This window comes from Candidatus Palauibacter sp. (assembly GCF_965213655.1).
Taxonomy (GTDB): domain Bacteria; phylum Gemmatimonadota; class Gemmatimonadetes; order Palauibacterales; family Palauibacteraceae; genus Palauibacter.
The window spans coordinates 516572-574242 of the sequence record NZ_CBDBZT010000003.1; the positions used below are offsets into that span (position 1 = coordinate 516572).

The 57671-nt window shown below is 68.4% G+C and carries 45 protein-coding genes (1 of these 45 cut by a window edge); 20 read left to right on the plus strand and 25 right to left on the minus strand.

The window, feature by feature from the left end; genetic code table 11:
- The 9 genes in view from ACOOGH_RS04475 to ACOOGH_RS04515 are tightly spaced (at most 39 nt apart) and all read right to left on the minus strand, a layout consistent with a single transcriptional unit that may run on beyond the window.
- On the minus strand, positions 1-630 hold the 5' portion of the coding sequence (locus ACOOGH_RS04475; RefSeq protein WP_420447775.1) for an AAA family ATPase. It extends 318 nt beyond the left edge of the window; the window shows 630 of its 948 coding nt (coding positions 1-630); its start codon is at positions 628-630; the stop codon falls past the left edge of the window.
- Positions 627-1892 carry a DUF4350 domain-containing protein gene (locus tag ACOOGH_RS04480; protein WP_420447776.1) on the minus strand — a complete coding sequence of 422 codons (1266 nt, stop codon included), beginning with the start codon at positions 1890-1892 and terminating at the stop codon, positions 627-629. The genes ACOOGH_RS04475 and ACOOGH_RS04480 overlap by 4 nt, the downstream gene beginning before the upstream one ends.
- Positions 1889-2545 (minus strand): hypothetical protein, encoded by a 657-nt coding sequence (locus tag ACOOGH_RS04485; RefSeq protein ID WP_420447777.1) that lies wholly within the window; start codon positions 2543-2545, stop codon positions 1889-1891. Before ACOOGH_RS04485 ends, ACOOGH_RS04480 begins: the two co-directional genes overlap by 4 nt.
- Positions 2542-3447 (minus strand): hypothetical protein, encoded by a 906-nt coding sequence (locus ACOOGH_RS04490; protein ID WP_420447778.1) that lies wholly within the window; start codon positions 3445-3447, stop codon positions 2542-2544. The genes ACOOGH_RS04485 and ACOOGH_RS04490 overlap by 4 nt, the downstream gene beginning before the upstream one ends.
- 39 nt (positions 3448-3486) lie before the next feature.
- Positions 3487-3984 carry a DinB family protein gene (locus tag ACOOGH_RS04495; protein WP_420447779.1) on the minus strand — a complete coding sequence of 166 codons (498 nt, stop codon included), beginning with the start codon at positions 3982-3984 and terminating at the stop codon, positions 3487-3489.
- A gap of 2 nt (positions 3985-3986) precedes the next feature.
- Entirely contained in the window at positions 3987-5372 is a 1386-nt protein-coding gene (locus ACOOGH_RS04500; protein WP_420447780.1) for a hypothetical protein, read from the minus strand.
- Positions 5369-7360, minus strand: a complete 1992-nt coding sequence (locus tag ACOOGH_RS04505) for an alpha-amylase/4-alpha-glucanotransferase domain-containing protein (RefSeq protein WP_420447781.1) — start codon at positions 7358-7360, stop codon at positions 5369-5371. The genes ACOOGH_RS04500 and ACOOGH_RS04505 overlap by 4 nt, the downstream gene beginning before the upstream one ends.
- Positions 7357-8769 carry a DUF3536 domain-containing protein gene (locus ACOOGH_RS04510; protein ID WP_420447782.1) on the minus strand — a complete coding sequence of 471 codons (1413 nt, stop codon included), beginning with the start codon at positions 8767-8769 and terminating at the stop codon, positions 7357-7359. Before ACOOGH_RS04510 ends, ACOOGH_RS04505 begins: the two co-directional genes overlap by 4 nt.
- Before the next feature lie 14 nt (positions 8770-8783).
- Positions 8784-10295, minus strand: coding sequence for a glycogen synthase (locus ACOOGH_RS04515; RefSeq protein ID WP_420447783.1), 1512 nt, complete (start codon positions 10293-10295; stop codon positions 8784-8786).
- Positions 10296-10408: 113 nt separating this feature from the next.
- Here ACOOGH_RS04515 and glgB point away from each other — a divergent pair, with 113 nt between their 5' ends.
- Positions 10409-12409 carry a 1,4-alpha-glucan branching protein GlgB gene (gene glgB, locus ACOOGH_RS04520; RefSeq protein WP_420447784.1) on the plus strand — a complete coding sequence of 667 codons (2001 nt, stop codon included), beginning with the start codon at positions 10409-10411 and terminating at the stop codon, positions 12407-12409.
- A gap of 50 nt (positions 12410-12459) precedes the next feature.
- Here the strand turns inward: glgB and ACOOGH_RS04525 are convergent, their stop codons facing one another.
- From ACOOGH_RS04525 to ACOOGH_RS04535, 3 genes are all read right to left on the minus strand, one after another.
- On the minus strand, positions 12460-17994 hold the full coding sequence (locus ACOOGH_RS04525) for a leucine-rich repeat domain-containing protein (protein ID WP_420447785.1): 5535 nt from the start codon (positions 17992-17994) through the stop codon (positions 12460-12462).
- A 206-nt stretch (positions 17995-18200) separates the two neighbouring features.
- The gene (locus ACOOGH_RS04530) at positions 18201-18758 is read right to left on the minus strand and encodes a UGSC family (seleno)protein (protein WP_420447786.1); all 558 of its coding nucleotides are present in this window, start codon (positions 18756-18758) and stop codon (positions 18201-18203) included.
- On the minus strand, positions 18755-20206 hold the full coding sequence (locus ACOOGH_RS04535; RefSeq protein WP_420447787.1) for a thioredoxin family protein: 1452 nt from the start codon (positions 20204-20206) through the stop codon (positions 18755-18757). The genes ACOOGH_RS04530 and ACOOGH_RS04535 overlap by 4 nt, the downstream gene beginning before the upstream one ends.
- Before the next feature lie 154 nt (positions 20207-20360).
- Here ACOOGH_RS04535 and ACOOGH_RS04540 point away from each other — a divergent pair, with 154 nt between their 5' ends.
- A complete protein-coding gene (locus ACOOGH_RS04540; RefSeq protein WP_420447788.1) occupies positions 20361-21509 on the plus strand; it encodes a helix-turn-helix transcriptional regulator in 1149 nt (382 codons plus the stop codon).
- A 193-nt stretch (positions 21510-21702) separates the two neighbouring features.
- Here ACOOGH_RS04540 and ACOOGH_RS04545 read toward each other — a convergent pair whose 3' ends face one another.
- Positions 21703-22173 (minus strand): hypothetical protein, encoded by a 471-nt coding sequence (locus ACOOGH_RS04545; protein ID WP_420447789.1) that lies wholly within the window; start codon positions 22171-22173, stop codon positions 21703-21705.
- A gap of 333 nt (positions 22174-22506) precedes the next feature.
- Here ACOOGH_RS04545 and ACOOGH_RS04550 point away from each other — a divergent pair, with 333 nt between their 5' ends.
- From ACOOGH_RS04550 to ACOOGH_RS04560, 3 genes are read left to right on the plus strand one after another with little or no spacing between them, the layout of a single operon-like run.
- A complete protein-coding gene (locus ACOOGH_RS04550) occupies positions 22507-24228 on the plus strand; it encodes an amidohydrolase family protein (RefSeq protein WP_420447790.1) in 1722 nt (573 codons plus the stop codon).
- Complete coding sequence (locus ACOOGH_RS04555) at positions 24225-25625, plus strand: amidohydrolase family protein (RefSeq protein WP_420447791.1); 1401 nt, start codon at positions 24225-24227, stop codon at positions 25623-25625. The genes ACOOGH_RS04550 and ACOOGH_RS04555 overlap by 4 nt, the downstream gene beginning before the upstream one ends.
- Positions 25622-27028, plus strand: coding sequence for an amidohydrolase family protein (locus ACOOGH_RS04560; protein WP_420447792.1), 1407 nt, complete (start codon positions 25622-25624; stop codon positions 27026-27028). Before ACOOGH_RS04555 ends, ACOOGH_RS04560 begins: the two co-directional genes overlap by 4 nt.
- Before the next feature lie 39 nt (positions 27029-27067).
- On the opposite strand, the gene ACOOGH_RS04565 is transcribed toward ACOOGH_RS04560, so the two are convergent.
- The gene (locus tag ACOOGH_RS04565; RefSeq protein WP_420447793.1) at positions 27068-27418 is read right to left on the minus strand and encodes a peptide chain release factor-like protein; all 351 of its coding nucleotides are present in this window, start codon (positions 27416-27418) and stop codon (positions 27068-27070) included.
- An 86-nt stretch (positions 27419-27504) separates the two neighbouring features.
- Here ACOOGH_RS04565 and ACOOGH_RS04570 point away from each other — a divergent pair, with 86 nt between their 5' ends.
- On the plus strand, positions 27505-28062 hold the full coding sequence (locus ACOOGH_RS04570; RefSeq protein WP_420447794.1) for a PH domain-containing protein: 558 nt from the start codon (positions 27505-27507) through the stop codon (positions 28060-28062).
- A complete protein-coding gene (locus ACOOGH_RS04575; protein WP_420447795.1) occupies positions 28052-29605 on the plus strand; it encodes a PH domain-containing protein in 1554 nt (517 codons plus the stop codon). The genes ACOOGH_RS04570 and ACOOGH_RS04575 overlap by 11 nt, the downstream gene beginning before the upstream one ends.
- A gap of 22 nt (positions 29606-29627) precedes the next feature.
- On the opposite strand, the gene ACOOGH_RS04580 is transcribed toward ACOOGH_RS04575, so the two are convergent.
- A complete protein-coding gene (locus ACOOGH_RS04580; protein WP_420447796.1) occupies positions 29628-31883 on the minus strand; it encodes a redoxin domain-containing protein in 2256 nt (751 codons plus the stop codon).
- A gap of 14 nt (positions 31884-31897) precedes the next feature.
- Positions 31898-32146, minus strand: coding sequence for a TlpA family protein disulfide reductase (locus ACOOGH_RS04585; protein WP_420447797.1), 249 nt, complete (start codon positions 32144-32146; stop codon positions 31898-31900).
- Positions 32147-32324: 178 nt separating this feature from the next.
- Here ACOOGH_RS04585 and ACOOGH_RS04590 point away from each other — a divergent pair, with 178 nt between their 5' ends.
- Complete coding sequence (locus ACOOGH_RS04590; RefSeq protein ID WP_420447798.1) at positions 32325-33899, plus strand: RecQ family ATP-dependent DNA helicase; 1575 nt, start codon at positions 32325-32327, stop codon at positions 33897-33899.
- Between the two features lie 2 nt (positions 33900-33901).
- Here the strand turns inward: ACOOGH_RS04590 and ACOOGH_RS04595 are convergent, their stop codons facing one another.
- Positions 33902-34990, minus strand: coding sequence for a carboxypeptidase regulatory-like domain-containing protein (locus ACOOGH_RS04595; protein ID WP_420447799.1), 1089 nt, complete (start codon positions 34988-34990; stop codon positions 33902-33904).
- Between the two features lie 119 nt (positions 34991-35109).
- Here ACOOGH_RS04595 and ACOOGH_RS04600 point away from each other — a divergent pair, with 119 nt between their 5' ends.
- The 5 genes from ACOOGH_RS04600 to ACOOGH_RS04620 all read left to right on the plus strand — a co-directional run bounded on the left by ACOOGH_RS04600 (position 35110) and on the right by ACOOGH_RS04620 (position 40175).
- Complete coding sequence (locus ACOOGH_RS04600) at positions 35110-35622, plus strand: methyltransferase family protein (protein WP_419937258.1); 513 nt, start codon at positions 35110-35112, stop codon at positions 35620-35622.
- On the plus strand, positions 35619-36470 hold the full coding sequence (locus tag ACOOGH_RS04605) for a hypothetical protein (RefSeq protein WP_420447800.1): 852 nt from the start codon (positions 35619-35621) through the stop codon (positions 36468-36470). The genes ACOOGH_RS04600 and ACOOGH_RS04605 overlap by 4 nt, the downstream gene beginning before the upstream one ends.
- 84 nt (positions 36471-36554) lie before the next feature.
- Positions 36555-37004, plus strand: a complete 450-nt coding sequence (locus ACOOGH_RS04610) for a RidA family protein (protein WP_420447801.1) — start codon at positions 36555-36557, stop codon at positions 37002-37004.
- Positions 36997-39003 (plus strand): pyrroloquinoline quinone-dependent dehydrogenase, encoded by a 2007-nt coding sequence (locus ACOOGH_RS04615; protein ID WP_420447802.1) that lies wholly within the window; start codon positions 36997-36999, stop codon positions 39001-39003. The genes ACOOGH_RS04610 and ACOOGH_RS04615 overlap by 8 nt, the downstream gene beginning before the upstream one ends.
- 8 nt (positions 39004-39011) lie before the next feature.
- Positions 39012-40175 carry an FG-GAP repeat domain-containing protein gene (locus ACOOGH_RS04620; protein WP_420447803.1) on the plus strand — a complete coding sequence of 388 codons (1164 nt, stop codon included), beginning with the start codon at positions 39012-39014 and terminating at the stop codon, positions 40173-40175.
- Here the strand turns inward: ACOOGH_RS04620 and ACOOGH_RS04625 are convergent.
- Positions 40163-41335 carry a M20/M25/M40 family metallo-hydrolase gene (locus tag ACOOGH_RS04625; RefSeq protein ID WP_420447804.1) on the minus strand — a complete coding sequence of 391 codons (1173 nt, stop codon included), beginning with the start codon at positions 41333-41335 and terminating at the stop codon, positions 40163-40165. The genes ACOOGH_RS04620 and ACOOGH_RS04625 overlap by 13 nt on opposite strands.
- A 239-nt stretch (positions 41336-41574) precedes the next feature.
- Between ACOOGH_RS04625 and ACOOGH_RS04630 the strand changes: the two genes are divergently transcribed.
- Positions 41575-42597 (plus strand): YncE family protein, encoded by a 1023-nt coding sequence (locus ACOOGH_RS04630; RefSeq protein ID WP_420447805.1) that lies wholly within the window; start codon positions 41575-41577, stop codon positions 42595-42597.
- A 31-nt stretch (positions 42598-42628) separates the two neighbouring features.
- Here the strand turns inward: ACOOGH_RS04630 and ACOOGH_RS04635 are convergent, their stop codons facing one another.
- Positions 42629-42913: a hypothetical protein gene (locus ACOOGH_RS04635; protein ID WP_420447806.1), complete on the minus strand. Its 285-nt coding sequence runs from the start codon at positions 42911-42913 to the stop codon at positions 42629-42631.
- Between the two features lie 107 nt (positions 42914-43020).
- Here ACOOGH_RS04635 and ACOOGH_RS04640 point away from each other — a divergent pair, with 107 nt between their 5' ends.
- A complete protein-coding gene (locus ACOOGH_RS04640; protein WP_420447807.1) occupies positions 43021-43443 on the plus strand; it encodes an OsmC family protein in 423 nt (140 codons plus the stop codon).
- A 10-nt stretch (positions 43444-43453) separates the two neighbouring features.
- On the opposite strand, the gene ACOOGH_RS04645 is transcribed toward ACOOGH_RS04640, so the two are convergent.
- From ACOOGH_RS04645 to ACOOGH_RS04655, 3 genes are all read right to left on the minus strand, one after another.
- On the minus strand, positions 43454-44278 hold the full coding sequence (locus tag ACOOGH_RS04645) for a carboxypeptidase-like regulatory domain-containing protein (RefSeq protein ID WP_420447808.1): 825 nt from the start codon (positions 44276-44278) through the stop codon (positions 43454-43456).
- 54 nt (positions 44279-44332) lie between these two features.
- A complete protein-coding gene (locus ACOOGH_RS04650; protein ID WP_420447809.1) occupies positions 44333-44527 on the minus strand; it encodes a hypothetical protein in 195 nt (64 codons plus the stop codon).
- A gap of 71 nt (positions 44528-44598) precedes the next feature.
- Complete coding sequence (locus ACOOGH_RS04655) at positions 44599-45000, minus strand: DUF6265 family protein (protein ID WP_420447810.1); 402 nt, start codon at positions 44998-45000, stop codon at positions 44599-44601.
- 204 nt (positions 45001-45204) lie between these two features.
- Here ACOOGH_RS04655 and ACOOGH_RS04660 point away from each other — a divergent pair, with 204 nt between their 5' ends.
- Positions 45205-45564 carry a hypothetical protein gene (locus ACOOGH_RS04660; protein ID WP_420447811.1) on the plus strand — a complete coding sequence of 120 codons (360 nt, stop codon included), beginning with the start codon at positions 45205-45207 and terminating at the stop codon, positions 45562-45564.
- Positions 45565-45577: 13 nt separating this feature from the next.
- Here ACOOGH_RS04660 and ACOOGH_RS04665 read toward each other — a convergent pair whose 3' ends face one another.
- A complete protein-coding gene (locus ACOOGH_RS04665) occupies positions 45578-46237 on the minus strand; it encodes a class I SAM-dependent methyltransferase (RefSeq protein WP_420447812.1) in 660 nt (219 codons plus the stop codon).
- Positions 46238-46361: 124 nt separating this feature from the next.
- On the opposite strand from ACOOGH_RS04665, the gene ACOOGH_RS04670 reads away from it, so the two are divergent.
- The 4 genes from ACOOGH_RS04670 (at position 46362) to ACOOGH_RS04685 (ending at position 54343) form a co-directional block, all read left to right on the plus strand.
- On the plus strand, positions 46362-48635 hold the full coding sequence (locus tag ACOOGH_RS04670; RefSeq protein WP_420447813.1) for a hypothetical protein: 2274 nt from the start codon (positions 46362-46364) through the stop codon (positions 48633-48635).
- Positions 48636-48680: 45 nt separating this feature from the next.
- Positions 48681-49397 (plus strand): signal peptidase I, encoded by a 717-nt coding sequence (lepB, locus tag ACOOGH_RS04675; RefSeq protein WP_420447814.1) that lies wholly within the window; start codon positions 48681-48683, stop codon positions 49395-49397.
- A 298-nt stretch (positions 49398-49695) separates the two neighbouring features.
- A complete protein-coding gene (locus ACOOGH_RS04680; RefSeq protein WP_420447815.1) occupies positions 49696-51201 on the plus strand; it encodes an efflux RND transporter periplasmic adaptor subunit in 1506 nt (501 codons plus the stop codon).
- 10 nt (positions 51202-51211) lie between these two features.
- Positions 51212-54343 carry an efflux RND transporter permease subunit gene (locus ACOOGH_RS04685; protein ID WP_420447816.1) on the plus strand — a complete coding sequence of 1044 codons (3132 nt, stop codon included), beginning with the start codon at positions 51212-51214 and terminating at the stop codon, positions 54341-54343.
- Positions 54344-54721: 378 nt separating this feature from the next.
- On the opposite strand, the gene solA is transcribed toward ACOOGH_RS04685, so the two are convergent.
- A complete protein-coding gene (solA, locus tag ACOOGH_RS04690; protein ID WP_420447817.1) occupies positions 54722-55840 on the minus strand; it encodes an N-methyl-L-tryptophan oxidase in 1119 nt (372 codons plus the stop codon).
- A gap of 17 nt (positions 55841-55857) precedes the next feature.
- Positions 55858-57591, minus strand: a complete 1734-nt coding sequence (locus ACOOGH_RS04695; RefSeq protein ID WP_420447818.1) for a serine hydrolase — start codon at positions 57589-57591, stop codon at positions 55858-55860.
- Between the last annotated feature and the right edge of the window lie 80 nt (positions 57592-57671).

Genomic DNA, 57671 nt, shown 5'->3' on the forward strand with positions numbered 1-57671 from the left:
GAGCAGCGACTCGCGCGTCAGCGCTTCCCCCATGGGATACGTTGCCTCGTCGTCCGCCCGGAACCCCGCATCGTGCCGGTCGAGGATCGCGCGCTCCGCCTCCTCCGGCGGGTAGTCGATCACGATCTTCATCAGGAAGCGGTCGACCTGCGCTTCGGGCAGGGGATACGTCCCCTCGTATTCCACCGGATTCTGGGTCGCGAAGACCGTGAACGGCTGGGGCAGGGGGCGGGTGGCGCCGTCGACGGTGACCTGCCGCTCCTCCATCGCCTCCAGCAGCGCCGCCTGGCTCTTGGGCGGCGCGCGGTTGATCTCGTCGGCAAGGAGGAGGTCGGTGAACACGGGACCGGGCCGGTAGCGGAAGTTCTGCTGGGTCTCGTCCAGCACGCTCACGCCGACCAGGTCGGTGGGCATGAGATCGGGCGTGAACTGGACGCGGCCGAAGTCGAGCCCAAGCCCCCGGGCGAGGGCGCGCACCGACAGGGTCTTGGCCGTCCCCGGGACGCCTTCGAGGAGCGCATGGCCCCGTGCCAGAAGCGTGATCATGAGCTGCCTGAGGACGGCCTCCTGGCCCAGGATCACCTTCTCGATGTCGCCCAGCAGACGCAGCGCCGCGTCGTGCGTGGTCATGGTTCTGCCCTTCGTCCGAGGTGGTCGTCGATGCCGGCGGCGACCATCGTCAGGTCCACCGGATCGGCGCGCAAGCCGCGCCGGATGCGGGTCAGAGCCGCCTGCTCTCCCCGCCGCGTCTCCAGTTCATCGATCAGCGCCCGGGCTTCGGCAACGTCCCGCGGCGGCGGGCGGCGTACGCTCCGGGCCAGCCGCGCCAGAAGGAGGAGGGCGGCCGTCCGCCGGGCCCGCGCCTTCTCGTACAGGTCGCCGAGAGCGGCGACGTGTTCGAGCGGAGATCTTCGCTCGCGGTCCGCCGGAGCCACGGCCAGTGTCGGAGCGCCGAATCGCAGCCCGGCGCATGCGAGCGCTAGGAACGCGGCGAGGAGGAGCTGGAAGAGCGTTTGTCCCTGCGCCGTACCCAGGACGAAACCCGCCCAGCGTCTCGCCGTGCTCTCGTAGCCCCGGATGCCCTGGTGGAACTCGGCGAAGAAGACCGTGTCGGCGGCGGTCGCGTAGGTGAGGACGGCGCGCATGACGACGAGCGCCAGGGGGTCGTCGGCGACGCGACCGTTCGAGAGCGGCTCCGCATCGCTGAGGACGATGACATGTCCGTCGCCGACGGGGATGAGGCCGGCGCCGGTCCACCTCCGATCCTCGTCGTCCCCTACCGTGAGGAGCCCCTGGAGGGGAGTCGGGGACGGCATGATCGTCTCATCGGAGGGGTCCGGCTCGCGCAGTGCAGCGTCCCGGCGCCGCTGCAGTTCGCGCGATGTCATCCACCGTATCGCGCGGCGTGGAGCCCTCGGCGCCGGCAGGCTGTCGGTCAGGGAGTGGGCGACCCACTCCGGCTGGTCCAGGTCGCCCGGCCGGGGCACGCGGAACGCGATGCCCAGGGAGTCCATCAAGGGCGTAATCCTCAACGCGCTGGTAATGGCAGGGAAGAGGCGCGGTGCGTACACAAGCGTGCCGCCGCGGCGCACGCGCTCGAGGAGGGCGTGGACCTCGACCGGGCTCGGTACGACCGTGGGCGAGAGCAGCACGAGCGCCCCCGGGACCGGGTCGGCGTCGGCCAGGGGGGTGAGGCGGGGCGCGGTCGGCTGGCCGAATCGTTCGAGCCCCCGGGCGAAGGCGGCCACGCCGTCCGGCGTCGTCCGGAAGTAACTGCGCTTCACGTCGAGCGCCGAGCGTCCCGCCGGTCGGGCGAGGTAGGCGGCGAGTCCCGCTCCGAGCGCAATCGCGCCGATCCACGCGAACGTCCTGACCCTGCCGGCCCCGCTCACGATGGGTCGGCCTCCTCACCCGACGCGGATGTCGGGCAGCCCGCGTCCCGCGCGAGGTCCTCCAGAGCCGCATAGCCTGCGGGGGTGGGCGTCTCCTGACCGAAGGAGAGTCCCTGGAAGTGACGGATGAAGTTGCGGCCGGTGCGGGTGTCCATCTCGAGAGCGTAGTCGCCGGGTGTCTTCGAGGAGTGGAACGCCACCGTGCCCTGATCGTCGAGCGTGAGGAGGAAACCCTGGTAGAGCGCGCTCGCGGCGGGCCGGAGCGCTCCCTCACCCGCCCGCGTCCGGGCGAGGCCGAACCACTCTCGCGCCGAGGCGGGCGCGCGATCGTCCTCCGGGCCCTCGTCTGCCCGCTCCCGCACCCTGTGCACCCACTGCGGCCCATGGCGCAGGGCCACTGCCCCCAGCGCGATGAGCGCGGCCAGGACGACGAGGACGGCCAGGATCTCCATGAGCCCGCCTCCCTCGTCGAACAGGAGTCGACGCAGCCAATCCCATGCATCCGAGAGCGTCCTGGCGATCCACTCGTAGATCCGCTGCCGTGCGGAGAGGGACGGAGAAACGAAGTCCGGTCCGGCTACGATCTCTCGCAGCGCGTCGGACATCTCGTCCGGCAACGGGAGGGGTGCGGCGGCGGGCTCCTGGACGATCACCGTCCGTCCGTCGCCATCGCGGCCGCGGCAGTCTCCAGGTCGGCGGCTTCCAGACGCACCCGCCGGTCGTGGTACAGGAAGAACACGGTCGCTACGAGGAAGGGCTTGGTGAACGACCCGATCAGCAGATCCAGGGTGTTCTGGACCGCCTGAAGGCCGGCGCTCACCGTGCCCGCCGTCGTGGGCGACGTGAACATCTCGAAGCCTCCGAAGAGCGCGAAGGTGCCGAAGGAGGGTCCCTCGCGGATGATCGATGCGACGAGCATGACACCCAGGATCCGGAGCCAAGCCCCTTTCCCGAGTTTCAGCGAGCGGCGCACCGCCCCCGGGGCGGCCCGACCCTCCATGAGCACGGCCGGAAAGATCGCGAACGAGATACGGAACCAGAGCGCCAGTACCACGAGCGCGCCCACGAGGCCCACGAACCCGAAGACGGCCATCCCCACGACGAAGTTGCCCAGGGCCGCGATCGCGGCGGCGCCCACGATCGTGACAGGGATCATGACGACCACGCCCGCCAGGACCGCGATCAGCAGGGCGAGCAGGTGCCCTCCGGCCGCGCTCGCGAAGGGGCGGAGTACACCGCGGTACGCGCTCTCCAGCGAAGCCGCACGCCCCTCCAGCCGGGCGGTCATGGCGACCGCGACCGCGAGCGTCCCCACCCACGAGAGCGCCGTCGCCGGGAACAGGATCGCCAGATCGTATCCGAGTTCGCCGACCGCCGGCGTGCCCGAGGGATCGAGCCCCGTACTGGGCGTCCCGAGGGCGAGCAGCATGGCGTATCCGGGGAGGGCGCCCACGAGGGCGATGAGGAAGTAGAGCCCGAAGTCGCGTCGGTAGAACTGGATGGCGCCGTCCAGTATCTCGCCGAAGCCCATGGGTCTCTGTGGTATGACGGACATTCCGCCCCCTCCACTCGGAGTCGGTTGATTCGGTCCCGGCTACTCCAGAATCCGGTCTCCGATGATGTGGGTGGCGGACTCCCACTCGTCGAGCGGCGCGGACCACGCCCTGTCGCGGATGCGGCGCAGGTAGGTGATCTGCGCCAGGTGGTACAGGTAGTGCTGGGCGATATGGATCACCGTCTCTCCCATCCTCGACGTCGTCTTTCCGTCCAGGGACGTACGCTCGGCCGCGAGATCGGCGTCGCTCTCGCATCCGTCCACCTCGGCGATGATCTGCTCCTGGATCGTGCGCATGCGCGCCGCGATCTCCTCCGCCGGGCCCGGGGCATCCTCGTCGATCACGGGTGTGATGCCGAGTTGTTTCAGAAACCAGATGTCCACGCGGTACATGTGGCGGCAGATCTTCCCGATCCCGCGCATCCCGTCCGCGGGCTGCCAGTCGAGGTCTTCCCGCGAGGTCCCCTCGAGGACCGTGAACAGCGGCCTGCGCGCAGCTTCGAAGATCTCGATCGTGTGGGCGATACGGGTCCTCATCGTTACGGGCTTCCTTTCGGCTGCAGTGCCTGCGACATGAACTCGACCGCGCGCGGGATGGCCCCGATCAGTGCGAGGAAGTCGTGCCCGCCTCCCTCGTAGATGAACGCCTCGAAGTCCGGAGCGGTGCGTCCGAGAGCCGCCATCGTTCGCATCAGGGACTCCGCCTGGCTCACCGGCACGACGAAGTCCGCAGTGCCGTGGTGCACCTGGACTGTGGGGAGATCGGCGGCAAAGAGGACGGACGAGCGGCGCACGAGTTCGAGGCGGGCTTCGGGGGTGGACAGCGTGCCCCTGACCAGCGGCTGGACGACGGTGGAGTCGAGATGGATGAGACCGGGCAGGTCCCACGGACCGTCCAGCGCGGTCTTCCACGCGATCACCCTGATCCAGTTGTCGAAGAAGTCCGTGGGCCCGAAGAATGCCACGATGCGTTCCACCCGTTCGTCCCGCGCTCCCGCGAGCAGGGCGACGCCGGCCCCCCGACTGCCGCCGAGAATATGGATGGCGCCCGGCCGGACCTCCGGCGTGGTCTCGAACGCGACATTGGCGAGCGCGAGCGCATCGTCGACATCGTAATCCCAGGGACTGGAGGGGCCTTCCGACACCCAGCTCCGCCCGTCGTAGCGCAGTGGCTCGCTGCGGAATGAGGGAATCACGTAGACGAAGCGGCGGCTCAGCTCTCCGAGGGCCAGCACCACGACCTGGAGGTCGTCGACCGATACCCCGCTGTCGCCCCCGTGGGAGTACATGAGCAGGGGCAGGGTCTCGGGAGCCGCGCCGTCCGGCACGATGATGGCGCCGAAGTGCCGGGCGCCCGCCACCACGTGGGAAACGATGCGCAGCGTGGCCGTCCCCTCGCCGAAGGCCAGTTCTTCGGTCAGTTCGACCGAGACCCCCGCCGCGGAAATGTCACGCTGTGCCCAGTCGGCTCGTACGGCCTCGACCTCCGTTGCGGAGGCGGGGGCGAACAGCGCGTCGAGTTCGGCATCGAGATCAATCGCCTCGGCGCGAACGGTGGCGCCGGCCCGGCCGGCCGCGATCGCGAGACGCTGCGGGCCGGGGGTGGCCCCGAGTGTCCATGTCGTCGCCGCTTCCCCGTTTGCGTCGGTGGCGGTCGAAGCCGGATCCGTGCTTCCGTGGCCGGGCTCCGGCTCGAAGGTGACGGTGGTTCCACCGACGGGACGCCCCTCGGCGTCGAGAACCCGCACGGCGATGGGTTCGGCCGGCGGGCGCGCGGGCACCCCGCGCTGATCCGCGCCCGTGAGGACGACGATGGACGCCGGTCCGGTTTCGGGGGGCGCGACGGTATCGGCCTCTCCGCATGCGGCGGCCATGACGCCCAGGAGGACGGACCACCGCGGGTCGAACTGTCGCCCCCGGTTCATGCCGGACCTCCGACGGCTCCGGAGCCGACAGCGGGTGTCAGTCTGACGTGCGCCCTGCGGACCGCTGTCGGCCACGCGAGTTCGACGAGTTCCCCCTGGTCGATCTCCTCGAAGCCCCGTTCCGACCGGGCCAGCGTGATGATCCGCGTGCGCGACTCCCGTGGCGCACATGACTCGCCCTCGGTCACCGCCGGCTCGACCCGCATCGGATGTGCCAGCGCCAGCCGGGTGACGACCAGGCCGTCGGCGGGGAACTCGGCTTCGCTCCAGTCGAGCGTGGCTTCGATCCGGCCATCGCTGTGAACTTCGAGCGTCTTCTCGAGTCGGGGGAGGCCCGGCTCGGACTCCAGCTGCAGGTGGACCCGGCCGGACCCGACGCTCGGCGCCCCCACGAGTCGGAACGGGTGCGGTCGCCAATCCGCGAGAACGGACCGTTCCCGCATGCCCGGGCCGTTGGGCGGTGCGAGCGCGATCTCCTGCAGCAATGCCAGCGGGACGCCGTCCGGAGCGGGTGCGGCGGGAGCTTCCGATTCGCGGTCGTGCACCGAGGCGACGCCATCTTTCCGGGTGCGCGCCCCACGGGTCGCGTCTCCCTCTCCCTCGAGCGTCACGCCGGATTCCAGGGGATCGCGGTGGTAGGCCTCGAGGCGGCGGGAGAGGACATCGACGTAGTTCACGCCGTCTCGGAAGACCGTGAGCATCTCGATCGCGCCACCGCGCGCGGGGCTGATCACGATGGAACTCCAGGCTGAATGGATCCAGATCTCGTCATGGCCGTCCAGGTCGAAGTCGAGAATCTCGAACGCAATGTCTTCTTCCCCGCGCAAGCGCTGTTCAGCCGCGGCGAGTTCGCGCCAGATCGCCCGGCGCATGTGAGGAAGGTAGACCCCGCCGAACACGCCGTGCCAATACGCGTCGTTGCACTGCGCCCGCGCGATGGCACGGCGGGCCTCGGCCGGCTCGCCGCGAGCCCTACACAGCGCGGAGAGTCGGAGCGCCGTCTTGTGCATGCGGTTCGACTCGGGGTATCGGGTAAGGAAACCCTTCCAGTGCCCGCCGCGGATCAGCGGGTCGATGCCTCCCTCGTCGGATGCCGTGGCGACCAGCCGCTCCAGGCGCCGCGCGGCGGGGCGGGGGAGCGTCCATTCCTCCATCTCGCGGTATGCGCCGGTCGCGGGATAGACGAGCCCGCGGCTCGGGCCGGAGGCCGCCTCGCGGGTCGTGACCAGCTCCAGTTCGCCCCGCCCGCGGGCCGCGTTCAGCCCCTCGAGAAATGCCTCCAGCCAGCCACCGTCGTATACCCATTCGCGGGTGTCCGGCCAGCCGCCGAACTTCTCGCCATCGTCACCCAGCACGAGTTGACCGCTCCCCGCCCGACGCGCCTCGGCGAAGAAGTCCACGATCTCATTCGCGGGCCGAAACGGGATCAGGTACCGGAGCCGCTCGTCGATCGGAAGGAGGCGGAGCCGCTCCCCGCCGCTCTCCGTTGTGAAGACGCCGTCCAGTTGCTCGCGCTCGAGTCCGCAGGCGAGGAAGTGACGGTCGTCGAGGAGCGTGTATTCGATGCCTGCCCGCGCCAGATCGGAGGCGAGGTCGGGCTCCCACACCCGTTCCGTGAGCCACAGGCCGGTGGCCTCGACCCCGAAACGGCTGCGGAGATCCGATCGCATCCACTCGATCTGTTCCAAGCGGTCGCGAGGCGGGATCGCGGCTAGGATGGGTTCGTAGCGTCCGGAGGCGAGGAACTCGATGTGGCCGTCCGACGCCCGCGTCCCGAGATCCTCGAGAAAGTCCGGGGCGTGGTCCTCCAGCCAGTCGAGGAGGGGGCCGGAGAGGTGCAGCGATATCGGGTACGTGCCGTGTGCGTGGAGGGCATCGAGGAGAGGCCGGTACACCCCGGTCAGGTGATCTTCGAACACATGGTCGAAGTTTCCCACCGGCTGGTGGAGGTGAAGCGCGAAGGCGAAGCGGAGCGGGCCTCGGCTCACGCGTCCGCCGGGATGCGGGCGCCGGCGCCCGACTTGAACTCGCGTTCGTACACTTCCGCCGCGTCCGCGAGGTCGGCGTCGTTCGCCGGGGCCCTCGCTAGGTCCGCGACGAAGGCGGTCTCCAGCGCCTCGGCACGCTCCGGCGCGAGCCGACGCAGGCGGTCGAGGGCGTGGGCGGCGTAGCCGAGCACCTGCGTGGCCTCGATCCCCGCCACATCGTCGAAGAACCACGCGCACGAGGTGAACATCGCCGCCCGGTCGCGGGCGAGCTCGAGGAGTGAGAGCGCCTCGTCCCGGCAACCTTCGCGTGCGGCCTCGATGGCGAAGTTCCCCAGCCCGGAGGGGTCACCGAGGACGTCTCCCAGAGCCGCCACCGTCTGCCGGGGTTCCCACAACCGCCCCGGCGCGAGGGTCGCGAAAGCCTCATCCAGACCGGCGGCGAGCGTCTCGAGCGCTTCGCGCAGCGGCCCCCGCCAACGCTGCTGCGAATCGATGTGCGGGGCCAGCCGGCACCCGCACGCCGAGCGCCAGCGCTCGATTCCGTGCGCGCAACTCCAGGAGCTGGGCTCATTCAGCGTCACGGCGGGCAGCTCGCCGGAGCGGGCGAGTATCGAGGCGAAGTTCCCGACCTCGGCATCTCCGCTCTCGCGGACGCGCGAAATCACCTCCACCAGCGTGCGGTCGGCCCCCCTGTGGTGGTGCCCGAACGTCTCGCCATCGGTCGCCAGCGCGACGAAGGGTGCGCCCCTGCCGGCGGCCGCCCGCAGTTCAGCGAACCAGGCCTCGCGGCCTTCGAGCAGCGCCCCGAACGCGACGCCGTGCGAGAGCGCCCCATCGTAGACGAAGACCGCGATCTCGCGTCCTCCGCCGAGGCGGACCCGTCCGAGGCCGCCATTGGGCGGGTCCGCAACCTGGTGGGCCCCCAGGACGGTGAACGCCACGTCCTCCTCCGCCAGCACCTCGAGCGTGGCCATGTCGACCGCCGTCTCCGGGAGCCACATGCCCTCGGCGCGCCGCCCGAAGCGTCGTTCGAAGTCCCGCAGCCCCCAGCGCACCTCCGCCTTCTTCTCGCGGCGGGAGGCGAGCGGGAGGATGATATGGTGGTAGGGCTGGGCAAGTGCGTTGCCGTACCCCAGCCGCTCCCGGCTCGCCCGGTCCCCGCGAACGAAGCCTTCATGGACATCCCGGCGCTCCCCCTCGAGCCAGCGCGCGAGCGTCGGGCCGAGGTCGAAGCTCAGCCAGTCGAACGCCCCCGCGCGCGCCAGAGGCTCGTAGCATTCCGCGGTGATCCGTTCGTTCCAGTTCTCGAACGGGGTCGCGCTCGGCTCGCTGCGGACCCGGTCCGTCCACGGATTCTCGCGCGGCGGCTGGTAGAAGTGGCCGTGGAGGACGACCGTGGCCTGACCCACGGCCGGGGAGCGGGTCAGTCGTCCGGGGCGTGCGCGGCGAGCGCCCGCCGGTACACCTCGAGGTAACGATCCGCACTGGTCGCCCAGCCGAAATCGCGGGACATCGCCTGTACCACGTGCTCCTCCCACACCTCCGGGCTCTCGGCGTAGAGTGCGGCGGCCCGCCCCAGCGCGACCTCGAGGTCCTCCGATGTGTAGCCATCGAAGAGGAAGCCGGTCACCTGGTCCTCGATCGTGTCGGCCAGTCCCCCGACGCGCCGGGCCACCGGCAGAACGCCGTACAGCTGCGCTCGCATCTGCGTGAGCCCGCAGGGTTCGTAGAGCGACGGCATTAACAGGAGATCGATCCCCGCCAGGAGCCGGTGCTCCTTGGGTTCGCTGAACTCGGTGTCTACGGCGACGCGCTCCGGGTAGCGGTCCGCCAGTTCCCGCAGGCCCGCCTCGTAGCGTTCCTCGCCCTCGCCGAGAAAAATGAACTGTCCCTCCGCCCGCTCGAGCGGGCCGCCGTCGAGGAGCAGGTCGAGCCCTTTCTGTCCCACGAGACGCGCGGTCATCCCGTACAACGGTTCGCGCGGAGCCTCGGTCAGGAAGTACTCGCGCTGCAGCGCCCGCTTGCACGCCGTCTTCCCCGCCAGATCCTCCCGCGAGAAGGTCGCCGCGACCTCGGTGTCCGTCTGGGGATCCCACACCTCCAGATCGACGCCGTTCAGGATCCCGAGGAAGCGGTCGCCTTTCTCGATGAACGAGCCGTGGAGTCCGAACCCCCCGGCCGTCGTCCGGAGTTCAACCGCGTGCGTGGGGCTCACCGTGGTCACGTAGTCCGCGAATACGAGCCCCCCCTTTAGCAGGTTCAGGTGCCCGTAGAACTCCATGGCCCGCCAGTGGAAGAGTTCGCGCGGAAGTCCGATGCCCTCGAGCACCGAGCGATCCTGCAGTCCCTGGTAGCCCGCGTTATGAATGGAGAGGACCGCCGCCATGCGGTCGTGTGCTTCCCGGCCCGCGAACCGCGTGCGCAGGAAGACGGGGGCGAGGGCCGCGTGCCAATCGTGGGCGTGTACGACGACGGGCACGTTGGCGAGTTCGGGCAGAACCTGGAGTGCCGCGAGGTTGTAGAAGGCGAAGCGCAACGGGTTGTCGTCGTAGTCCGCTCCACCCTCCCCGTAGATCCCGTCCCGGTCGAAGAACCCGGGATGGTCGACGAAGAGCACGCGCGGGTTCCGCCGGGGGCCGGGGTGCTGGAGGATCCGGACCTCCTCCACCCGCCTTCCCACGCGTACGCGGAAGCTGTCCGCGATCGGTTCCAGATCGGGGAAGGCCTCGCGCACGGACCGGTAGAGCGGCATGAAGACGGTGACGGGGGTTCCCTGGGCGGCCTGGAAGGTCGCGATCCCGCGCACGGCCTCGGCGAGGCCCCCGGTGCGGGCGTACGGCCAGTACTCCGCGACGAGATGCACGACCGCGAGCTCCTCGGGGGGCTTGGCCCGGGGGCGTGGTCTCGTCGGGACCGGCTTGGCGATTGTGGGCATGGGACTCATACTTCGTCGCAAAGTCGCGAAATGTGTGGCGGCCGGGGGCAGTCTCCCCGTCGTAGCCACGGGCTGCAAGGGACGGCGCCCGATCCGGACGCGGACGCGCCGCGATGAGGTGGCAGATCGAACACGCAAAAGCTAGCGGCTCGCACGGACCCATCCAAACCCCGCCGCGCGACCATTCGTTCCCCCGGAAGGCCTCCGACTTCGAGGCCTTCCATGCGGGACGGGAGTTCGCGCTCCATGACCTCCTCGGCGCGCACCCGTGCAGGCGCGACGGCGAGGCCGGGACGAGCTTCGCCGTATGGGCCCCGCGCGCCCGGGCGGTCAGCGTCGTGGGCTCGTTCAACGAGTGGGACGGAGAGGCGCATCCCATGTCTCCGGTGGGAGACGCCGGGGTGTGGGACTGTTTTGTCCCCGACGTCGGACCCGGAGACCTGTACAAGTTTCGGGTGCGTTCCGGAACGGATCACGGAGGGGACGGGCCCGGCCTCACGGTCGACAAGGCGGATCCCCTCGGCCGCGCCGCGGAAGTCAGGCCGGGCACCGCGTCGCGCGTCGTGCCGACCGGCCCGTACGACTGGACGGATGCGGCGTGGGTCGAGAGTCGACGCCAACGCGGGGTCCCCGAGGCCCCCATCAGCATCTACGAAGTCCATCCCGGTTCCTGGCGCCGGAACGCCGACGGATCGTGGCTGGGATACCGTGCGCTCGCCCGGGAACTGCTGCCCTATGCCGCCGACCTGGGTTTCACGCATATCGAACTCCTCCCCGTCATGGAACACCCGTATGACGGGAGCTGGGGATATCAGACGGTCGGGTACTTCGCTCTCACCGCCCGCTACGGGCCGCCGGAGGACTTCGCGTACTTCGTGGATGAGGCCCACCGCCTGGGACTCGGCGTCGTGCTCGATTGGGTGCCGGGCCACTTCGGCCCCGACCTCCACGGGCTGAGGACGTTCGACGGCGCGCCGCTCTACGAGATGGGGGAAGAATCGCGAGCCGTACATCCGGATTGGGGCACGCTCGCGTTCGACTTCAGCCGCCCGGAGGTCGTCTCCTTCCTTCTCTCGAGCGCGCGCTACTGGGTCGAGCACTACCACGTGGACGGGCTTCGCGTGGATGCGGTGGCGTCGATGCTCCACCTGGACTATTCGCGCCGTGACGGGGAGTGGGAGCCGAATGAGGAAGGGGGACGGGAGAACCTCGCCGCGATCGCCTTCCTGAAGTCGCTTTCCGAGATGATCCACGACCGCTTTCCCGGCGTCCTCCTGTTCGCGGAGGAGAGCAGCGCGTGGCCCCGCGTGACGGCGCCGGTGGCCGAGGGCGGGCTCGGGTTCGACTTCAAGTGGAACATGGGCTGGATGAACGATACGCTCGGGGTCCTGGCCTCCCCGCCGGAGCGGCGACCGCGGCTGCACCGCCACCTGACCTTCTCGCTGCACTATGCCTACAAGGAACGGCATCTTCTTCCCCTGTCGCACGATGAAGTGGTTCACCTAAAGCGATCTCTCCTGGACAAGATGCCGGGGACGGACGAGGAGAAGTTCGCCGGTCTCCGTCTCCTCCTCGGCTACATGTGGACTCATCCGGGGGCGAAACTCCTGTTCATGGGAGGGGAGATCGGCGAGCGGAAGGAATGGAACGAGGACGGAGCCCTCGACTGGCGTCTGCTGGACGACCCGGCGCATGGGGGTATCCGGCGCTGGGTGCGGGCGCTCAACCGACTGTATGCGGAAGAACCCGCGCTCCACGCGCTCGACCACGCGCCGGAAGGGTTCGAATGGCTGGACGTGCACGACGCGGAGCGCAGCGTGCTGAGCTACGTGCGCTGGCGTCCCGAGTGGGAGGGCGCGGTCATCGTCGTGGCGAATTTCTCCGCCACCGCGTGGCCGGATTATCGGGTCGCCCTGCCCGAGGGCGGGTCGTACCGCGTGCTGCTGGACAGCGGCGACCCCGAGTTCGGCGGAGGCGGTCGCACCCGACTCCCGGAGGCCGCGGAGGAGGTCGACTACCTGAAGCGTCCGGCCGCGCTCACCCTCGACCTGCCGCCGCTCGGCTTTCTGGCCCTCCAGCGGAGGGCGACCCGCAGCGCAGGGAGACCGGGCTGAACTCCCGCGGGCACTCAGCCTGTAGCAGGGACGCGACGAACAGGGCGCGATTACCGATTCCATGCTTCGCTGTCCGGAATCCCGCGGCTGAACAGGAGTTCGAGGCCCGGTACCGGAGACAAGGAAGCAACCGCGTCCGCGCGAGTCGTGGATGTCAGCGTGAGGTCCTGCAGGATGCCACGGACCGTCCCCGTTCGCGGGTCGCGGAGGATCGCCGCCGGCCGATCGGTTTCCTCGTCGAGTGTGACCGATCCTCCGGGCCCGGAAAGCGTGATGCCCGCCAGCTCGCGCTCCCACCCCGGTTGCACGGGGAAGACCAGGGCGAACCCGGAACCGCCATCCCCGTCGGCCACCTCCGACATGTCGAATCCGAGCGAGAACAGCTCCTCGCCGGCCGTGGAGTGTCCGGAGAGCGCGTATGCCCCACCCGAGCGTGGCAGGTTGGTCGGCGCATCGACCAGGAAGGCGGGTTCGAGGAACGGCACGCCGTCGGCCCCCACACCACCCCACACGAGTAGCGCTCTTGTCCGTTGCGCCAGATCCGGGAGCCCCACGCTGTCTGCCGCGCTCAGACGGAAGCGGAGCGCGTTCGAGAAGTGGTAATCGCTGATCCCGTCCGGCGGACCGCAGTAGGACATGAAGTCCGGCGTTGAGGGCGACACTGGACGGCTGCTCCGAAAATCGTACCCCCATGTCCCGATGGATCCGTTGGAGTAGGGGTAGGAGGGGTCGGGGCCGCCGGCTTCCCCGCACGGGGCGTGGCGAAGGCCCAGGTTGTGACCGAGTTCGTGCGCTATGACATCCGACTCGGCCAGCGAAAAGGTGGACCGTCCGGGGAGCTTGGCCACTCCTCTCACCGGTCCGTCCAGAGGGCGTACCATCATTCCCTTGTAGTGGCCGGTCCCGCCTTCCAGGGCCCGGATGACGGAGGTCTGATTGAGTACGGCGCGCGCGTTGTTCGTCGAGGTCAGCACGGGCTCGTGCGCTGTGACGGCCAGATTGCCGATCGGCAGTAGCGCACGCGTGTCGGCGAACAGCTCGTGGTTCTCGGGATCCGCAGCCATTTGCCCGATGAGTTCCACGATCGATGAATCCTGGGTCTGGCTCCAGATGAACGGGATCAGCGTCAGGTCGAACAGCGGCATGGTCAGGACCTCCACCATCAGCCGCCCTTCGCCCGGGATCCGAGTCGAAACCCCCAGACCCGGATCCAGCGTGCCGGCCGGGTCGACCTCGATCACCATCTCGAGCCCTGGCTGGATGACGTCCCCCGGGATCTCGGCGTTGGCCGACGTCGACAGATTGCTCTCGTCGATGCGGGTCGGGATGGGTACGGCTGTCGCCGGGATGTCCTCGACGTGGGTCTCCCGGCCATCCCGGTAGAACCGGGCGCGGATTGCCGGCAACCCCTCGCTCGTGGCGCGGCCGGCGACGGGGAACACGCGCAGCAGTGCCTTCCGGCCCGCCACCAGCGGAACCGGAAACCGTCGGGACTGGACGGCCTGGGTCAGGTATGCGGTCGGCAGGTCTCCCTCGACGCAGGAGGCGATCCGTCGCTTGTGGACCCCCGCCAGCCACGTGTGGAAGCCGGGGTCTGACGGCACGCACAACTCCGTGCCCCCGGCCAGGAGCACGCCGAGGCGGTCAAGCGCCGCCAGGTCGGCTGGAAGCGGGCCCGCCATGGCGCGGTTGTTCGAAAGGGAAAGCTCCTGCAGGGTCGTCATGCGACCGAACGCGGCAGGCACCGGACCCGTCAGCTCGTTGTTGTCCAGGCCCAGGCTCTCCAGCATCGGCAGCCCGCCGAGCCACAGGGGCAGTGGGCCGCTCAGATCGTTGCCGCCGAGCACCAGATGAGTCAGTGAGGAGAGAGTTCCGAGTGCGGCGGGGATCGAGTCGGAGAAGTCGTTGTCGCGCAGGGATAGCACCTCGAGGGTGGCAAGCCCGCCAAATCCCGGCGGGAGCGGCCCCGTGAGGCGGTTGTCATGGAGGAAGAGTCGGGTGATGCTCGAGAGATTGCCGAATTCGGGAGGGATGGGACCGCTCAGGTCATTGCCCTGCAACTCGAGCCACGTCAGGCCGGTGAGGCTCCCCAGCTCCGGCGTCAGCCTTCCGGCCAGGTCGTTGTAGCCCAGATACAGTCGCTCCAGGCTGGACAGGCTTCCAAGCGCGGCGGGGATCGGGCCCTTGAGGGCGTTGATGCCGAGCGCCAACATCCGCAGGCTCGTGAGCCCGCCGAGTTCGGACGGGATCGGCCCCGTGAGACGGTTTCGACGCAGGTCCAGCAACGTGAGCCCTGTGAGCCCGCCGAGTTCCGCGGGAATCGGGCCCGAAAGGGAGTTCAACGACAGGTCGAGCCGCGTAAGGTGGGCGAGGCTGCCCAGCTCCGGCGGGATCCGGCCCTCGATGTGGTTCGACGGAAGCTCCAGCCCCACTACCCGGCTGTCGTCGTTGACCTCTACCCCGTACCACTCCGCGAGCGGCGCATCCGTCAGCCAACCCTCATTGCGGGCCCATGCGGGTCCTCCGGTCGCCCCATAAAGGATCTCGAGGGTCTCGCGGTCCGAGAGCGGCCCGCACTCGATTCCCGTCCCCTCGCGCGTCGGGATGCCGCGTAGCCACGTCTGGAATGCCGTCTCCACCGGGGCGCACAGGCCCGTGTCCGCGTAGCCAAGCTCCTGCAGCGAGAGTCTCGTCAGTGAAAGGGGCAACCGACCTGAGATCGCGTTACCGCCGAGGCGCAGAACGGTCATCCGGGCCAGCGCCCCCAATTGGGCGGGCAGTCGGCCCCTCAACCCGTTGCGGGTGAGATCGAGTTGTGTCACGCGGCCGACGCTATCGGCCGTGACGCCGTGCCAGTCGGCAACACCTTCCTCGCCCAGCCAGCCGCTGGACTGAGTCCAGCCTGGGCCGTCGGCAGCTCCGTACAGCGATTTGAGTACGGCCACGTCGGTCGCGTTGCAGTATCTGGCGGCCGCGTCGTGGTTCTCGACTCCCTGCAGCCACCTGGCCAGAGCGGAGGTGCCGGGAACACAAACGCCGTTTCGCCCGATATAGAAATGACGGAGCCGATCGAGTTGCGCGAAGCTCGGCGGGACGGTACCCGAGAGTTCGTTCCCCCAGAGATAGAGCGAGGTCAGGTTGGCGAGACCGCCGAGTTCGGGCGGAATCTCGCCGTCGAGACGATTGAAGTGAAGAAGGAGCTCCTCGAGCCGGGACAGATTGCCCAGGTCGGCGGGGATGCGCCCGGACAGATTGTTACCAGACAGATTCAACCCGACGACCCTCCCGTCGCCGTCTACCCGCACTCCTGCCCAGGTGCCGAGTGGCTGGTCGCTCAGCCAGCCACCTCTGCGGCGCCAGTTCGATCCGCCCAGGGATCGGTACAGCGTTTCCAGAACCGCGCGGTCGCCGGACGCCGCACATTCGAGACCTGTGCCCTCATGGGACGAGACGGTGCCCAGCCACTCCTGAAGCCCTCCACCGCTCGGAACGCACAGCTCGGTGCCGGCATAGCGTAGTTCCCTCAGACGAAGTCGCGCGAGTGAGAACGGCAGGGGGCCGGAAAGGGCGTTCCCGCCGATCCGGAGCGCGGTCAAGCCGGCGAGCTCGCCAAGTTCCGGGGGCAGGGTGCCGACCAATCCGTTCCGGCTCAGATCGAGTGCCCGAACGTAGCCGATGGTATCGGTGACGACGCCGTACCAGCCATCGAGCGGCTGGCTGGCCAACCAGCCGTCGGATCTCGTCCAGCCGGCTCCGCCCGCAGATTCGTGGAGCCGCCTGAGTACCGCGATGTCGTCCGCGTTGCAGTAGTATTCTCCCCGCACCTCGGCGATGCGGCCCAGCCACGACACGAAGCGCGCCGTCCCCGGTGCGCAGAGACCCGGGTTTTGGTCGAAGTTGAACGCACTCAACTCGAGCTGCAGCAGACTTGCGGGCATCGGCCCTGCAAGAAGGTTGCGGTCGAGCCTGAGATTCTGCAGGCGGGCCAGGTCGCCCAGCGCCGACGGCAGCGTGCCACTCAGATGATTCCAACCCAGATCAAGCGACTCCAACCGGGTGAGCCGCCCGAGTTCTCCCGGGATCGTGCCCGTCAGGCTGTTATTGAAAAGGTCCAGGTCCTGGAGGTTCGAAGCATTCCTGATCTCGGGCGGGATGCCACCAACGAACGTATTGTGGGAGACCCACAGGACCCTTAGTTGACGGAGTTGGCCCAATTCGGGCGGAATGCGTCCAGTCAATCCCGCACTCCGCATATCCAGCCGCTGAAGGTTCGACAAACCGCCGAGTTCGGGCGGCATTGTGCCATGCAGGTTGTTGCCGGCCAGGTTCAAGGCCCGGACCCGTCCGCCGGCATCCGCCGTCACGCCGTGCCATTCACCGAGGGGTGCTCCCGTGAGCCACTTGTTGCGGTTCTCCCAGTTCGGCCCGTCCGTCGCTTCGTACAACTGCACGAGAATCTCGCGGTCCGTGGGCGGCGCGCACTCCACGTCCGTGCCGTCGTGGGACGCAATGTTGCCGAGCCAATTCCGGAAGGTCTCGTAGGGTGGGACGCACAACCCCGTATCGGCGTAGCGGAACTCCTCGGGCGACAGGGCCAGCAACGACCTCGGCAGGGGCCCGGAAAGCAGATTGTCACCGATGCGGAGCGAAGTCAGTCCGGTAGCGCCCGCGAGTTCCGGCGGCAGCGGCCCGCCCAGTGCATTGCGGTCGACGTGCAGATATCGCAGCCGATCGAGATCCCCGACTTCGGGCGGGATCCAGCCTGTGAGGTTGTTACCGGCCAGCGCCAGCCCGATCACACGGCCCGCCACATCGACCTCGACGCCGTGCCACTCCCCGATCGGAGCCCTGGTAAGCCAGTTGTCGCCGTTCGTCCAATCCGCCCCTCCCGTCGTCTCGTAAAGCGTCTTGAGCGTACGCCGGTCCGCCGCCTCCGCGACGATGATCTGGGTGGTGCCCGACACGTCCCCGGCCGAGGCCGTGACGGTCGCGGCGCCCTGGCCGGTGGCGCTCACCAGGCCGGCGGAGTCGACCACGGCCACGCTCTCATCGCTGGAGCTCCAGCGGATGACGGCGCCAACCACGGGGTGTCCGTTGGCGTCGGTAGGCTCGGCGACCAGGCGCACGGTGTCGCCGACGGCCTCGATCCGGGCGGCGGCCGGCGAGACGGAGATGGCGCTCACCTCCTGCGCCACGGTGATTTCGGCGGTTCCGGAGACATCCCCGGCCGAGGCCGTGACGGTCGCGGCGCCCTGACCGGTGGCGCTCACCAGCCCGGCGGAGTCGACCGCGGCCACCCCGCCGTCGCTGCTCGACCACGCGACCGCCACGCCCGTCATTACCTGCCCACTTTGGTCGCGTACCTCGGCGGCCAACTGGGCGGTCTGGTCGATTGCGACCAGCCGGACCGCGCTCGGAGTAACCGTGAGCGCCGCGGGCTGCGGCGGAGGCGGGACGCTGGGCGGGGTCGGTACAGGCGGCGGATGCGGCGGACCGGTGGTCGTGCCGTCCCCACAGGAGAGGATCGCGAACAGTCCGACCGCTACCGCGATTCGCGAACGATGACGGTTCGGAGTCTCATCCATCGCTTGGGTCCGCCATGCTCGGTCTTCAGTTCCTCCGTCACGGGTTGCACAATCGCACCCAAACTGGCGCCAAATTATCCCCCCCCATATGGGGGGGGATCTTGGCCAGCGGCAAGTGAGCCTGAACGGGGATCGGCGGAATCGGTGGTCGCGGCGTCCCCGCGGGAAAGGACCTTCCCGTCTCTTGGGTCCGCCGCCTCCGAACTTCAGTCCACGGGCTTGGGCTGCGTGATGGTACTCAAGATGGAATCGATCGCATCTTCGGCCAGCTGCTCCAGTTCATCCGCTGTTCGGTTCTGGATGGGATGGGGGACCCAGACGATGGCGGGCTCGAAGCCGAGCGAGCGCGACTGGCTGCGTGCCGCCTGCTCGAACTCGGTCGTGACGACGAAGCAGCCGGGAATTCCGCGTTCGTCGAGGTCTCTAAGGTCGTGCAGACCGCACGACGTGCAGGATCCTCAATCGGCTAGAGCCTGAACCACGACGTCGGCCTCCGTCGCGATCCTCTGCAGCAACTCGGTCGGTGCCCGCCGCGCATTGGTCGGCTTGTCGGTACGGATCGTCGAGATGCCGAGCCCGTCCAGTCGCGTCTTCACATGGTCGAGGAACTCGTCGCTGCGGAGTTTGCCGATCCCCTGAAGCGCCACGACGCGCCCCTCCAGCGACGGGGGCGGCGTGCGCCGCGGGCGCATCTCGGGAGCGAGTTCGGAGGTCGGATCGTGGAGGACGGTCACCGCGGGCTTCGTCCGGGGGATTGAACTCATGTCTCGATCTCTCGCGTGATGGGGTGTGAGTGCTGCCAGGCGCGGCCGCCGGGCCAGCCGGCGAGGATGGCGGAGTACAGTCCGGCCGCGCCGCCGGCGCGGGCAAGGAGCAGTCCACCGGGGGGGAACTTGGGCACGTGGTGGCGCGTTTCGGACTCCGGCACGCCCTCGGCCAGGCCTCCCGCGCCGCGCGCGACCTCGCTCAACGGCCGCGTCGTGGCCTCGAGCAGCGACTCGGTGATCCGCGCCCGGTCCCAGCCCGCCTCCCGGTAGATGGCGTAGTGCTCGGGCGAGAGGAGCAGCACGGCGTGCGCCCACTCGCAGATCTTGGGATGACAGACGGCCAGCAGACACGCGGCAAGCGACGCGGTCACTTCCTCGGGCGTGCGGGAGCGCTGGTCCATGATCCCCTGCACGCCCTCGCCCTGGAAGAGGGTGACGGCGCTGGCGCCACGGGGGACGCCTCGCGACACGGAAAGGGGCTCCCAGTCCTCGTCAGATTCATCCTCCGCGAAACAGAAAGTGTACTTGCTGGGCGCGCCGAAAGTGGCCCGGTCGATCTCCCCGGGGCGGCCGCCGCCGACGTTGCGCACGATGAGGTTGAGGGCGCGCCCGATAGTGGCGTTTGCTCGGTTCCCCTGGCCGAGAACGTTGAGCCCCGAGTTCATCCCGATGCGGCGTGCGAGGGGGCCGTTCACGATAATGAGGGGCGCGGTGAAACAGGTGCTGCACAGGATCCCGTGCAGCGTGAAGTCGGGATGGAGCGCCGCCTCGAGCGCCGCGAGCACGACGGGCATGTACTCCGGCTTGCACCCCGCCAGCACCGCGTTGATCGCCACCTTCTCGACCGTGCACTCGGCATAATCCGGCGGTACCGCGCCCACGACATCGTCGGGAGCCCGGGACGTGCCCGTTAGCATGCGCAATATCCGCTCCGGCGTCGGCGGGACGACGGGCAGCCCGTCCGTCCATCCGCGCTCGAAGCACGCTTCCACGGCGTCGGCATGTGCATCCAACGCTAGCTGCCTCGCAGCGAGACCCGTTTCGCCGAAGCGTGCGCGCAGGCGTTCCGCGGCGCCGGGCTCCACGGATCGGGAGCCGCAGCCCGGCTGGAACTCGGGCAGTTCCGCGCCCAGATCCGGAGTCGACGTCAGGTCGCGCCACTCCGCCCGGTTCCAGCCCACCGCGCGGCCCGTCTCTCTTCCATCCTCGAAGCGAACGAGCGTGGGTACCGTCTCGATGCCGAGGCGGAACGAGTGCTCGAGTTCCGTGTCGTCAACCACGCCGGAAAGCGACGCGGGAAAGTCCGGGTCGTCCTGGCTGAAGACGGCAAGACCGTCGCGGCCGGCGGCGAGCCGCCCCAGCACAGGTGCGACGAGTTGGCAGGTGGGGCAGTCCCGCTTGACGACGACCACGAGACCGTCCGCCGGAAGCGGAGCGTGTTCCATGTCCCAACCGTAACGCGCCCGTCCCGTCCGTCCAAGCCGACACGCGCGCTCCGATGGCTGGTGAACCGCTTCAGTCCCCTCCCATATTGGTGGTATTCAGCGGACTTGCCCAATCTGGAAGTGACCGGAATGGAGAAAGACGGAACACGGATACATGATTGCGCAGGACAGGTTCGAGCGCACCGTGGCGTTGTTGTACAGAGCCGCGCTGGCCGACGTGGCGTGGGTCTCGGCGGCCGGATCGATCAACGAACTGGTCCGGGTGACTGGCCATGGCGTGACGTTTGCGGATCCGTGCCAGGCTGAGCCCGAGATCTTCCTGAACCGGTTCTTCGTCGACGAGGAACGCCGGGATGACCTCGCGCACTTGTATTTTCGGGACTACTACTGGCGCGATGAGGCGATTCCGCGGCTCTACCAACTTGGCGACGGCGAGCTGGCCTACAGGTCGGAACTCTATACCGATCGCGAGAAGAAGACGTCCGCCGCGTACAACGAGTTTCGGCGCATCGCGAGATCCCAGGACGGCCTCTTCATCGCGCTCGACGGGCTGGACGGCTGCGGAGTCATCTGGTCCCTCGGCGACTCCACCGAACGGGAAAGCTGGGGGCAGGATCAGATCCGGACCATCACGCGGCTCGCGCCTCACCTGCGCCAGTTCGCGCGCGTCCGACGCGCGATGGCCGACGCCCGGGCGCTGGGCGCGTCACTTGCCAGGCTGCTCGATAATCGGCAGTCGGGGATCATCCAGTTGGACCGCCGCGGCCACATCCTGGAGGCGAACGACCGTGCCCGGGCCGTCCTCGCGAAACAGGATGGGCTTCGCGACGACCAGGGCCTGCTGGGTGCCGGAACGCGGGACGAAGACGCGGAACTGAAGCGCATGCTGGCGCGGGCGCTGCCCGCGTACGGCGTTCAGGGCACCGGCGGCTCGATGAAGATCACGAGCGGCGAGGCTCAAGCGCCGCTGGTCCTCGAAATCCACCCCGTCCAGGACACGGGCACGGACGCTCGTTCGTGGGAGGTCGGCGCCTTGGTGCTGATCGTCGACCCGATCACCCGGCCCCGCGTGGATCCGGGGTTGCCGGCCATGGTCTGGGGTTTGACGCCCACGGAGAGCGGTGTAGCCGTGGCGCTGGCGACCGGCCAAACCGTAGCCGGCGTCGCGGGTGAACTGGGCTGCGCGGAGAGCACCGTGCGTACGCACCTGAAGAGAGTCTACCGCAAGCTCGGGGTCCGCCGGCAGACCGAACTCGTGCGGAGGGTCCTCTCGCTCGAAGGCGTGCGAGGATCCCTCCGCTAGCCGGAATCCCGGCAGCCCCCACGTCGCCGAAGCCGGCTCGCGCGGCCCCAAGAAATTTGCGCTCTTACTGCTGGGAGTGGGCGCCTTCGGAGGTGATGGCTCATCGGAGCCGTACTCAATCCCAACCGGGCGCCCGAGCCGGCAGGACCATGTCGCACGCACCCTGACTGATCCCCTTCCAGTCTCCCGCGTTTCATCGTTCGGGTGTCTCCTGGCTGCGCGGTGGTGTGTCGAATCTTCGGGCCAACTCTTCGACCGATCCTCCCGGCCCGGCTACTGAGGGAGTGACCAGGGTGCGGAGGTAGGCGGCGATGGCCTCCTCGCTCAGCGCCTGGCGACGGCGGCATTCGGACGTCCACCCAAAGCCCCTCGCCGCCGAATACGCCGATAGAAGGGCCGGTGGCGTGAGCATGGCCACGGCGGCTGCGTCGGAGATAAGTTCGAGATCGAACCCCTCAGGTTCGTGGGTCAGCCCGCGGGCGAGGCCGACAACCACGAGGCCTGCGGCGGCCGCATCGAGCGCCGGCGCGACGCGCGAGGTAGTGCAGTCTCTCGCCGCGGGACCGTCGGCGAGCCGGGGCTTCTTCAGCAACGTCAGGGAGCAGCCGTTCACCGACGACGCGACGAGGATCAACAGCAGCAGCCGCGCCATGATGCGAACCATCGAGGTACGAACCATCGAGAGCCTCCTCGAACCTGTGGGTGTCTCGAAAGGTCCCGCCTGGAAGTCGGTCGCACCATCCCCAGAATTGGGGACGGCATTCGCGAAGCCGTAGAGAGCGCCAGGAACCGGAACTGTCGGCAGCACGACGCTTGGCAATCGCATGACCAGCCATCACTCTTGGTCACGGCAATCTGCGCCGTCGGTCCCGCGCCGCCGTTGACCCCGCGCGTGACTGAACGGAGATTCACGCCCGCGTGTTGTAAAGAGATGTGCAGGGACGTGTATCCCCGCGATAGACCCAATGATGGACCCACTCGGAAGGATGTACCTCTGATGAACCGAACCGCACTCGCGCGCCGGCTGGCGGGCGGGGTGGTCCCGGGCCTGCTCCTCGCGTCGCTGTCCGGCCTCGCCGCCCCGGCGTCCGCCGACGCGCAGTACATGCCGAGCCAGACCCCGGTACCTCCCCCGTTCTTTGCCCTCCAGAACGCGCGCATCGTGACCGGCACCGGCGCCGTGATCGAGAACGGCACCGTCGTCGTCGCCAACGGCCTGATCGAGGCCGTCGGGGCCGATGTCGATGTCCCCGGCGACGCCTGGGTCATCGACGCTTCCGGCCTCACGGTCTACCCCGGCCTCTTTGACGGCCTCTCTCAGGTCGGTTTGGAGACGCAGGGTGGGGATGGGCCCGCCGCCGGCGGAGGCGGGGGCGGGAATCCCTTCGCCTTCCTCGTGACGCAGGGAAACCAGCCTCGCACCGTGAGACCCGAGGACCGCCCGGCGACGAACTCCTGGTTCAATGCCGCAGATATGCTGAACTCCGATTCCGACGCGATCGAGACGTGGCGCAGCGGCGGGTTCACGAACGCGCTCGTGGCGCCGGACGACGGGATCGTCACGGGGCAGGGGGTCGTCGTGAATCTCGCAGGGGATGAGCAGGAGATGGTCGTGAAGGCGCCGGCCGCGCTCCGCATTACCATGAGCGGCGCGGGCGGTTTCCGGAGCTTCCCCGGCTCGCTGATGGGTGTGATCTCCTATGTTCGACAGCTCTACCTGGATGCGGACCACAGCCGGCAGTACGAGGCGCAGTACATGGCCAACCCCGGCGGACAGCCGCGGCCGACGTACGACCGCGCGCTCGGTCCGGTGCAGGACGCCATCGCGGGTGGCTGGCCGACGGTGATGCCGGCGGACGAGGTGCGTGAGATCCGGCGCGCGATCAAGCTCGGGCGCGACACGGGCGCTCGTCCGGTCCTGGCCGGCGGGCATGAGGCGTACGGGCTGGCCGACGAGATCGCGGCTGCGGGCGTCCCGGTGCTCGTCAACGTCGACTGGCCGGAACGGAACCGGGACGTGGATCCGGAGGCCGAGGAGTCGCTCGCGTCGATGAAGCGGCGCGCCTACGCGCCGACGACGCCGGCCCGGCTCGAGGAAGCGGGCGCGGAATGGGCCTTCTACAGCGGTTCGGCCGGCAGTCCGCGCGCCGTGATGGACAAGGTGCGCACCGCGATCGAGAACGGGCTCTCCGAAGAGGCCGCGCTCGAAGGCCTCACCAGCGCCCCGGCCCGGATCTACGGCGTGGACGCGATGCTGGGCTCCGTCGAGGCGGGCAAGATCGCGAACCTCGTCGTCACCGACGGCCCGCTGTTCGACGAGGACACCGATATTCGGATGGTGTTCGTCGACGGCCACAGGTTCGAGGAGGAGGCAGCCGAACCCCGACCCACGGAGGCGCCGGCCGTCGACATGAACGGCACCTGGCTCCTCTCGCTGAACAACGACTCGCAGGAAGCGACGGCCGAACTCGAAGTGTCCGAGGACGGCACGATCACCGGCGTGATTCAGGGCGAGCGGGGCGAGCAGCAGATCACGGACGGCTGGGTGAGCGGCAACGAGTTCAGCATCACGGCCTCCGCCACGATGGGACCGGGCATGGAGGTCGAAATCGTCTATACAGGCACGGTCGAGGGCGACGGCATCGAGGGCAACGCTTCGTTCGGAGGCATGCGCAACATGGACTTCACGGGCACGCGGCCCGGGGGAGGTGTCCGATGAGACACAGCATCAAGCGAATCGGCGCCAGCTCGCTGGCGCTCGGCCTCGCGCTCGGGATCCCGGGCGAAGTCGCCGCGCAGGAGCAGCCGATCCTGATCCGCGGCGCCACGATCCTCACCGCGGCGGAAGCCGGCCGGATCGAGGACGGCGCCGTCCTGTTCCAGAACGGGCGCATCGTCGCGGTCGGCCCGACTTCCGAAGTCGAAGCGCCCTCCGATGCGATGGTGATCGACGGCACAGGCAAGTTCGTCACCCCCGGAATCGTCGACGCCCACTCCCACATCGCAGCGGACGCGATCAACGAGGGGGCGGTCTCCGTCTCCTCCATGGTCTCGATCCACGACGTGATCGACCCGACGGACATCGCGATCTATCGCGAGGTGGCGGGCGGCACGACGACGTCGCACGTCATGCACGGGAGCGCAAACCCGATCGGCGGCAACAACGCCGTCATCAAGCACCGCTGGGGCGCCGATGCGCAGGGCCTCCTCTTACAGGGCGCCCCGCCGACGATCAAGTTCGCGCTCGGCGAGAACCCGAAGCGGGCCGGCAGTCCCACCCTCCCCGGCCAGGAGGCGCGCTATCCCGCCTCCCGCATGGGAGTGATGGACGTGATCCGGCAGGCCTTCATCGAGGCCACCGAGTACAAGGCCGAGTGGGACGCCTATCGTGCCCGGGTGGCGGACGGTGACAGGAACGCGATTCCGCCGCGCCGCAACCTGACCATGGATCCGCTGGTGGAGGTCCTCGAAGGCACGCGCTACGTGCACGCGCACAGCTACCGCGCGGACGAGATCCTGCAACTCATGAGGGCGGCCGAGGAGTTCGACTTCCGCATCCACGTGTTCCAGCATGTGCTGGAGGGCTACCGCGTCGCCGACGAGATGGCGGAGCACGGGGCCCACGCCTCCACCTTCTCGGACTGGTGGGCCTACAAGATGGAGGCCTACGAGGCCATTCCCTACAACGCGGCGATCATGACCCGGCGCGGCGTCAACGTCTCGATCAACTCCGACAGCGGAGAAGAGGGACGGCACCTCAATCAGGAAGCCGCCAAGACGATGAAGTGGGGCGGCCTGAGCGAGGCCGAGGCACTTGCCACCGTCACGATCAACCCGGCGATCCAGCTTATGATCGACGACCGGGTGGGGTCGCTGGAGGCGGGGAAGGACGCGGACATCGTCCTGTGGGAAAACTATCCGCTCTCCTCCTACGCCAAGGTTCGCACGACGTATATCGAAGGCGAGGTCATGTTCGATATCGACGCCGACATGGCGATGCGAGCCGAAGTCGAGGCGGAGAAGGCGGAACTGAGAGAGATGCTCGGCGAGGCGGACGACTCCGAGGATTCAGAGGACGAGCGGGATCCGGGCAGTCGGTCGGGAGGTGGACGATGACGCGCAGATCCAGGGACACCCTTGAGAACACTACGAACGACAGGATCGACACAATGGTGAAGTCGATAGTCGCGACAGCGACAGTCCTCGGGACCGTCGTACTTGCCCTGCCGGCTCAGGCCGCCGCGCAGGAGGGCGGGACGTTCGCGGTGCAGGGGGCCACGATCCACACGGTGGCCGACGGCGCAATCGAGAACGGGACGATCGTGCTCAGGGACGGCCGCATCATCGCGGTGGGCCGCGACGTCGAGATCCCGGCGGACGCCGAGATCATCGACGGGGAAGGGAAGCACGTCTTTCCCGGCATGATCGACGCTTTCAGCTCGCTGGGGCTCACGGAGGTCGGGGCCGTCGCGGTGACGAACGACGCGAGCGAGCTGGGCCGCTGGAATCCGCATCTCAATGCGCACACCGCGATTCACCCCGCCAGCGAGCACATCCCCGTCGCGCGCGCGAACGGCATCACGCACACGATGGCCGCGCCGGGCGGCGGCGGCCGCTTCGGCGGCGGCGGCGGTTCCGGCATCCAGGGCCAGGCCACGCTCATCCACCTCGACGGCTGGACCGTGGAGGAGATGGAGATCGAGAAGACGGCGGCGATGGTCCTCGGCTGGCCCACACTCTCCGCCGGCGGGGGCCGCTTCGGCGGCTTCGGCGGCGGCGGTCGGTCGTTCCGCCAGGCGCAGGAGCGCTTCGACGAGCAGGTCGCGGAGATGGACGAGTGGTTCGTCGCCGCGCAGCACTACAGGCAGGCGGTGGAGTCCGGCTCGAACCGCGTGCCGCGCAACATCCAGCTCGAGCACCTGTCGCGCGTCCTCGACCAGGGGATGAAGGTCATCGTGCGCGCGAACGGCTGGCGCGAGATCGAGTCGGCGGTCGAGTTCGCGGAGAAGTGGAACCTGGACCTCGTCATCGCGGGCGGAACCGGCGCGCGCGAGATCGCAGGCACGCTGGCCGAGAAGAACATCCCGGTCATCCTGGGCCCGGTGCAGCGGCTGCCGCAGGGCGAGGACACCGCGTACGACGATCCGAACACGCTGCCCGGCGTGCTGCACGACGCGGGGGTCGAGATCGCCTTCGCGACCTTCAACTCCGCCGACTCGCGGACGCTGCCCTACGAGGCCGCAAACTCCGTGTCGTGGGGGCTCACGAAGGATGCGGCGCTGGAAGCCGTGACGCTGGCGCCCGCGCGGGTGCTGGGGGTCGACGACCGGCTGGGGTCGCTCGAGGTCGGCAAGGTCGGCAACCTGATCGTGACCGATGGCGATCCGCTCGAGATCACGACAGAGATCGAGTGGGTGTTCATCAAAGGCGTGCCGTCCGATCTGGACAACAAGCACCGCAGCCTGTGGGAGAAGTACGACAATCGGCCCGCACGGCGCGTGACTACGACGACGACCTGACGCGCACGGCCGGGCCGCGGCCTTGCAGCGCCGCGGCGGTTACTCGTCGGACTCGGGACGGCGCCGCTTCTTCTTGGTGAGGGAGCGGCGCCGTTTCTGTTCCAGGCGCTTCTGGCGGGCGGCCCGCGTCGGCTTCGACGCGCGGCGCGGTGGGGGCGTGTACTCGCGCTCCTTCAGGGCCGCTCGCAGGCGACCGAGGGCCCGGGCCCGATTGCGGTGCTGGCTGCGCGATTCGCGCGCGGTCACGACGATGCCGGTCGGACCGTGCCTGAGGCGCACGCCCGACTCGGTCTTGTTCTGATGCTGGCCGCCGGGGCCGCCGGCCCGAAAAGTCTCGACCGTGCACTCGGCGAGCAGTTGTTCGTCGCTGCGCGACTCCGCGGCACTCACGGCTTCCTCCCGTCGGATCGCCGGATGGGTTCCCGCCGTCGTGGACCGCCGACACGAAAACCCCTCGATCAGCGTAACTTGTCCAGATGAACGAGTCGACGCACAGCCTTGAGACGGAGCTTGAGACGGCGGGCCCGGCGGCCGGCGCGATCGCAGACGGAGTCCGTCACGGGCTGGACCCGCGGTCGATCCCGCTGCAGCGGGTGGTCGGCGGCATCGTCACGGCGTGCGTCTCCCTCCCGCTCGCGGTGGGTGTCGGCGTCGCGTGGGGTGTGGCCGGACCCCCAACGGGCGTCGTGGCAGCCATCGTCGGTTTCTGGGCCCTCGTCACGGGCGCTCTCGGCTGGTGGCTGTACCGCTGGGCCGCCCTGCATCACCGCCACGCCTCCTACATCGTCAACGAGGAGGACATCGAGATCCGAAGCGGCGTCGTGTGGCGCAAGGCGATCAGCGTACCCCGCTCCCGCGTCCAGCACACCGACGTCTCGCAGGGGCCGCTCGAGCGTCGCTATGGCCTCGGCACGCTGGGGATCTACACGGCGGGAACCCAGTACGCGAAGGTCTCCCTCGACGGACTCGAGCACGAGACGGCGCTCCGAATCCGGGACCACCTCCTCCCGCCCGCAGGCGCCGATGCCGTCTGAGCCGACCGAGCACCGGCTCCACCCGCTGTCGATCGGTTTCTCGCTCGCTGGCCAGATCCGGCGCGCGATCTTCCCTCTGATCATCGGGGGCGCGTCGGCCAACTTCCTGGGCGGGGTGGATCTGCGCTTCATCCTCCTCATCGGACTCATCCCGCTCGTCGTGGGGTCCATCGTCCGCTATCTGACGTTCCGGTATCGGTACGAAGAGGCGGAGCTTGTGATCCGGAGCGGACTCCTGTTTCGTCGCGAGCGGCACGTGCCCTACGCGCGGATCCAGAACCTCGACGCGGTGCAGGGCGTCTTCCATCGCGTGCTGGGGGTCGTGGAGGTCAAGCTCCAGACGGGTGGGGGACAGGAACCCGAGGCGACGCTGACCGTCCTCCCTCTGCCGGCCCTCGAAGCGTTGCGCGAGCGGGTCCGCGAGGGAAAGGGGGCCGTCGCGGAGGCGTCGGCGGCCGCGACGACCGAGGCGACGCCGGTCGATCTCGCGTCGGCCCGTTCAGCGGAGGACCGTACGCTGCTGCATCTCCCGGCGCGCGAACTCCTGCTCCACGGTCTGCTGCAGAACCGAGGCATGGTGCTCATCGCCGCCGCTTTCGGGCTCGCGTGGGAGATGGGGATCCTCGAGCGGGCCTCCGACTGGATCGCCGAGGAGCAGTCGTGGGTCGGAAGCACGGTCGAGGGGGTGGCTGCGGACGTGGCAGCCGCCGGTATCGTAGCGGCCGTGGTGGCCGTGGCGGCGCTGGTCGTCGCCTTCGTGATCTTTGCGCGGCTGCTCTCGATCGTCTGGACGCTCGTGCGGCTCCACGACTACCGCGTCGTGCGGTCCGATGAGGGGCTGCGCGCCACATTCGGCATGCTGACGCAGGTCGCGGCGACCATCCCGCTGCGCCGCGTTCAGACGGTGACGCTCCACGAGGGACCGCTCCAGCGTTGGGCGGGCCGGGTCGCCATCGGGGTCCAGACCGCCGGAGGCAGCCAGGGCGGGGAGTCAGGAAACGCGGATCCGAACCGGCATCGACTCGCGCCGATACTCCGACGGGAACGCGTGCGAGAATTCCTGCGGGAGGTGATCCCCGAGCTGGACACTCCGGACGTCAACTGGGAGCCCGTATCCCCGCTCGCGTTCCGGCGCGTGGTAAGGGGAACCTCCTTCGTCGCCACGCTCGCGTCCGTTCCGCTTTATTTCACCCTCGGCGCCTGGGGCGTGGCCTTCCACGCGGTCTTTCTGGCCTGGGCCGTGCTATACGCGCGGCGGTACGTCGACCACCTCGGGTGGGCGCTGAAGGACGACATGATCTGGTTCCGGAGCGGCTGGCTGTGGCGCCGCACGACCGTGGCCCGCTACACCCGAATCCAGGCCGTGGCGCTGCGGGCGACACCGATCGACCGCTGGCGGGGCATGGCCAGACTCAGGGTGGATACCGCGGGCGGGGGCGCGTCCGCGCACAGGGTCGACATTCCCTACCTGCCTGTGGACACAGCCCGGGAACTGCGAACGCACCTGGCCGGGGAGGCTGCCCGAACCGCTTTCCGCTGGTAGAGACGGCCAGCCCCTTCGAAGGTCAGCGCGTACCTCCGGTCTCCCGGAGCGCTTCCACGCGCCACGTGAACTCTTCGTCGAGCTTCGAGGTGTTCCCGATCTTCACGAACTGGATGTAGCCGTTCCGGTCCACGAACCAGGTCGTTGGCCACGCCCCGATCCCGGCCCGCTGGACGTACCCGTCATCCATCAGCACCCGGAAGTCGAAGCCGTTTCGTTCGAGGTATTCCTCGACGAGATCACGTGACGTGTCGTTGCTGATCGACATGACGCTGACGTCGGGGTCATCCCGATAGCGGGCATGAAAGCTCTGATATTGTGGCATCTCGACGACGCACGGACCGCACCACGTGCCCCAGAAGTGCAGCACGGCGATCTTGCCTTCGAGGTCGGAGGAGTCGACCAGCGGTCCGTCGAGTAGGGGAAGCCGGAACGGTTCGTACGACCCCGCAGCCTCGACCCGTGACTCCAGGATTCGCTCGCGACGTCGGATCTGGTCGCGCTCGTTCAGGGTGGCCAGGTAGTCATCGATCCCTTCGCGGCCGCCGTTTCGGCGCTTGTACAGCGCTTCGATCGCGGCTTGGCTGGGGTTCTCACCCACTCGGGTACTCCCGAGGCCCGCGATGTAGGAGTCCTCCGCACGGTCCAGCCACTCGACGGCCGCTTCGGCGTCTCCGCTCTCGTCCGCCTCGTCGGCGAAGTGCTCGTACACCTGCCCAAGATGATAGCGCGTCTCCCGATTCCGGGCCTCGAGTGCGAGTGCCCGCTCCAGAGCATGATACCCGTCCTCGATCCGGCCCGACTTGAAGTAGCCCCAGCCCATCGCGTCGTAGACCAGGCTCAGTTGATAGCGCAACTGTTCCTCGAACTCGCCTTCGGTCTTGAAGAGACTCCGATTCGATTCGACAGACTCCACGACTTCTGGCAGCCCGCTTTGGGCAATCTGCGCCGCTTCGCCTGCGTACGGTGTGTGGTCGGCCATGGCGACCGGAGCCGCCCCATACGTGACGTGCGGGTTCAGCCGGTCGTACTCGGCGAGCCCTCGCACCGCCTCGGCCAATCTCTCGGCTGGTACTGGCTCCAGAGAAATGAGCACCTCGAAGAGCCACATGTAGGCATTCGCCCGGAAGCTATCCCTGTACAGCGGCCGTTCGAGGTACCGGTCCAGGGCCTCGCGTACGACCTCGAGTTGGGCCCTGTACTCGAGAGAATCGCGCCCCTTCTCCTGGTCGAGCCGGTTGAGTTCGTTGGTCTCAGCGCCGTACTCGCGACCGTAGATCAGAGTCGCTCGGAGACTGAGGGGTGCGCGTTCCACGATCAGGGACTCGAGTTGTTCCGCCCGTTCATCGTCGCCCAGGTCGCGGTACATCATCGCCATCACGGAATGGCCCCGGATGGATTCGGGCGCCGCTTCTCGGAAGTCGGTCATGCTGGCTTCCACGGCGGCCCGCCTCTCGTCGGGAGCGAGCACATCCGACCGGAAGAGAATGCGCCAGTGCAACCGCCGCACGTCCACCGATCCCGGAGAGAGGTTGACGGCCTGCTCAAGGAGGGTCAGGGCCTCCTCGGGCCGATTTGCGCGAAAGAGGTGCTCTGCCGCGCCCAGGTAGCCATCAACGTGATCCGGCCAACGTTCACGCAACTCGGCATAGGTCGCGAGACTCGAGTCCGCCCAGGTCGGATCGTCGAGTTCGTATTGAGCCCACGACTCGAGTTCGGCCTCTCTACGCATCACTTCCGGCGACGTGCGGGTAGCCGAGTCCAACGTTGTCAGGAAGGCAAGCGCTTCTTCGACCCCGCCGCCCAGCGTGGCATGGAGGTAGGTCGCGACGAACTCCGGGCGCTTCAGGGCCTCCCATGCCTCCAGACTCGGCCCGGCCGCAAGCTGAACGTCACGCTCGGCGATGAGCACGAGCGCCTGTAGATGGAGAGCCCAGGGGTCCTGAGGATCCTCCGTTGCGATGGCGTCGGCCTGCTCCCGGATCTCCCTGGAGAGATCCCAGCCCGCCAGTTGGCGGGCGTACAGAGCTCGGAGTTCGGCGTCGCGGGGGGCGCGGTCGATCCAGCGCCTGCCGAGGTCGATGCCTTCAGCGAAGGTTCTCAGCCGGATGTGGTCCCGAAGTTCCGCCTTCGCCGCCTCGAGTTCCTTCGGCGTGTAGTCGGGTGGCGTCCCGCAGCTCGCGACCGCAGCGCAGACGAGGAGAGCCCCGATCCCGAGGACGCGGCGCGTCCAGCGCAGCGACATGGCGTACCTCCGGGAGTCGTGTGTGTTCGACATCCGTGACGTTCCGGTCAGGGGCTCGTGGTCTCCTCGCGAAGCGCTTCCACGCGCCACGAGAACTCCTCGTCGAGCTTGAGCGCCGTGCCGATCTTCACGAACTGGATGTAGCCCTCCCGGTCGACGAACCAGGTGGTGGGCCAGGCGGACACGCCGGCGCGTTCGACGTAGTTGTCGTCGACCAGCACCGTGAAGTCGAAGTCGTTCTTCGCGAGGTATTCCGGCCCTCGAGCCGGAACGGCGGGAACGCATCGACATCGCACACCTCCAGGGCAGGGACTTCTGGCCTCGCAAGGCCAGGCCGCTCAACCTCTATTGACGTCGGGATGAGAGAAAGGGTTTCCACGCGCGCCCGCGCGCAGCCTCCAGCCTGACAGACTCCGGCGACCCAGTTGAGGTCACGTTGAGCCCGGGGCGGACATCCGTCGTATGTTGCCCGCGATGATCGATCCCCGTGCCCCCGACCCCGGATCCGTCCTGCGCGACGTCTTCGGCTACGACGAGTTCCGGCCGGGACAGGCGCACCTTATCGATGCGGTCCTGGCGGGACGCGACTGCATCGGTGTCATGCCCACCGGGGCGGGAAAGTCGCTCACTTTCCAGATCCCGGCGCGAATCATGCCCGGAACCGTGCTCGTCCTCTCCCCGCTCATTAGCCTGATGAAGGATCAGGTCGACGCGCTCCGCGACGTCGGGTTCCGGGCCACCGCCATCAACTCGTCTCTTGCGCCCGATGAGCGCCGGCGCCGGCTGCGGGGATTCGAGCGCGGGGACTATGAACTCGTCTACCTGGCGCCGGAAGCTCTGGGACCGCACATGCGGGAGCGGCTGCGTTACGCGCCACTGTCTTTGATCGTCGTCGATGAGGCACACTGCATCTCGCAATGGGGAAACGACTTCCGTCCTTCGTATCGGGCGCTACAGGGGCTGCGAGACGAGATCCTTTCCGTCCGGACCGGGTCCGCTCCCGGGACCGACCCGAACGGGACAGCGGGCCTGCCGGTCCTCGCCCTGACGGCGACCGCCACCCGCCGGGTCGCCGCCGACATCGTTCGCCAACTCGGGATGCGGAAGCCGGAGGGATACAAGGGATCCTTCTTCCGTTCCAACCTGAGGGTCGTCTGCCGCAAGAAGGGCGAGGGAAATACGCGGGCCGAGATTCTCGGGCTCATCCGCCGCCACCGGGGCCAGAGCGGGATCGTCTACTGCCTGTCGCGAAAGTCCGTCGAACAAATGGCGGAGTTCCTGCGGCGCGAGGGGGTCGACGCGGTGCCGTACCACGCGGGACTCGACGACGACGCGCGGGCCGAGCATCAGGACGCGTTCGCCCGCGACGAGGTCGACGTGGTCGTGGCGACGATCGCGTTCGGGATGGGGATCGACAAATCGAACGTGCGCTTCGTCATCCATCGGGACATGCCGTCGGATACCGAGTCGTGGTATCAGGAAATCGGACGGGCGGGGCGGGACGGGCTCGCGAGCGACTGCGTGCTCTTCTACTCATGGGCGGACGTCAAGGTGCGCGAGCGGTTCCTCGACGAGATCGACGATCCGGTGGTTCGCGAGGGAAAGCGCAGGGCCGCGGTCGACCTCTTCCGGCTTGCCGACCGCGACGTGTGCCGCCACCGCGGGCTGCTCGCGTACTTCGGGGAGGACTTCGACGCGTGCGGCGAATCGTGCGACGTGTGCACGGGACTCGGCGTGACGGATCTCGTGGACGTGCTTCCCATCCTCAAACGAAAGGCCCGGGCGGCAGGCTCCCGGCGCCGGACCACCGCGGTCGAGACCGATCGCTCGCCGTCTGACCCCGCCTTCCAGCGCCTCCGCACCCTGCGTAAGCAACTGGCGGACGCGCGCGGGGTCCCCGCCTACATCGTGTTCAGCGACCAGGTGCTGTGGGATCTCATCGACCTGCGTCCCGGCTCGCCCGAGGAGATGCTACGGGTTCCGGGCATCGGCCCCGCCAAGCTCGAGCAGTACGGCGAAGTGTTCCTGGAAGCGCTGCGCGAGATCTGACCTCACGACTTCGTCCAGAGCACGACGACGCCGCACCGCGACTCCAGCCCCGCGAACTCCGCCGGGAGTTCGGAGGGACCCCGATATACCTCGACGCCCGCGATCTCGACCGGAATGACGAAATCGTTGATGTTCGTCGCGGAGCCGCCCCCGATCCGACCCCGGCGGACGACGAGGCTGCCGTCGAGGTAGACGTTCATCAGGCAGCCTTCACTCGAGGAAGTGTCCGGTATCCGAGTATTGTACAGTTTGCAGCTGTTCAGTCGCAGTCCGCAGTCGCGGAGGCGTATCCCCGGGACATCGGCGATCATGTGTGTGATCCGACCGGGATTGCGCCGATCGATGTCCTCGGCCGTAAAGAAGACACCGCCGCTGACCAGTTCACCCCAGTATTTCCGCTCGTAGAAGCCCTTGGTCTCCAGTCGGCGAGCCCGCACAATCGTCGCCACCAGCGGCTCCATCGCCACAGGTTCGGGGACGAGACCGATCTCGATTTCCGTCGTGTGGCCGCGGGTCACGGCGATCGGATGTCGAAGCGGCGCATACCCGATGTGGCGCACGGTAATCTCGCGCCGGCCGACGGGGACGCCGCTGAGGACGAAGCGGCCCCTCCGGTTGCTCGAGACCTCGCCGGGATCTCCGGCGATGGACACGGCCGCCGTGGCCACGGGCTCATCCGTACCGGCGTCGCGGACATGCCCCACAAGCCTTCCCGTGCCCGTCTCGGACAGGAGAAGCCGAAGCTCCACGTCATGCGGCATCCCGGCCTCGAGGGCTACCACCGACTCCTCGCTGGACGCGTCTCCGAACTCGGCCCAGAGCGTGGCTTCCCCCGCGTCTCGTGGAGCGCAGATGAGCAGTCGGCCGTTGGGACCGGCGGCTTCGCGCACGGGTCGCCGCAGCGCGTCCGTCCACCGCAACACGACGGTGGCCCCGGGTATCGAAATGAAACCGGACTCGTCCACGACCGAGATCCGGATAGCGGCCCGGTCGTCGCAGTCCTCCGCTGACTGGCCCGCGACCGTGTCGGTGCCGCCGATGACCTGCAGGGCGGCGAGCACTCCCGCCGCGACTCCTCGTCGGCAACTCATGGCACACTCTCCCGCAAGGTCGATAACAAGGTCCCGGTGTCGACGCAGCCCACGTAGATTCGGACGGTCCAACCACAAGACGCGGAATACCTCTTCCGCGTCACGAGGAGAACAACCTGATGAAGCCGTCACAAGCCGCCGTCTTGAGGACCGCGCTCGCCGCGGTCGTTCTGCACGGGGTCTTCACGGTCGGCATTCCGGCCCTGATCCTTCGGCGCACAGGCGGAATCCCGCTGCTCGCCGTCGACATCGGGCAGGGCCGCTGGCTTGGGGCTGCAGCGGGGGGCTTCGGCGTCTACCTCTATCTCTGGTCGGTCGCGCGCCTGCTACGCAAGCGAACATCGGCGGTTCCCGGTACGGCGCCGAGCGTGCTTGTGACGGACGGCTGGTACGCGCATACCCGCCATCCGCTCCTGCTCGGGGTCGTGCTGATCCTCCTCGGGGAAGCCGTGTTCTTCTCGTCCCCCTGGTTGCTCGCATACGCTCTTGCCTACTGGCTGTGGCTGACCGTCTTCGTCGTCGTCAGGGAGGAGCCGGATCTGAGGCGGACGTTCGGCGCGGCCTTCGCCGACTACTGCCGGGACGTGCCCCGCTGGATTCCACGACCACGGCGCCCGGGGCAACGCCGATGAGTCCGAGGGTCTTCTTCCACGTGGGGGCGGGAAGGGCCGCCTCGCGCTGGCTGCAGGAGCGTGTGTTCCCGCGCTTCCGCGACGTCCGCTACGTGCCGCGGACGGGGTTCGGGCAGAGCGCGAGGATCATCGCCCAGAGCGGAGATCTCCCCGTTCTCGTATCGCGGCAGCTGGGGTACCGGGAGTTCACGCCATCGGTGGCGTGGTTTGCGCGCGAGGCGCCGCACGCCCGGCCCATCCTCGTCCTTCGGCGCCACGACGAATGGCTGCGATCCGTCTATCTCCGCGAGATCAAGGAACTCCGGTACGTTCCGTTCGAGCGCTTCATCGACTTCGAGGGGGACGCCGGGGCCCGCCCGCAATCATCGGCCCTCTTCCGGGAGCGGATACGCGTCCTGGAGGATCACTTCCGGCACCGGCCCCTGGTGCTGTTCTTCGACCAATTCGTCGCCGACCCGCAGCGGTTCGTCCGTACGATCGCCGACTATGTGGGCGCGTCGTATGAGGAGGGGGATATTTCCTTCCGCCCGACCAACCGCTCGTATCGCGACAGGCAGTATCGATTCCTCCGGGCGGTGGGGCGCCGCCGAAGGGTGAGGGCAGGATCGCGACCCGGTCATCCCGCGCTTCGCTGGCTCCGCGTGCGATCCCTCCGGTTCGCGTGGCATGTCGGCGTCGCGGTCGGACGCGCGGTGCCGATGCGGTTCCTGAGTTCGGAGCCGCTCATCACCGAAGCGCAACTCGCTCGCGCCCGGGCGTTCTACCAGGCGGACTGGCAGGCCTGCCTCGATTACGCCGCGACGCACAACCCGATGTGGACGATGATGCGCCGAGCCGACTACTCGTGAACGGCGTCGGGGTCGCCGACATCGGCGGTCTTCCGCAGATTCTCGCTCACCGTGACTCGTTTCCCGAGCGACCCAGGAGGGTCCATGTCGCAAGGACGTTACCCATGGGCACGACTCGCCCCGATGCTGCTGGTCGCCACCCTGGCCTGGGTCGGCACGACGGGAGCCGCGGCGCAGGAGCGGTTTCCGGACCCGCCACGAGAGAACGGGCTCTACTCGGACGCGGTGCGCGTGGGGGATCTCGTCTTCCTGGCCGGTGTCGTGAATCGGGACTCCGATCCCGCCACCCAGTTTCGGAACACCTTCCGCCGGATCGGCCAGGTCCTCGAGGAGGCGGGGTCGAGCCTCGAGCGCGTCATCGACATCACGACGTATCACATCGAGATGCACGCGCACATCGAGGCGTTCATCGAGGTCAAGGACGAGTTCCTCCCCGAGCTCCCGTCCTGGACGGCGGTGGGGGTGACCGAACTCTACAGCCCCGGCGTATTGATAGAGGTCAAGGTGATCGCGGCGGTGGATGACGATGGCTGACGGTCGGCTCGTGGTTGAGCTTCGCGTCCGCAGCCTCGTGCTCTTTCTGGCGCTTGGCCTCGGGTCCGCACTCTCGGGTTGCGGCGGCGACGAAGCCGACAGCCGTGCCGTCGAAAGCACGGAACCGACGGCCGCGTACGCGGGCGAGGACTGGCCCGTGTACGGCGGCGATCCGGGCGGTCTCAAGTATTCCTCGCTCACGGACATCGACCGCTCGAATGTTACCGAACTCGAGGTGGCCTGGGTCTGGGAGACGGGAGAAGGGCCGGTTCCCGACGCTGCGAGCCCCATTCAGGGCGAACGCGTGGCGCCGGGGGCCTTCGAGGCCACGCCGATCGTCATCAACGACACCATGTGGCTCTCGACCCCCTACAGTCGGGTCGTCGCGCTCGACGCGGAGACGGGCGAAGAGTTCTGGAGCTATGACCCAAAGGCGTGGGAGTGGGGGAACCTCCACCGCGGATGCCGCTTCTGTCACCGCGGGATCGCCCAGTGGAGCGACGGAAGCGAGCGGCGGATCTTTCTCAACTCGCGCTGGCGGCTGATCGCGCTCGACGCCTCGACTGGCGAGCCGATTCCCGGTTTCGGGGACGGGGGTGAGGTGGATCTCACCGAGGGGCTCGCGTGGGACGCGAACCGACTCCACATCTCCAATACCTCTCCCGCCGTCGTGTTCGACGACATCGTCATCGTGGGCAGCGGCGTTCCGGACACCCGGATCTACCGCAACAACCCCCCCGGCGACGTGCAGGCGTTCGACGCGCGCACGGGTGAAGCGCTTTGGACCTTCCACACCATCCCCAAGGAGGGCGAGTTCGGGGTCGAGACGTGGGAGGACGAGTCATGGTCCTATACCGGCTCGGCGAACGTGTGGGCGCCCTTCTCGCTCGACGCCGAGCGGGGGTTGATCTACCTCCCCGTCTCCACCCCGAACAACGACTTCTACGGCGGCCACCGGCGGGGCCAGAACCTGTTCGCCGAGTCGCTCGTGTGCCTCGACGCGCGCACGGGCGAGCGGGTGTGGCACTTCCAGACCGTCCACCACGGGCTGTGGGACTACGACCTGCCGGCACCGCCGGGGCTCGTCACGATCGAGGTCGACGGACGCACGATCGATGCGGTCGTGGCGGTGGGGAAGACGGCGTTCACCTACGTGCTGGACCGAGTAACCGGCGAGCCCGTGTGGCCGGTCGAGGAGCGGGCCGTGCCCGAGAGCACCGTGCCGGGCGAGGTGCCCTGGCCCACGCAGCCGTTCCCGACGCGACCCGCGCCCTTCTCGCGGCAGGGGATCACGGAGGACGATCTCATCGACTTCACGCCCGAACTGCGCGCGGAGGCGCTGGAGGTGTTCCGCCGCCACCGGACGGGGCCGATCTTCACGCCGCCCTCGGTCGAGGGGACGATCATGATGCCGGGTCTCATCGGCGGGGCGGGGTGGGGCGGCGCCGCGATCGATCCCGCCAGCGGCCACATGTTCGTGAAGGCGTACGAAGATCCGTTCCTCGCCCGCGTTGCGGAGGCCGAGCCGGGGGCCGGGGATGCGGATTATCTCCCCAATTTCGCCGGCGCCCTGTCGGTGGCGGGCGGACTCCCGATCCTCAAGCCGCCTTACGGTACGCTGACCGCGATCGATCTCAACACGGGCGACCACGTGTGGCAACGCCCGTTCGGGGACGACTCCGCGATCCGCGAGCACCCGGCGCTCGCGGATCGCGATCTGCCCCCGATGGGAGGGACGCCGCAGAGCCATGGTACGACCTCGGGGCCTCTGGTCACCGCGGGCGGTGTCGTGTTCCTGGCCGGCGGGACGCCGTGGCTGGAGGCGATGGACGCGAGCCACGGCGAGACGTTGTGGCGGGGCGACCTGGCCGGCGGGCTCGGACGCGGCAACCCCATGACGTACCGCACCAGCTCCGGACGCCAGTTTGTCGTCGTCGCGACGTCCGCCGCCGGCCAGGTCGACTCGAAGCTGCAGGCCTTCGCCCTCCCGGCCCGATGAGCCGGCACGTGATCCGCAGGGGGCAGGCCGCCTTCTTGGCGCTGTTGGCCATCGCCACCGCTCCGCTGGCGTCGACCTGGGCCCCCGCCGTCGGCCTGAGTGGGGCGCAGGAGCGGACGTTCAGGCCTCTCCGGCCCCTCGGTTCGGCGAGCCGGCTCACGGCCTCCGTGCACCTGGGCGATGTGGACGCGGACGGTGCGCTCGATGTCGTGGTGGCCAACGGCCGGCACTGGCCCGAGCAGAATCGGATCTTCCTCAACGACGGGCGCGGGGGCTTCACGCTGGCCCGCCGGTTGGGGGACGAAGAAGACGGCACGTACGCGGCTCCGCTCGCGGACTTCGACGGGGACGGCGACCTCGATATCGCCACGGGGAACGACCGGACCCGCAATCTCATCTTCTTCAACGACGGCGCCGGGCACTTCGAGGCGGGCCCGACCTTCGGCGCTCCGAGTTCCACCCGAAGCCTCTCTCTGGCGGACCTGGACGGGGACGGGCATACGGACATCCTCGTCGTCAATCGCGGTCGCCAGAACTTCGTCTTCCGGGGAGACGGATCCGGCGCCTTCGACGGAGGGACGTCGTTCGGGGCAGGGGACGACTCCACGATCGATGTTGCCGCGGCGGATCTTGACGGAGACGGCGACCTCGACCTCGTCCTCGCGAACCGCGACGGAGGAGCCAACGCAATCCACTGGAACGACAGCGGCGCTTTCGACCGGCGAACGCCGTACGGCACGGGCAGCGACGAGACACGGGGCGTGGCCGTGGGCGATGTGAACGGCGATGCCCTCCCCGACATCGTCGCAGCCAACATCGGCGAAGAGAACGCCGTGTATTTCGGGGACGCGGCCGGTTCGTTCGCCCGGGGCCGTCCCTTCGGACGCGAAGACGACCGGAGCTACGCGGTTCGCCTCGCCGACCTTGACCTCGATGGAGATCTCGACATCGTCGTCGCGAACGCCGACGCACAGAACGCCGTCTACTTCAACCGGCGCGGAGAGTTCGAGGAGTTCCGCTTCGGGTGCGACGACTGCGCCACCTACGGAATCGCGGTCGGCGACCTCGATGGAGACCGTTTCCCGGAAATCATCACGGCGAACTCCGGGGCGCCGAACGGCATCTTCGCCAATGTCCCCGCAGGAGGCGACGGCTCCGGTCAGCCGCAGTAGTCGAGGGCCGCCTCGGCCAGGATCTCGGCCAGCCGCGCGCACGATTCGAGGTCTACCCACTCCACGTCGGCGTGGGCCCCCGCCCCGTGCGGGCCGATCACCACGCTGTCGACTCCCGCGGCCTGTGTCAGGGCGGAGTCCATCCAGGGTGCGTCTCCGATGACCTCCGGCGCCCGCCCCAGAACACGGTCGACGGCGCGCGATACACAGGACGCGATCGGCGCCTCGGGGGTCGTCTCGAAGGGTTCGCGGTGGAAGAAGGTCGACCAGGTGACCTCGAGGGACGCGTCCTCCGCGCGCAGATCATCGAGCATGGCCGATATCTCGCCTTCGACGGACTCCTGCGTCTCGGGCGGCACAGTGCGCCGCTCGACCTGCAGCGTGCAGAGCGGTGAATAGGTGCTGATCCCGCTCCCTCCATCCAGCAGCGCCGCGTGCATCGACGGAGGGCCGAGTAGCGGATGGCCGGACCGGGACTGGAGTTCCTCGATCAACGCCTCCAGCCGGCGAAGGACGCGTCCCATTCGCACGTTCGCGTCGATGCCGTCCCGATACCGGCTCCCGTGGGCCGCGCGCCCGCGCGTCGTGATCTCGATCCAGGTGAACCCGCGGTGGGCCACGCACAGATCCAGTGAGGTGGGTTCGGTGACGATCGCGGCGTCGAAGGCGAGTTCCCCGCGGGCGCGCCGCTCGAGCAGGTCCGCGGTCCCCAGGCTCGCGTATTCCTCGTCGGCCACGGCGGCCACAAGGACATCTCCGGCGAGACGCCTTCCCGAGGCGCGCAGGAGCCGGGTCGCCTCGACGCAGGCGGCCAGCGCGCCCTTCATGTCGTAGGCTCCCCGTCCGTAGAGCCGGCCGTCCCGGATGCTCGGTGAGAACGGAGCCTCCATGCCCTCCACGCCGACGGTGTCGTAGTGGGCGTTCAACATCAGGGCGGGGCCGCCTCCCGTACCCGCAAGGTGCCCGATCACGCTGGGTCGCCCTTCTTCGGGTTCGTAGCGGGTCACGGAGAGCCCGGCTTCGCGCATGTAGCGGGAGGTAACGGCGGCGATCGCCGTCTCGCCCGGCGCTCCGTCCACGAGAATGGGGTTCACGGAGTTCGTGGCGACGAAGTCCGCGAGCAGAGTCGTAAGGCGTACGGAGTCCGCAGAGAAGGTCATGCCGAAAAATGTCCTGCCAGGGGGTAGGGACAAGTCCATCGGGTTCGCCGGGGTGCCTGCATTGCGCCCAAGGGTATCTCAACGTTCACTTTAGTCGCTCATGGACCAGGCCCGGGCAGAGGTCGTGCCCGCTGTACGATGAAGGGAAGCCGGTGCGGACGATCTCACAGCCTGTCAGGGCAGTCCGGATATCCGCTGTTCTCGTGCTCTCTGTCGCCGTCGCGCTCTGCGATCGTGCCTTGCGCGGCCACACACTGGCGGCGCAGCAGAGTCCAATCCCGCAGCCGGGTGCGACGACACCCGGGCCCGCGTCGCTGGTGGTTCTGAGTCCCACCTCCGGCGAAGCGCTGCTCGTGGACCCGGTTGGCGGGGACGTGTTGGCGCGCCTACCGACGGGACCCGATCCGCGGCACTTCGCATTGAGCGCCGATGGCCGCTTCGCCTACGTCACGAGCTACGGATGGGAACCTTCACCCAGGGCTGCGGCCGCCCGCGGGCAGTCGGCGGAAGCAGGGGAGAGTACCCCCCACGACCGACGTGGCGTGACCGTCATCGACCTCCGCGCGCAGCGGGTCCATTCGGTGTTTCAGCCCCGCGACTACCGACAATTGGGCGCGGTCGACGCCGGGGAGGGCGGCCAGCTGCTATGGGTCGCGAGCGAAGCCGAAAACGGGGTGGTCGAACTCGACGCGCACACGGGCGAAGTGCGGATGCTCTGGAAGACGGGCGGGAAGGGCTCGGTCGATATTGCGGTGAGCGACGACGAGAACCTCATCTTCACGGCGAATGCGGAGACGGACAATGTGACAGTGATCGACCGCATGACCATCGTCTCGGCTCGCGTCGCGACAGGTAGCCGGCCGGGGGGTCTGGCGGTTGCTCCGTCCGGCCGTGAGGTGTGGGTCGTCAACAGCGGAGAGAACACGATCAGCGTAGTGGCCGATTTCCGCAGCCCGCGCGAGGTCCGGAAGTTCCCGAGCGGCGGTCTGGAGCCGGTCCGCATCGCCTTCCACGACACGCGCCGCGAAGCCTGGGTGTCACACAGGGAGAGCCGCACGATCGCGGTTCTTGCCATGGGGTCGGGGGAGCGGATCGCCGAGATCGTCCTCCCCGCCGAGCCGCACGACATCATCTTCTCGGACGACGAGACTCGCGCCTACGTGCCTTCGTCGGCGGGGCAGGTGTATATGATCGATGTCGAGTCCCGCCTGCTCGAAGACGCCCACGCGGTGGATTCGATCGACAGGTCCGCGTACAGGTGACCGTCCGACCCGACGAGTACGAAGCTTCGCCTTAAGGGCTCGGGAGGCGCTTGATATCTCGTCGGCCCGCTGCCACGCCGGTGCCGATCCCGATCCCGAACAGAACGGCCGTAAGGGGAGTGACGAAGGGCAGGATCGCGGCCAACAAGCCAACGCCCCAACCCGCGACCCCGGCCACGAGCGGGACACCACGCCGGTGCACGCCGTCCACGAAGCGCAGTCGTCCGCGGACGAACCTCTTCATCGTCACGTAGCCGCCGACCGACGCGGCGCCGGCGATGGCCAACCAGAGAAAATTCCCGATGAACTCGAACATGTTTCACCTCCCGCACTGCCTGTACGCCCTCCATGCCGGGGCGGTTTCAGCAGCTTGGCCGCCTTGTACTATGTTGCCGAAGTCCGAATCCAGCCACGGAGATCGAAATGAACACGGACGGAATCCAGGTCCGGTGGGACGGCGGGCTCAAGTTCAGCGCCGACCGAGCCGACCACGAGACGCGAATCGACGGGGACGAGGGCATTGCCCCCAGCCCGGTCGCCCTGATGGTGGAATCCGTCGCCGCCTGTGCCGCGATCGATGTGGTCGTCATCCTGCAGAAGGGGCGCCAGGAACTCACCGGGCTCTCGGTCCGGGCGAGGGCCCGCCGGGCGGACGCCGCGCCGCGCTACGTGAAGGGTCTCCAGTTCGAATTTCATGTCTCCGGCCAGGTGGACGAAGCCAAGGCCCGGCGGGCCGTCATGCTCTCGTTCGAGCGCTACTGTTCCGTCTACCACTCGCTCCGTAAGGACATGGAACTCGAGTGGACGCTGACCCTGAACGGCGAACCTGCCGGCGGGCAGGGCTAAGGCACCCCCCCTAGTCGAAGGGGTCCGGGAGTTCTCCGGCCCAGTCCAGGAAGCCCGGGCCGTCCGGCGTCCAGACTACGATCGCGCCGCAGGTCGAGCCCGTGCGCATGAACTCCATCGGCGTCTCGACCTCCCGCCGGTAAACCTCGACCGCGCCCAGATCTTCCTTCGGGAGATCGTCGAACTGCATCCCCGCCTGGTACATCCCGTCGAGGTAGAGCGCCGGCGGACATCCGAGCCGGGCTCCATCTCCAAGGAAGACTTCCGCTCTCCCGTACTCGATGCGGCCCACGGAGACGTTTGGCAGGCCGCGCAGGAGGTCGCTGGGGAGCCGCGGGTTCCGGTTGATGATGTCCCGCGGGGTGTAGAAGGTCCCGAACCCCTTTTCCAGGCGCTCCACGAAGCCGGCCAGGTTCCGGGCGCGGCGGGTCTCCCGTACCTCCACCGTGAGATCCGCGATGCGAATGACGCTGCTCGACAGGGTCAATGTGACGCGCGTCGTCTGGCCCGCCGCGAGGTCGATGACCGTGTAGCCGGCCTCGTAGCCGATGAGCCGCACCTCGATCGAATCCCTGCCGGCCCAGGTCCGAGGGATCCGGAAATTGCCTTCGGCATCGGTGATCGCTCCGTACCCGGAGCCCAGGAGGATCACGCGGGCCCCCTCGATCGGGAGTCCGGTCGAGGCGCTGGCCACCTGGCCGATCAGTTCCGCCGTCTCCCGTTCCGTCTCCTCCTGCGCCGAAGCCGCGCACGGCGAACCCGCCAGCACGCCTCCAGCGACGAGGGTCAGCGCCGCCAGACGGGCGCATCTACTGCCTGACTTCAATGCACTCATGTGGCCCCCCTGGTCGAGTCCGGCCTCACTCTCCTCAACAATGATGAGTGCCCGCTACGTGGAACAGGCCATGTCGTGACCGCAACACATGGGCGACTTCACCATGCCGTGGCCGTCCGGACACCTGGAGACGTGGACCGTGCCGCCGTCATCGCGACTCAGCGTGCCGTGCGCGAGTTCCGCGCCGCACTGTCCGCAAGTCATGGTGCCGATGCTCATTCCGCACGCCTCACACGTGTATGCCGCCATGGTACGGGCTCCTTCCCGGTGTTCTTCGCCTCTGGGTGATAAACGCCTGCCGTCGCCCGAAAGATACGGTCTCAGCGCCTCGTCATCGACAGGACGGTCGGATCGCCGCCCGCGCCGCCATGAATGGTCACGACCAACTCGGTGCTCGAGGGGCTCTCGTATGTGAACCACCACGGAGCGTTCGGCGGCGGTTCCTCGGCGGTGCTGCGGAAGGTGACCTTCCGCCCCTCGATGGCGGTGAGATGGTACTCCAGCCTGGTTTCCTCCCACGGCTCCCAGCCACGCCCGACGTGCTTGAAACGGTAGTAGATCCCTCCGTCGTCGTCCTGCTCCAGGAGCAGAAGTTCGTACATGACCGCAAGACCCTCGCGCACGAGGCGGAACGAGCCGGACATCGAGCGTCCCGCGGGGCTGAACCATGCCTCCTCGATTTGCCCACCGAAGGCGTCCCGCCCCAGTGGCCCGCGATCCATGCCAGCTCTTCAAGATCGATGGCCCGCGCGGGGGCCTCCGGCGCTGGTTGGCTCACCGGATCCGCAGCCTGACCCATCGCCCCCGTGGTGCCCGTCAGCTGGACGACGGCTGCGAGCGCGACGGCGGCCGCTGCCGCCCGGCGGCGGTTGGCCCGCGCAGGGGACGTTTGAGAAACCGCGGATCCCACCGCATCTTCGCACGCCATGAGAGCCGTCCTGAAGCTCCTGGTTTCCGTCATCGTCTGCCTCCTCGCCGGCCTCGCGGGGCTGGCGCTCGTGTTCAGGGATCTGCCTGTGGATCCCGGTCCGGGGCTCATCGCGCTCGGGGGTCTCTTCTATCTGTCCGTCGGTTTCGGCCTCACCCGGCTGCACAGTGGCGCGCGCCCCTTCCTCTGGGGGCTGGCTCCGGGCTGGGCCCTGGCCATTCTGGGTGTCATCGGCGTCTGGGTGACGATGACGGATCCGCCGTCCGGCCATTGGGGCCTGGCGCTTCTCTTCCTGCTCGGCCCGGCCGTGGCGGGTCTGGCCGGCGCCCTCCTCGCCGCGAGGACTCCGAGAGCCTGAGGATTGCTATCGCTCACGGCGGGGCCCGCTCCGGGACTGCGGGGCGCGTTCCGCTTTCCTGTCCGGCTACGCCAAGGTAGACGGAACCCAGAGCCCGGGGCACGCCGGGCATCGCGAAGCGGTCGAGTTCGATGATCCGGAAGCCGCCGTGCTCGATCTCGGTGTCGATCTTCCGGTTAATGTTACAACCGCAGGCGATGCGGTTCTGGATCGGGTTGAGAGTGTCCTGCAGACGCGAGACCCAGCCTTTCTCGTTCCGGCCGTGCTCGAGGAAGAGGAACTCCCCGGACGGTCTCAGCACACGCCTCAGTTCGCCCAGGGCGTCGCCAAGCCGTTCGATCGAACACAGCGTCCAGGTACTCGTCACCGTATCGAAATGCTCATCCGGAAAGGGAAGTCGGTTGGCCGCGTCGTGAATCATGCGTTCGACGGGGAACGGGGCGCGGGCGATGCGAGCGCGCACCCGGCGCTCGAGGACGGCCGCGGGGTCGATGCCGGTGACGCGGCGCACCGATGCCGGGTAACATTCGAGATTGAGGCCGGTGCCAAAGCCTACTTCGAGCACCTCCCCCTTGGCACGGGAGAGCACGCGACGGCGGTACCGGCGATGCAGGTCGCTCTTGAGCCCGCCCTCCATGAGACGCGGAAAGATATGTTTGGAGTACAGCCCCACTCGCTCCCCCGGGTGACGCGGGCGAAGGTTGAAACGTCTCTCCAAACATAGGCGTAACGGCTTCTTTCGGGATGTGTCGTCGGCGCACGCGGGCACCACTCGCACCCCGTAACCGGGAAGGTCAATGGACCGATCACTTGCTGCCGGACGTGCCGTCTCCATGGCGGCCCTGTGCATTCTCGCGGGCGCCGTGGCTGGAGTGGTCGACGTGCACGCCCTCCAGGACCCGTCCGTCCCCGCCTCGCGGCCGATTCCGCCCGACGCCCATGCGGACGAAGGGATCGCCGGGTTGATCGAGCGCGCGCGGGAACAGCGCAAGGCCCGGGCCGAGGGGCTTACGAGCTTCGAGACCACCTTTCGCGAGCGCATCTACGCCGGTCTGGGCGGCGCGCTCCTGCGACGCGAGCGGGCGATGTTCCATCAGGAACGCGCGGCGCGCCTGCGCTGGGCAGCGGAGGGCGAGCACGTCGTCCGCTGGCTGGGCGTCCGCCGCGGAGTGCCGATTGCCGGCCTGGGCGTCGAGTTCGAGGACGACCTGCGCGACGACGATGCGTTCGAACTCGATTTCGACATGATCGACCCGGCCAGCGAGCGGGTGGCGATCGGCTCGGACTGGGCCCTGCACCCACTGGCCGATACCGCGGCGTATCACTACCGCTACCGCTCCGGCGATACGCTGCGCATTCGCTTCCCGGGGGCCGACCGAACCGTGACGCTGATCGAGGCGATCGTCGAGCCGCGGGAAGCCCGTTTCGACCGCATTGCGGGCTCGTTCTGGTTCGACGCCGACGAGGCCGTCCTCACGCGGGCCGCCTACCGTCCCGCGATCGAGTACGACTTCGACCGCGAAGAACCGGAGGATGCGGACGATGTTCCCGGATTCGTGAAGCCGATCCGTGCCAGGGTCGATTTCATCACGATCGATTACGGACTCCAGGAACTCCGCTGGTGGCTCCCCAATCGCATGGCCTTCGATGCGGTCGCCACGATGGCGGGTCTCGCGAGCATGCCCGTGCGCTACGAATGGACGTTCGAGGACTACCTGGTGGATTCCGAGCCGTCGCTGGATCCCGGAGGGGAGTTGCCGACGGGTTGGACGCGCTGGGTCGACGAGGAGGCCGACGCTGAGGAGACCGACGCTGAAGAAGGGCGAATCGAGGGAGTCCGCGACGATCCGTTGACGGCGGAATCGGATTCGCTCCCCGCCCGTGCCCGCGCCATCGTGATGATCGTTCCGCCCGTCGAGGAGCTCCTCCTGTCCCGGGAGCTGCCGGAACCGCTCTTCTCCTCCACCGTCGACGCCTTCGCGGCCACGGAACTCGACGACCTGAAGGATCGGCTGTCGTCGCTGCGCATCCCCGCCGCGGGGGGGCTGGGTCCCCGCCTGGACATCGCACCGGGTCTGCGCCGGCTCCGTTACAATCGGGTCGAGGGGCTCTCGGTAAGCGCCCGGTTCACAGTGCCGACGGGAGTGACGTCGGAGTTCACGCTCACGCCCCGGGTCGGCATCCCGGAGTGGGAACCGGGGGTGGAGGTCGGGTGGCGGCGCCAGACGGCGAAGGACGGCTTCGGCGTCACCGCGTACCGACGACTCACCGACCTCGGGGATTGGGGCCGTCCACTCTCCTTCGGCAACTCCTTCAACAGCCTGCTCAGGGGGTACGACGAAGGCCTCTACTTCCGCGAAACGGGCTTCGAGATCACGGCAAACAAGCAGGGTGCGAGAACACGCGTGGAAGGGGCGCTCTTCGCGGAGCGGCACCAGAACGCGCCCAAGCAGAGTGATTTCTCACTACCGAACCTCTTCGGGGATGCGGTCTTTCCGGACAACATCACGGCTGCTCGCGGAGACATCGCGGGCGTATCGGGCCGGCTGAGCGCGTTCTCGTCGGTCGACCCCGGGGTGCCGGTCCTCAGCGGGTCCGTGTGGGGGGAAGCCGCGACGGGTGACTTCGATCTCTACGGGCGGGCCGCCGTCTCGGCGGCACTCCAACTGCCCCTGGGCCTGTGGTCCGTAGCGCTGGAAGGGGGGACCGGAAGGGTGTTCGGCGAGGCGCCTCCACAGCGCCGCTTCCACCTCGGCGGGTCGCATACGCTGCGGGCCTTCGATCCGGTATCGACCGGAGGCGAGAGCTTCTGGTTCGGGCGGGTCGAACTGGGGCGCGGCTTCCGGGTCGGCGATGCCGCGTACGATATCGGCGGCAGTACGATCCGGCTCACGGCCTTCTGGGACGCGGGCTGGGCGGGACCTGCGGATTCCTTCGGTACGGAGGGCTGGCTCTCGAGCGTGGGGGCCGGAGTGTCTCTCATGGAGGGCCTGTTCCGGATCGACATCGCCCGCGCCGTCCGCGGCGGCAGTCTGTGGCGCTTCCACGCCTACATCGATGGTCTCATGTAGCGATACGGTTTGGTCGGTGGTTCCTGTAACGGGAGGTTGGTGGACATGGCCAAGAATCAGAGCGGAAACGGGAAGGTGCGATCGAAGTCGGAAGGGCTTCGGGAGTGGGCGCGATCAGTGGGAATCGCCGTCGCCGCCCTCTTGTTCTTTCGGACATTTCTCCTGGCCGCGTCCGTAATCTCGTCGGGTTCGATGGAGAACACGCTCGTGCACGGCGATTTCCTGCTCGTGAACAAGGTGGCTCTGGGTGCTCCGATTCCGTTCACGAACTATCGCATACCCGGATACGCGGAACCGAAGCACGGCGACATCATCGTCTTCAGGGCGGACCATTCTCCGGGCCTTGACATCGTCAAGCGCACCATCGGCCTGCCCGGGGACACTCTCCGCATGGAGGGCGGCGTTCTCTATCGGAACGGGGTTAGAATCGAAGAACCCTACGTCCGCCGCGATCCACGTCGGCCGAACTCCGGAGACGTCCGGATGTTGTGGCAGAGGGCGTACCTGACAGGGGTGGCGGTACCGGGCGAATACAGGCCCACGCGGGATAACTGGGGACCGCTGGTAGTCCCCCGCAAACGGTATTTTATGCTCGGCGACAACCGGGACGACAGTCTTGACTCTCGATATTGGGGTTTCGTGGAGCGGGTGAAGATGAGAGGGAAGCCATTCTTCATCTACTTCTCGTACGATCCGGAGGCGCTCGAACCGTTTCGGGTCTTGACGGCCATGAGACCAGGGAGGATCGGGCGCCCGGATTGATGATCGGTCGGGGCCAGAATCCGGATTCCAGACACCGGACCCTCGCCGGACCAGAACTTCGCGCGTGCGACCGGTCAGAGCTTCTTGATCAGCTTGCGAATGACGAGAATCGCGACGGCTATGGCGATCTTCTTCATGTGGTGTCCTCTTCCGCGCTGGGCATGCTTCAAGGTGGCGCGTCGGCGCTTCACCGAACAGTACGGGCCTCATCCGCGCCCGGGTTTCGGCTGCACTGGTGTCCGGCCGAGGCTCGGGCAACGTTGAGCGGATGGAACAGGACCGCAGTTCAGGAGGTGTCATGCGCGTGACCCGGGCCGTCGCCCTTGTGCTGTTGTTCTCCTGTGCGGGGTGTGAGGCACCGTCCCTGGGTGAGGCGGTCGCGGCCGACCACTCCCATGCCGGCGGCGGCGTCGTGACGCACTGGACTGAATCGCTCGAACTCTTCGTCGTATATCCTCCGCACGTGCGGGGCATCGCGAGCGATCCGTGGGAGATCCACCTCACGTGGCTCGCGGACTGGAAGCCGGTGCGGGAGGGCCGCCTGACGCTCCTCCTCCGCGGGCCGGGCGGCGCCCGCGAAGAGATCGTGGTCGAGGTCCCGGATCAACCGGGTGTCTACCATGCGACGCCCACGCTTACGGAGACCGGGACATGGCGAGCGGACCTGACACTCGCCGCCCGCGGCGCGGACCACGCGATCCCCGTCGGACAGCTGCAGGTGTTCGCGAACGAAGATGCGCTGCCGCACGACGTGGAAGAACCGCTGCCGGGGCTCATCGCGCTACCGAAGGAAGAGCAGTGGGCGATGCCGTTCGAGGTTGCGGTCGCGGAGATGCGCCGGATTCCGAACTCGATCCCCGTTACCGGGGAGATCACGGCCCCCGCGCGAGGTCTCGCGTACGTCTCGACACCCGTGGAAGGCCTGGTGCTTGTCCAGGGGCCCTCGCCCGCAACCGGAGAGGCGGTGCGGGAGGGAGAGACACTGGCACTGATCGCGCCCACGAGCCTCGACGACTCGTACGCCCGCATGCGGGCGGACGTGGTGGAGGCCGGGCGCGAGGCGGACCGGACGGAACGTCTCTTCGCCGCCGGAGCCATCCCCGAGCGCCGCTTCGAGGAGGCGCGCCACGACCTCGACGTGGCTCGGGCCGCGTTCGAGGCGGTGGGAGGCACTGGCGCCGCCGACGGTGAAGGGGGTCCGGACCCGCACGTCTACCGGCTTCGGAGTCCGATCGGCGGCGTGATCGCCGACCGCCATGTGGCTCCCGGCGAGCACGTGGCCGTCGGGACGCACGCGTTCACGGTCGTACGCCCCGACACGCTGTGGTTCATCGCACGCGTCCCGGCCCGCTACGCCGAGGCGGCCAGCGGAGTGAGCGGCGCGTGGTTCACCGTTGAAGGCACGGATCACACGCATGCCGCCGACCGTGTGGTGTCGGTGGGCAGCATCATCGAGGCCGGGAGCCGGGCGCTGCCGGTGCGGTTCGCGGTGTCGAACCCGGGCGGGGTGCTCAAGGTGGGGATGCTGGCCGAAGGCCATCTCCTCCTCGGCGACCCCATGGAGGGCGTGGCCGTCCCGACCGGTGCGATTCTGGAGGAGGACGGCCTCTCCGTCGTCTACGTCAAGGTCGGCGGCGAAGCGTTTCAGCGGCGAGTGGTGGAGACCGGCCCCTCGGATGGGTCGTGGACCATCGTTCACTCCGGGGTTGCCGGCGGAGAGCAGGTGGTCGCCGTCGGCGCCTATCAGGTGAGACTGGCCTCCCTCGGCGACGTGGAGGTCTCCGACCACGGACATCCGCACTGAGCACGCCGGGATGAGCGCTCCCGGACCGGAGGGGGATCGGCCGGGTCTCCTGCACGGGCTGCTGGACCGGCTCGTGCATGCGTCGCTGGAGAACCGCTTCCTCGCCTTGGCCGGGGCGGTCTTCCTCCTGGCGGGTGGGGGCTGGGTGGCGGCGACGCTGCCGGTCGACGTCTTCCCCGATCTCACCGCACCCACGGTAACGGTGCTCAGCGACGCCCACGGACTGGCTCCGGAAGAGGTGGAGAGCCTCGTCACCTTCCCGATAGAGACGGCGGTGAACGGTGCGGCCGGCGTGCGCCGGGTCCGGTCGAGTTCGGCCCAGGGGATCAGCATCGTGTGGGTGGACTTCGACTGGGGGACGGACATCCTTCGCGCGCGGCAGATCGTGAGCGAGCGGCTCCAACTCGCCACGGCCCAACTTCCCGAGGACGTGAGCGCGCCCGTGCTCGCGCCCGTGAGTTCGATCATGGGCGAGATCCTGCTCGTCGGCATGAGCGCACCCGCGCAGCAACTCATGGAGGCGCGCACGGTTGCCGACTGGACGGTGCGGCGAAGGCTGCTCGCCGTGCCCGGGGTGTCACAGGTCGTGTCGATCGGCGGACAGGTTCGCCAGTACCAGATCCTGATCCACCCCGAGCGCCTGCTCGCCTACGGCGTGGGACTCGACCAGGTGCTGGAAGCGGCGGTGGGCTCGAACAGGAACGCGTCCGGAGGCGTTTACCGCTCGGGAGGGCGCGAGATCCTGATCCGCGGCATCGGTCGCGCGCGCGACCTGGAGGAGATCGGCCTGACCGTCGTCGCGGTGAGGGAGGATGTGCCCGTCCTCATCGAGGACCTGGCCGATGTACGGATCGGTCCGCGCGTCCGGCTCGGCACGGCCTCCGTGAACGCGGAGCCCGCCGTCGTCCTCTCGATCCAGAAGCAGCCCGGCGCCAACACGCTGGAGCTGACGGAGCGCATCGACGCCGAGTTGAACGAGATCGAGGCGGAACTCCCCGCGGGCGTGGCTTTCGAGAGGTCCGTGTTCCGGCAGGCCGATTTCATCTCGCTTGCCGTGCAGAACGTGATCGACGCCCTGCGCGACGGTGCGTTGCTCGTCATCGCAGTGCTCCTGCTCTTCCTGTGGAACCTGAGGACGACGGCGATCTCGGTGCTCGCGATCCCGCTCTCGCTGGCGCTGGCCGTCATCGTGCTGCGGCTGTTCGGGGGCACGATCAACACGATGACGCTCGGCGGCATGGCGATCGCCATCGGCGCGCTGGTCGACGACGCGATCATCGTCGTCGAGAACGTGTACCGCCGACTGCGCGAAGACCGCCGCCGCCCGCCGGAGCGCCGCCGAAGGCCGCTGACGCTCATCCGGGACGCGGCGAGGGAAATCCGGAACCCGATCCTCAGCGCTACGCTCATCATCTCCATCGTCTTCGTCCCGCTCTTCTTCCTGTCCGGCGTGGAAGGGCGCATGCTCCGGCCGCTCGGACTGGCTTACATCGTGAGCATCCTCTCATCGCTGCTCGTTGCGGTCACGGTGACGCCGGCGCTCTGCCACATGCTTCTGCCGGGAGACCGGGCCATCGGCCGCCCGCGCGAGCCGTGGCTGATGCGCGGCGTCGAACGGGCGTACGGGCGCGTCCTCGACGGGGCACTTCGCCATTCCGGGGCGGTACTCGGCGGAGCGGTGCTCCTGCTGGCCGGCACTCTGGCCCTCGTGCCCTCGCTGGGGCGCGGATTCCTGCCCGAGTTCCAGGAAGGGTCGTTGACCATCTCCGTCGTGAGTCTGCCCGGGACGTCCCTGGTGGAGTCCGACGCGATCGGGGCCCGAGTGGAACGCCAGCTCCTGGCCCACCCGGCCGTCGTCTCCACGTCGCGGCGGACCGGCCGGGCCGAACTCGATGAGCACGCGCAGGGCGCCAACGCCTCCGAGGTCGACGCGCGGCTGGACCTGTCGGAGCAGGATCTGGAAGAGGTCATGGCCGAGCTCCGCGACGACCTTGCGGGGCTTCCTGGGACCAATGTCACGATCGGACAGCCGATCGGGCACCGGATCGATCACATGCTCTCGGGCACGCGGGCGGCCATCGCGGCGAACCTGTTCGGGCCCGACCTCCGGCAACTGCGGGACATCGCCGGCGAGATCGAGACCGTCGCGGGGACGGTGGAGGGTCTCGTGGATGTCTCGGTCGAAAGGCAGGCGGACATCCCCCAGCTTCAGGTCCGCGCCGACCGCCGCGCCATGGCCCGCCACGGTGTCACGCCGGCTGCGCTGGCCGCGGCCGTCGATGTCGCGTTTCAGGGGGAGGAAGTGTCGCTCATCCGGGAAGGGGACCGCGCCTTCGACCTCGTGGTGCGCTACGCGGACGAACACCGCACGGACCCCGAGGCGATCGGCGGCACCCTGATGACGACTCCGGCGGGCACGACCGTGCCGCTCTCGCAGCTGGCGTCGATCGTGCCGTCGCTGGGACCCAACGCGATCAGCCGGGAGAACGTGCAGCGGAAGATCGTCGTGAGCGCGAACGTCGCGGGACGAGACGTGGGCGGGGCCGCCGAGGAACTGCAGGCGCGCGTCGCGGCGGAGGTCGAACTCCCGCCGGGCTACTACGTCCAGTACGGCGGGCAGTTCGAGAGCGGACAGGAGGCGACACGCCGCATCACGCTCCTCTCGCTGTTCTCGATCGCCGCCATCTTCCTCATCATGTTCAGGGCCTTCGGGAGCGCCCGGATCGCGGCCCTGCTCATGGTGAACCTGCCTCTAGCCCTGGCGGGAGGCGTACTCGCCGTGCTGCTCATCGGCGGCACCGTGAATATCGCGACGCTCGTCGGCTTCATCACGCTGTTCGGCATCGCCGTGCGCAACGGGATCCTCCTCGTGAGCCGCTACCAGGACCTTCGCGCGGCCGGCACGGCGCTGGCCCCCAGCATCCGGCAGGGTTCGATGGAGCGCCTGAGCCCGATCCTGATGACGGCGCTGACCGCCGGTCTCGCCCTCGTCCCGCTGGCGTTGGGTATCGGCGAGCCCGGCAAGGAGATTCAGGCCCCGCTCGCGGTGGTCGTCCTCGGAGGTCTCCTGACGTCGACGACCCTCAACATGGTCGTCGTGCCGGCCCTTTTCCTGCGCTTCGCCGGGGACCGGAAAGAGTGACGACCGGGACCCCTGGACGGTCAATGGAGCTAGTGAAGCACACCGATGCTGGACGGGCGAATGGTTGGACAGTGAGGGAGTGTGGGGAGATGACGATCGGGAAAACGGCGTGACGGACGGGAGTCCTGCTGAGCATGGTTCTCGGGATGGTGGCCTGCAGCGACGACACAACCGGGCCGGATGAGCCCACGCTGACGCTGGAGGAGAGCGAGGCTCTCCTCGAAGCCATTCAAGGCATCACGCTGTTGGGGTCGGACGATGATCTACCGTCCTCCGGCGGGACGGAAACCCTGTCCTGTCCGGGCGGAGGGGAAGTGGTCGCCACCGGCACGGTGATGACGTCCGAGACCGGGACCAGTTCTGCCGCCACGATCGACGTCACCCGAAGCGTTCGACAGAGAAGTGCGACAGTTCATGGCTTGGCGTAGTGTCCGTGAGGAGGTCGGCCATGAGCGACCCGAGGCCGGGTGCGAACTTGAATGCGTGCCCGGAGCCGCCGGCGAACAGCACCACGCCGGGCTGGTCGGGGTGGCGGTCCAGGATGAAGTCCTCGTCGGGCGTGTTCGAGTAGAGGCAGACGGACGCGTGGGCCAGGGGGCCCGCCAAGCCCGGGGCGTACCGCCCGAACAGCTCTCGCAGTGCCTCCGTCTCCGCGGTACCGACCTCGCGGTCGACTCGCTCGACATCGGTTCGGCGTCCAGCCTGGAAATGCATCCCCGCCTTGAGGCCCCGCGCCGTCGGCGGGAAGCCGTACCAGGTACCCTCCCGCTCGAGTTCCCACACCCAGGCGGGACCCTCTTCCAGCATGTCCGCATGCGCCCCGGCAGGTTCGAACCAGTACTGCACCGTGCGCTCCACTTCGATCGGGAGGGAAAGCTCGGGAAGCAGTTGCGGAGTCCACGCTCCCGCTGCGATGGCGAGCCGCCTCGCCGCGTATTCTCCCCGTTCGGTCCGAATCCGGACGCCCGAGGCAGAGCCCGACCACCCGATCGCGGACTCGTTGAAACGCAGATCCGCGCCCTCCGCGGCCTCCAGCGTCGCCTCGAGGCAGGCCTCCAGTGAGAGAGTCGCGGCACCCGGCTCATAGATGGTGACGGTCCCGGGATCCGGCCGGAGCCACGGGAAGCGCTCGACGACTTCCTCCGCGGAGAGCAGGAGGTAGTCGGCGTCGGGACCGATGACACTGTGAAGCGGATTTCGCGCGAAGTTGCGGCCGTCTGCCGGCCCCAACATGAGGGCGCCCGCCGTCCGCAGCAGCGTCTTTCCGGATGTGCGCTCGAGATTCGTCCAGCGCCGGTAGGCATCGCGCACGAACCGCATGTACGGAGACCCCTCGTACCAGGCCGCTCGAATCATCCGCGTGTCGCTGTGCGCCGATCCCATCGTGTGCGGGGGCGTGTAGCGGTCGAATCCCACTACCGAATGTCCCCGCTGGACAAGTTCGGCCGCGGTCGCGCTTCCGATAGCTCCGAGCCCGATGACGGCGAAGTCGTGCACGTCGCTGCCGGGCCGGCTCAGCTTCCGATTCTGGGGAAAACGAGGCGCTGATCCGCCTCCACCACCGACACGCCGCCCGCGACACCGTCCGCGACTTCGAACACGAACTGCACGGCCGAGCCGTGCATCAGGAAGGTGGTCGGCGACTGGGGGAGAAGCCGGAACGCGTCCTCGTCGGTGCGGGCGGCCATGAGCACACCCTCATCGAGCGTGACGGTCAGCGTGGTGGCCGGATCGATCCGGTATGCACCCACGAGAGAGGAAAGATCCGCCGGCTCGACGCGCACGATGGGGAGCCGAAGCGCCAGATCGGGTTCGACGCCCAGATCGGACAGGCGCTCGAGAAGACGGGGCATCCCGGGGTTGTACGTGAGCGCCTCCCGGAGGTGGGCCGCCGCCGCTTCCGGATCCCCGGCTTCCTCGTGAAGTTCCGACAGTGCATAACGGATGACGAGGGCTTCGGGCGTACCGGCTGCGTAGGCCTCGAGGATCGCAATGGCCGTGTCCGGGTCGTCCTCCCGGAAATGGCCGGCCAGACTCAGGATCTGACCGGGGGAGTAGTCGTATTCCTCGGGTCGCGTGCGCCGCCAGTTGTCGTACCTGGACATCGCCGCCTCGACCCCACCCGCCTCGACGATCGGCAGCAGCCGCTCCGCGATCGAGGGTTTCGGGCGCACGGCCTCGCCACCCCACAGCACGTTCGTCAACCCCGCTACGAGCGGGCCCAGATCGGAGGACGTGTTGTCCAGCAGCACGATGAGTCGTCCGTGGTCGGGGAACACACGCAGGTAGGACGAGAAGCCGAAGATCCCGCCCGAGTGTTCGATCACGCGCACGCCGATGTCGCGCTCGATGTCGCGGGCCCCCACCCCGACGCCGTACCCATACGACCCGGACTCGAGACCGGGGGTGGTCATGCGCGCCAGCGTCTCCGGGTCCCGAAACAGGTCTCCGGCGACGAAGAGTGCCGCGGCCCAGCGAGCGAGATCTCCCACGGTGGAGTAGAGCATGCCGGCGGAATAGGGCACGGACGGGTCGATGAGGCGCGCCGGCCGGTAGCCGACGAGGTCGCGCGTGTGGCCGCCGGCGTGGCCCTCCGGCGGCCAAAGCGCGCGATCGTACCCGGTATCGCTCAACTCCAGCGGGTCGAGCACGTACGTGCGGAGGGCTCCGTCGTAGCTCAGCCCCGTGACCCGTTCCGCGATCCAGCCCAGAAGTACGTAGCCCGAGTTGGAGTACTCGAAGTCGGTGCCCGGCTCAAAGGAGAGCGGTTCCTCCCATGTGAGCGCGACGATGTCACCCGGCGAAAACGGGGTCGCGGCCTCCCATTCCATGAACCCCGGAATGTTCGTGTAGCTCGGCAACCCGGAGGTGTGGGTGAGCAGGTGGTGGAGCGTAATCCGTTCCGCGAACTCCGGTGGGTATTCCTCGATGTAGCGCCCCACGGGGGCCTCGACCCGCAGCAGCCCCTCCTCCTCGAGTCTGAGGATCAGGGCGGCCGTAAACTGTTTCGTGAGCGACGCGATGCGGAAGCGCGTGCCCAGGGCGTTCGCTCCGCCGTCCCCGAAGTCCGACGCGCCGAACGCTCCCTCGAACAGGATCTCGCCCTCGTCGACGATGAGCGCCGCGCCGTTGAACAGCCTCAGGTCGTGGAAGGATCGGAGGTAGGCTTCCGCGCGATCCGCCCGCGGCTGCGCCTCGACAGCGGACGCCAACCCGAAGACGAGGGCCGCGGCAAGACTGTACGTCAATGATGATTTTCGGGGCCGATACAAGCCGGATCCTCCCGTGAAGCAGAAAGGGGGACAGAACGCTCGCGCCCCCCGAACGA

Excerpts from the sequence above, each read along its gene's own strand:
- ACOOGH_RS04490 (WP_420447778.1), bottom strand. The coding sequence starts at position 3,447 with ATGTCCGTCATACCACAGAGACCCATGGGCTTCGGCGAGATACTGGAC.
- ACOOGH_RS04495 (WP_420447779.1), bottom strand. The coding sequence starts at position 3,984 with ATGAGGACCCGTATCGCCCACACGATCGAGATCTTCGAAGCTGCGCGC.
- ACOOGH_RS04500 (WP_420447780.1), bottom strand. The coding sequence starts at position 5,372 with ATGAACCGGGGGCGACAGTTCGACCCGCGGTGGTCCGTCCTCCTGGGC.
- ACOOGH_RS04515 (WP_420447783.1), bottom strand. The coding sequence starts at position 10,295 with ATGCCCACAATCGCCAAGCCGGTCCCGACGAGACCACGCCCCCGGGCC.
- glgB (WP_420447784.1), top strand. The coding sequence starts at position 10,409 with ATGAGGTGGCAGATCGAACACGCAAAAGCTAGCGGCTCGCACGGACCC.
- ACOOGH_RS04525 (WP_420447785.1), bottom strand. The coding sequence starts at position 17,994 with ATGGATGAGACTCCGAACCGTCATCGTTCGCGAATCGCGGTAGCGGTC.
- ACOOGH_RS04535 (WP_420447787.1), bottom strand. The coding sequence starts at position 20,206 with ATGGAACACGCTCCGCTTCCGGCGGACGGTCTCGTGGTCGTCGTCAAG.
- ACOOGH_RS04540 (WP_420447788.1), top strand. The coding sequence starts at position 20,361 with ATGATTGCGCAGGACAGGTTCGAGCGCACCGTGGCGTTGTTGTACAGA.
- ACOOGH_RS04545 (WP_420447789.1), bottom strand. The coding sequence starts at position 22,173 with ATGGTTCGCATCATGGCGCGGCTGCTGCTGTTGATCCTCGTCGCGTCG.
- ACOOGH_RS04550 (WP_420447790.1), top strand. The coding sequence starts at position 22,507 with ATGAACCGAACCGCACTCGCGCGCCGGCTGGCGGGCGGGGTGGTCCCG.
- ACOOGH_RS04555 (WP_420447791.1), top strand. The coding sequence starts at position 24,225 with ATGAGACACAGCATCAAGCGAATCGGCGCCAGCTCGCTGGCGCTCGGC.
- ACOOGH_RS04560 (WP_420447792.1), top strand. The coding sequence starts at position 25,622 with ATGACGCGCAGATCCAGGGACACCCTTGAGAACACTACGAACGACAGG.
- ACOOGH_RS04570 (WP_420447794.1), top strand. The coding sequence starts at position 27,505 with ATGAACGAGTCGACGCACAGCCTTGAGACGGAGCTTGAGACGGCGGGC.
- ACOOGH_RS04575 (WP_420447795.1), top strand. The coding sequence starts at position 28,052 with ATGCCGTCTGAGCCGACCGAGCACCGGCTCCACCCGCTGTCGATCGGT.
- ACOOGH_RS04580 (WP_420447796.1), bottom strand. The coding sequence starts at position 31,883 with ATGTCGAACACACACGACTCCCGGAGGTACGCCATGTCGCTGCGCTGG.
- ACOOGH_RS04590 (WP_420447798.1), top strand. The coding sequence starts at position 32,325 with ATGATCGATCCCCGTGCCCCCGACCCCGGATCCGTCCTGCGCGACGTC.
- ACOOGH_RS04595 (WP_420447799.1), bottom strand. The coding sequence starts at position 34,990 with ATGAGTTGCCGACGAGGAGTCGCGGCGGGAGTGCTCGCCGCCCTGCAG.
- ACOOGH_RS04600 (WP_419937258.1), top strand. The coding sequence starts at position 35,110 with ATGAAGCCGTCACAAGCCGCCGTCTTGAGGACCGCGCTCGCCGCGGTC.
- ACOOGH_RS04605 (WP_420447800.1), top strand. The coding sequence starts at position 35,619 with ATGAGTCCGAGGGTCTTCTTCCACGTGGGGGCGGGAAGGGCCGCCTCG.
- ACOOGH_RS04610 (WP_420447801.1), top strand. The coding sequence starts at position 36,555 with ATGTCGCAAGGACGTTACCCATGGGCACGACTCGCCCCGATGCTGCTG.
- ACOOGH_RS04615 (WP_420447802.1), top strand. The coding sequence starts at position 36,997 with ATGGCTGACGGTCGGCTCGTGGTTGAGCTTCGCGTCCGCAGCCTCGTG.
- ACOOGH_RS04625 (WP_420447804.1), bottom strand. The coding sequence starts at position 41,335 with ATGACCTTCTCTGCGGACTCCGTACGCCTTACGACTCTGCTCGCGGAC.
- ACOOGH_RS04635 (WP_420447806.1), bottom strand. The coding sequence starts at position 42,913 with ATGTTCGAGTTCATCGGGAATTTTCTCTGGTTGGCCATCGCCGGCGCC.
- ACOOGH_RS04640 (WP_420447807.1), top strand. The coding sequence starts at position 43,021 with ATGAACACGGACGGAATCCAGGTCCGGTGGGACGGCGGGCTCAAGTTC.
- ACOOGH_RS04645 (WP_420447808.1), bottom strand. The coding sequence starts at position 44,278 with ATGAGTGCATTGAAGTCAGGCAGTAGATGCGCCCGTCTGGCGGCGCTG.
- ACOOGH_RS04650 (WP_420447809.1), bottom strand. The coding sequence starts at position 44,527 with ATGGCGGCATACACGTGTGAGGCGTGCGGAATGAGCATCGGCACCATG.
- ACOOGH_RS04655 (WP_420447810.1), bottom strand. The coding sequence starts at position 45,000 with ATGGATCGCGGGCCACTGGGGCGGGACGCCTTCGGTGGGCAAATCGAG.
- ACOOGH_RS04660 (WP_420447811.1), top strand. The coding sequence starts at position 45,205 with ATGAGAGCCGTCCTGAAGCTCCTGGTTTCCGTCATCGTCTGCCTCCTC.
- ACOOGH_RS04670 (WP_420447813.1), top strand. The coding sequence starts at position 46,362 with ATGGACCGATCACTTGCTGCCGGACGTGCCGTCTCCATGGCGGCCCTG.
- lepB (WP_420447814.1), top strand. The coding sequence starts at position 48,681 with ATGGCCAAGAATCAGAGCGGAAACGGGAAGGTGCGATCGAAGTCGGAA.
- ACOOGH_RS04680 (WP_420447815.1), top strand. The coding sequence starts at position 49,696 with ATGCGCGTGACCCGGGCCGTCGCCCTTGTGCTGTTGTTCTCCTGTGCG.
- ACOOGH_RS04685 (WP_420447816.1), top strand. The coding sequence starts at position 51,212 with ATGAGCGCTCCCGGACCGGAGGGGGATCGGCCGGGTCTCCTGCACGGG.